This window comes from Alcaligenes sp. RM2 (assembly GCF_052931795.1).
The window spans coordinates 284,593-342,263 of the sequence record NZ_JBRFIO010000003.1; the positions used below are offsets into that span (position 1 = coordinate 284,593).

48 protein-coding genes and 1 tRNA gene (2 of these 49 only partly in view) are annotated in these 57,671 nt (G+C 57.1%); 33 read left to right on the top strand and 16 right to left on the bottom strand.

Annotation, left to right across the window (positions count from 1 at the left end; translation table 11 throughout):
- Window positions 1-204: the 3' end of a DUF4142 domain-containing protein gene (locus tag ACU6HM_RS12995; protein WP_446763915.1), read on the top strand. It extends 333 nt beyond the left edge of the window; only the last 204 of its 537 coding nucleotides appear in the window; its start codon lies off the left edge, out of view; the stop codon is at window positions 202-204.
- A 40-nt stretch (window positions 205-244) separates the two neighbouring features.
- Here the strand turns inward: ACU6HM_RS12995 and ACU6HM_RS13000 are convergent, their stop codons facing one another.
- Together ACU6HM_RS13000 and ACU6HM_RS13005 are read right to left on the bottom strand one after the other, a co-directional pair.
- Window positions 245-1,273, bottom strand: coding sequence for a sigma-54 interaction domain-containing protein (locus ACU6HM_RS13000; RefSeq protein WP_446763916.1), 1,029 nt, complete (start codon window positions 1,271-1,273; stop codon window positions 245-247).
- 353 nt (window positions 1,274-1,626) lie between these two features.
- A complete protein-coding gene (locus tag ACU6HM_RS13005) occupies window positions 1,627-2,103 on the bottom strand; it encodes a YbaK/EbsC family protein (RefSeq protein ID WP_009460799.1) in 477 nt (158 codons plus the stop codon).
- Window positions 2,104-2,220: 117 nt separating this feature from the next.
- Here ACU6HM_RS13005 and ACU6HM_RS13010 point away from each other — a divergent pair, with 117 nt between their 5' ends.
- Together ACU6HM_RS13010 and ACU6HM_RS13015 are read left to right on the top strand one after the other, a co-directional pair.
- Entirely contained in the window at window positions 2,221-2,640 is a 420-nt protein-coding gene (locus ACU6HM_RS13010) for a DUF411 domain-containing protein (protein WP_446763917.1), read from the top strand.
- A gap of 116 nt (window positions 2,641-2,756) precedes the next feature.
- Entirely contained in the window at window positions 2,757-3,140 is a 384-nt protein-coding gene (locus tag ACU6HM_RS13015) for a DUF4168 domain-containing protein (RefSeq protein ID WP_026485377.1), read from the top strand.
- A gap of 300 nt (window positions 3,141-3,440) precedes the next feature.
- Here ACU6HM_RS13015 and ACU6HM_RS13020 read toward each other — a convergent pair whose 3' ends face one another.
- Together ACU6HM_RS13020 and ACU6HM_RS13025 are read right to left on the bottom strand one after the other, a co-directional pair.
- Window positions 3,441-4,394 carry a DUF3829 domain-containing protein gene (locus ACU6HM_RS13020; RefSeq protein WP_446763918.1) on the bottom strand — a complete coding sequence of 318 codons (954 nt, stop codon included), beginning with the start codon at window positions 4,392-4,394 and terminating at the stop codon, window positions 3,441-3,443.
- A 212-nt stretch (window positions 4,395-4,606) separates the two neighbouring features.
- Complete coding sequence (locus ACU6HM_RS13025) at window positions 4,607-5,710, bottom strand: metal-dependent hydrolase (protein WP_446763919.1); 1,104 nt, start codon at window positions 5,708-5,710, stop codon at window positions 4,607-4,609.
- A 212-nt stretch (window positions 5,711-5,922) separates the two neighbouring features.
- On the opposite strand from ACU6HM_RS13025, the gene trhO reads away from it, so the two are divergent.
- Entirely contained in the window at window positions 5,923-6,930 is a 1,008-nt protein-coding gene (gene trhO / locus ACU6HM_RS13030) for an oxygen-dependent tRNA uridine(34) hydroxylase TrhO (RefSeq protein ID WP_022983316.1), read from the top strand.
- Between the two features lie 148 nt (window positions 6,931-7,078).
- Window positions 7,079-7,762: a glutathione S-transferase gene (locus ACU6HM_RS13035; RefSeq protein WP_250756077.1), complete on the top strand. Its 684-nt coding sequence runs from the start codon at window positions 7,079-7,081 to the stop codon at window positions 7,760-7,762.
- A gap of 119 nt (window positions 7,763-7,881) precedes the next feature.
- Here ACU6HM_RS13035 and ACU6HM_RS13040 read toward each other — a convergent pair whose 3' ends face one another.
- Complete coding sequence (locus ACU6HM_RS13040) at window positions 7,882-9,273, bottom strand: dicarboxylate/amino acid:cation symporter (protein ID WP_009460813.1); 1,392 nt, start codon at window positions 9,271-9,273, stop codon at window positions 7,882-7,884.
- Between the two features lie 268 nt (window positions 9,274-9,541).
- On the opposite strand from ACU6HM_RS13040, the gene ACU6HM_RS13045 reads away from it, so the two are divergent.
- On the top strand, window positions 9,542-11,398 hold the full coding sequence (locus ACU6HM_RS13045) for a sensor histidine kinase (RefSeq protein WP_446763920.1): 1,857 nt from the start codon (window positions 9,542-9,544) through the stop codon (window positions 11,396-11,398).
- A 2-nt stretch (window positions 11,399-11,400) separates the two neighbouring features.
- Entirely contained in the window at window positions 11,401-12,741 is a 1,341-nt protein-coding gene (locus tag ACU6HM_RS13050; protein WP_257723653.1) for a sigma-54-dependent transcriptional regulator, read from the top strand.
- 166 nt (window positions 12,742-12,907) lie between these two features.
- Here ACU6HM_RS13050 and fabI read toward each other — a convergent pair whose 3' ends face one another.
- From fabI to gloB, 3 genes are read right to left on the bottom strand one after another with little or no spacing between them, the layout of a single operon-like run.
- Complete coding sequence (fabI, locus tag ACU6HM_RS13055; protein WP_009460819.1) at window positions 12,908-13,693, bottom strand: enoyl-ACP reductase FabI; 786 nt, start codon at window positions 13,691-13,693, stop codon at window positions 12,908-12,910.
- A 33-nt stretch (window positions 13,694-13,726) separates the two neighbouring features.
- On the bottom strand, window positions 13,727-15,136 hold the full coding sequence (locus ACU6HM_RS13060) for a transglycosylase SLT domain-containing protein (protein ID WP_026485385.1): 1,410 nt from the start codon (window positions 15,134-15,136) through the stop codon (window positions 13,727-13,729).
- A 10-nt stretch (window positions 15,137-15,146) separates the two neighbouring features.
- Window positions 15,147-15,956, bottom strand: coding sequence for a hydroxyacylglutathione hydrolase (gene gloB / locus ACU6HM_RS13065; protein WP_031232534.1), 810 nt, complete (start codon window positions 15,954-15,956; stop codon window positions 15,147-15,149).
- A 23-nt stretch (window positions 15,957-15,979) separates the two neighbouring features.
- On the opposite strand from gloB, the gene ACU6HM_RS13070 reads away from it, so the two are divergent.
- The 6 genes from ACU6HM_RS13070 to ACU6HM_RS13095 all read left to right on the top strand — a co-directional run bounded on the left by ACU6HM_RS13070 (window position 15,980) and on the right by ACU6HM_RS13095 (window position 22,395).
- Entirely contained in the window at window positions 15,980-16,741 is a 762-nt protein-coding gene (locus tag ACU6HM_RS13070; RefSeq protein ID WP_009460825.1) for a class I SAM-dependent methyltransferase, read from the top strand.
- Window positions 16,738-17,181 (top strand): ribonuclease HI, encoded by a 444-nt coding sequence (gene rnhA / locus ACU6HM_RS13075; RefSeq protein ID WP_022983314.1) that lies wholly within the window; start codon window positions 16,738-16,740, stop codon window positions 17,179-17,181. Before ACU6HM_RS13070 ends, rnhA begins: the two co-directional genes overlap by 4 nt.
- A gap of 99 nt (window positions 17,182-17,280) precedes the next feature.
- A complete protein-coding gene (locus ACU6HM_RS13080) occupies window positions 17,281-18,327 on the top strand; it encodes an efflux RND transporter periplasmic adaptor subunit (RefSeq protein ID WP_009460829.1) in 1,047 nt (348 codons plus the stop codon).
- A gap of 9 nt (window positions 18,328-18,336) precedes the next feature.
- Entirely contained in the window at window positions 18,337-21,414 is a 3,078-nt protein-coding gene (locus ACU6HM_RS13085) for an efflux RND transporter permease subunit (RefSeq protein ID WP_009460831.1), read from the top strand.
- An 86-nt stretch (window positions 21,415-21,500) separates the two neighbouring features.
- The gene (gene dnaQ / locus ACU6HM_RS13090) at window positions 21,501-22,226 is read left to right on the top strand and encodes a DNA polymerase III subunit epsilon (RefSeq protein ID WP_009460833.1); all 726 of its coding nucleotides are present in this window, start codon (window positions 21,501-21,503) and stop codon (window positions 22,224-22,226) included.
- A 94-nt stretch (window positions 22,227-22,320) separates the two neighbouring features.
- Window positions 22,321-22,395: transfer RNA gene (locus tag ACU6HM_RS13095), tRNA-Val, on the top strand.
- 183 nt (window positions 22,396-22,578) lie between these two features.
- On the opposite strand, the gene ACU6HM_RS13100 is transcribed toward ACU6HM_RS13095, so the two are convergent.
- On the bottom strand, window positions 22,579-23,892 hold the full coding sequence (locus ACU6HM_RS13100; RefSeq protein WP_009460835.1) for a short-chain fatty acid transporter: 1,314 nt from the start codon (window positions 23,890-23,892) through the stop codon (window positions 22,579-22,581).
- A gap of 363 nt (window positions 23,893-24,255) precedes the next feature.
- On the opposite strand from ACU6HM_RS13100, the gene ACU6HM_RS13105 reads away from it, so the two are divergent.
- Genes ACU6HM_RS13105 through ACU6HM_RS13120 form a run of 4 tightly spaced genes read left to right on the top strand, consistent with a single transcriptional unit; the run spans window position 24,256 to window position 29,198 of the window.
- On the top strand, window positions 24,256-26,301 hold the full coding sequence (locus tag ACU6HM_RS13105; RefSeq protein ID WP_336974312.1) for a TonB-dependent receptor plug domain-containing protein: 2,046 nt from the start codon (window positions 24,256-24,258) through the stop codon (window positions 26,299-26,301).
- A gap of 40 nt (window positions 26,302-26,341) precedes the next feature.
- Complete coding sequence (locus ACU6HM_RS13110; RefSeq protein ID WP_446763921.1) at window positions 26,342-27,421, top strand: ABC transporter substrate-binding protein; 1,080 nt, start codon at window positions 26,342-26,344, stop codon at window positions 27,419-27,421.
- Window positions 27,418-28,434, top strand: a complete 1,017-nt coding sequence (locus ACU6HM_RS13115) for a FecCD family ABC transporter permease (RefSeq protein ID WP_254498862.1) — start codon at window positions 27,418-27,420, stop codon at window positions 28,432-28,434. Before ACU6HM_RS13110 ends, ACU6HM_RS13115 begins: the two co-directional genes overlap by 4 nt.
- Window positions 28,431-29,198, top strand: a complete 768-nt coding sequence (locus ACU6HM_RS13120; protein WP_446763922.1) for an ABC transporter ATP-binding protein — start codon at window positions 28,431-28,433, stop codon at window positions 29,196-29,198. Before ACU6HM_RS13115 ends, ACU6HM_RS13120 begins: the two co-directional genes overlap by 4 nt.
- A gap of 15 nt (window positions 29,199-29,213) precedes the next feature.
- On the opposite strand, the gene ACU6HM_RS13125 is transcribed toward ACU6HM_RS13120, so the two are convergent.
- Entirely contained in the window at window positions 29,214-29,774 is a 561-nt protein-coding gene (locus ACU6HM_RS13125) for a MarR family winged helix-turn-helix transcriptional regulator (protein ID WP_009460842.1), read from the bottom strand.
- 290 nt (window positions 29,775-30,064) lie between these two features.
- Between ACU6HM_RS13125 and ACU6HM_RS13130 the strand changes: the two genes are divergently transcribed.
- The 4 genes from ACU6HM_RS13130 to ACU6HM_RS13145 all read left to right on the top strand — a co-directional run bounded on the left by ACU6HM_RS13130 (window position 30,065) and on the right by ACU6HM_RS13145 (window position 33,609).
- Window positions 30,065-31,036, top strand: a complete 972-nt coding sequence (locus ACU6HM_RS13130) for an amidohydrolase family protein (RefSeq protein WP_026485442.1) — start codon at window positions 30,065-30,067, stop codon at window positions 31,034-31,036.
- A gap of 2 nt (window positions 31,037-31,038) precedes the next feature.
- Entirely contained in the window at window positions 31,039-31,863 is an 825-nt protein-coding gene (locus ACU6HM_RS13135; RefSeq protein WP_250756069.1) for an alpha/beta fold hydrolase, read from the top strand.
- An 83-nt stretch (window positions 31,864-31,946) separates the two neighbouring features.
- Window positions 31,947-32,999, top strand: a complete 1,053-nt coding sequence (locus ACU6HM_RS13140; protein ID WP_045931286.1) for a 2,5-dihydroxypyridine 5,6-dioxygenase — start codon at window positions 31,947-31,949, stop codon at window positions 32,997-32,999.
- 7 nt (window positions 33,000-33,006) lie between these two features.
- Window positions 33,007-33,609: an N-carbamoylsarcosine amidohydrolase gene (locus ACU6HM_RS13145; RefSeq protein ID WP_446763947.1), complete on the top strand. Its 603-nt coding sequence runs from the start codon at window positions 33,007-33,009 to the stop codon at window positions 33,607-33,609.
- Between the two features lie 1,356 nt (window positions 33,610-34,965).
- On the opposite strand, the gene ACU6HM_RS13150 is transcribed toward ACU6HM_RS13145, so the two are convergent.
- The 4 genes from ACU6HM_RS13150 to ACU6HM_RS13165 form a co-directional block, all read right to left on the bottom strand.
- Window positions 34,966-35,484: an aromatic-ring-hydroxylating dioxygenase subunit beta gene (locus tag ACU6HM_RS13150; RefSeq protein WP_009460849.1), complete on the bottom strand. Its 519-nt coding sequence runs from the start codon at window positions 35,482-35,484 to the stop codon at window positions 34,966-34,968.
- A 13-nt stretch (window positions 35,485-35,497) separates the two neighbouring features.
- Entirely contained in the window at window positions 35,498-36,787 is a 1,290-nt protein-coding gene (locus ACU6HM_RS13155; RefSeq protein ID WP_446763923.1) for a Rieske 2Fe-2S domain-containing protein, read from the bottom strand.
- Window positions 36,788-36,853: 66 nt separating this feature from the next.
- The gene (locus tag ACU6HM_RS13160) at window positions 36,854-38,131 is read right to left on the bottom strand and encodes an NAD(P)/FAD-dependent oxidoreductase (RefSeq protein ID WP_268379185.1); all 1,278 of its coding nucleotides are present in this window, start codon (window positions 38,129-38,131) and stop codon (window positions 36,854-36,856) included.
- A gap of 31 nt (window positions 38,132-38,162) precedes the next feature.
- Complete coding sequence (locus ACU6HM_RS13165; protein ID WP_009460854.1) at window positions 38,163-38,477, bottom strand: non-heme iron oxygenase ferredoxin subunit; 315 nt, start codon at window positions 38,475-38,477, stop codon at window positions 38,163-38,165.
- A gap of 382 nt (window positions 38,478-38,859) precedes the next feature.
- On the opposite strand from ACU6HM_RS13165, the gene ACU6HM_RS13170 reads away from it, so the two are divergent.
- From ACU6HM_RS13170 to ACU6HM_RS13220, 11 genes are all read left to right on the top strand, one after another.
- Window positions 38,860-39,957 carry a TRAP transporter substrate-binding protein gene (locus ACU6HM_RS13170; protein WP_009460856.1) on the top strand — a complete coding sequence of 366 codons (1,098 nt, stop codon included), beginning with the start codon at window positions 38,860-38,862 and terminating at the stop codon, window positions 39,955-39,957.
- Between the two features lie 24 nt (window positions 39,958-39,981).
- Entirely contained in the window at window positions 39,982-42,384 is a 2,403-nt protein-coding gene (locus ACU6HM_RS13175) for a xanthine dehydrogenase family protein molybdopterin-binding subunit (protein WP_446763924.1), read from the top strand.
- On the top strand, window positions 42,381-43,217 hold the full coding sequence (locus ACU6HM_RS13180; protein WP_336974770.1) for an FAD binding domain-containing protein: 837 nt from the start codon (window positions 42,381-42,383) through the stop codon (window positions 43,215-43,217). Before ACU6HM_RS13175 ends, ACU6HM_RS13180 begins: the two co-directional genes overlap by 4 nt.
- Before the next feature lie 3 nt (window positions 43,218-43,220).
- A complete protein-coding gene (locus tag ACU6HM_RS13185) occupies window positions 43,221-44,414 on the top strand; it encodes a xanthine dehydrogenase family Fe-S subunit (RefSeq protein WP_446763925.1) in 1,194 nt (397 codons plus the stop codon).
- 44 nt (window positions 44,415-44,458) lie between these two features.
- Window positions 44,459-45,478: an ABC transporter substrate-binding protein gene (locus ACU6HM_RS13190; protein ID WP_137431454.1), complete on the top strand. Its 1,020-nt coding sequence runs from the start codon at window positions 44,459-44,461 to the stop codon at window positions 45,476-45,478.
- On the top strand, window positions 45,478-46,257 hold the full coding sequence (locus ACU6HM_RS13195) for an ABC transporter ATP-binding protein (RefSeq protein ID WP_009464036.1): 780 nt from the start codon (window positions 45,478-45,480) through the stop codon (window positions 46,255-46,257). The genes ACU6HM_RS13190 and ACU6HM_RS13195 overlap by 1 nt, the downstream gene beginning before the upstream one ends.
- Window positions 46,250-47,011, top strand: coding sequence for an ABC transporter permease (locus ACU6HM_RS13200; RefSeq protein ID WP_226348412.1), 762 nt, complete (start codon window positions 46,250-46,252; stop codon window positions 47,009-47,011). The genes ACU6HM_RS13195 and ACU6HM_RS13200 overlap by 8 nt, the downstream gene beginning before the upstream one ends.
- 38 nt (window positions 47,012-47,049) lie before the next feature.
- Window positions 47,050-47,658, top strand: coding sequence for a TRAP transporter small permease subunit (locus tag ACU6HM_RS13205; protein WP_446763926.1), 609 nt, complete (start codon window positions 47,050-47,052; stop codon window positions 47,656-47,658).
- Between the two features lie 11 nt (window positions 47,659-47,669).
- Window positions 47,670-49,346 carry a TRAP transporter large permease gene (locus tag ACU6HM_RS13210; RefSeq protein WP_446763948.1) on the top strand — a complete coding sequence of 559 codons (1,677 nt, stop codon included), beginning with the start codon at window positions 47,670-47,672 and terminating at the stop codon, window positions 49,344-49,346.
- A gap of 24 nt (window positions 49,347-49,370) precedes the next feature.
- A complete protein-coding gene (locus tag ACU6HM_RS13215; protein ID WP_446763927.1) occupies window positions 49,371-50,393 on the top strand; it encodes an XdhC family protein in 1,023 nt (340 codons plus the stop codon).
- A gap of 188 nt (window positions 50,394-50,581) precedes the next feature.
- Window positions 50,582-52,066, top strand: coding sequence for an NAD(P)H-hydrate dehydratase (locus ACU6HM_RS13220; protein ID WP_446763928.1), 1,485 nt, complete (start codon window positions 50,582-50,584; stop codon window positions 52,064-52,066).
- 3 nt (window positions 52,067-52,069) lie between these two features.
- Here the strand turns inward: ACU6HM_RS13220 and ACU6HM_RS13225 are convergent, their stop codons facing one another.
- Window positions 52,070-52,993, bottom strand: coding sequence for an EamA family transporter (locus ACU6HM_RS13225; protein WP_250756060.1), 924 nt, complete (start codon window positions 52,991-52,993; stop codon window positions 52,070-52,072).
- A gap of 154 nt (window positions 52,994-53,147) precedes the next feature.
- Here ACU6HM_RS13225 and ACU6HM_RS13230 point away from each other — a divergent pair, with 154 nt between their 5' ends.
- The gene (locus ACU6HM_RS13230) at window positions 53,148-54,752 is read left to right on the top strand and encodes a phospholipase D family protein (protein ID WP_336974784.1); all 1,605 of its coding nucleotides are present in this window, start codon (window positions 53,148-53,150) and stop codon (window positions 54,750-54,752) included.
- Between the two features lie 92 nt (window positions 54,753-54,844).
- On the opposite strand, the gene ACU6HM_RS13235 is transcribed toward ACU6HM_RS13230, so the two are convergent.
- Window positions 54,845-57,671: the 3' portion of a BTAD domain-containing putative transcriptional regulator gene (locus ACU6HM_RS13235; RefSeq protein ID WP_336974787.1), read on the bottom strand. It continues 782 nt past the right edge of the window; only the last 2,827 of its 3,609 coding nucleotides appear in the window; its start codon lies off the right edge, out of view; its stop codon occupies window positions 54,845-54,847.

The following is a 57,671-nucleotide window of genomic DNA, read 5'->3' on the forward strand; positions in this document are numbered from 1 at the left end:
GGTGAACAGTTTGATGCGGACTATGCCAACGAAGCGGCGGTCAAAGCACATGAGGACACCATCAAGCTCTTTGAGGACTACATCAAGGATGGCAAAGACAAGGAGGTCATGGGTTTTGCCCAGGACGCTTTGCCCATGCTGCAGCAGCACTTGCGACATGCTCATGCTCTGGCAGACTCCATGAAGCCTGCCGTGGCCCAGTAAGCGTTTGTCGGGCTTGCTCAGTTACATGCTGGGCAAGCTTTTATTCCATTGGATCGGCCTCCATATTGATTTCCACATGATCGCCGCTGCTCATCACATAGCTGCGCAGGATCGCATTGCGCAACTGGCGTATATTGCCCGGCCAGTGATAGCGTTCGATCTCCTGCATACTGGCCAGGCTCAGTGAGCGGTTCTGCTGATGCTCCTGGTTCAGCTGTTCTACCAAGTGCTTGGCGATCAGGACGGCATCGTCGCCGCGTTCACGCAGGGGGGGAATTTGAATCGGAAAGACCCCCAGGCGGTAATACAGATCTTCGCGCAGTTTCTTGTCCTCAATAGCGCGCATGGGCGGGCGATTGGTCGCAGCGATGATGCGGGCATCATGTTTGATCAACTTGTCGCCACCTACCTTCATGTATTCGCCATTTTCCAATGCGCGCAGCAGCTTGGTTTGGGCGTCTATGGGCATTTCGGTTATTTCGTCCAGGAACAGCGTGCCCTGGTCCGCCAGTTCAAAGTAGCCCTGCCGATTACGTTCGGCTCCGGTAAAGCTGCCTTTTTCGTGGCCGAACAGCTCGCTTTCGATCAGTTGTTCTGAAATGGCTGAACAGTTGATGGGTACATACGCCTGTTCCTTGCGAGCGCTGCAGCGGTGAATGGCCCGGGCCGCCAGTTCCTTGCCGGTGCCACTCTCGCCAATCAGCAGCACAGGCAGGTCGGTGCTGGCCACTTTGCTGATCTTTTCATAGAGTTTTTTCATGGGGGCGGAACAGCCTACAAACTCGCCAAAGTCATGATGCTGCTCGGCTTGAAAAGCACAGGCACCGTTTTGATACTTGGCTTTTAATTGCTCCAGCAAGGTGCGCAATTGCGCCTGGTCTTGCCGGGTCGAGCCACTGTAGGCGTGCAAGGTATAGCTTTCCACCGCATCCAGTCCGATGCGACGGCTCAACTCCTGAGCCTGCAGGGCGCTGACACTGGGGCCAAACAGCAGGGCATCAGGAGTTTTCTGGTGATAACGGATCAGAACATCTTCTGGCGTATTTGCAGCGATGGCGGAAAAGTTCATCTGCCGCGCCAATGCCAAAAAAAGGCTTATAAAAGCTGAATCTGTCTCCAGCAATAATAGGTGGGGCATTTTTTCCTCTGGGATAGACAAAGTTAATTTGAGATCCGATGTCTTATCCTAATCAGGATAGAAAGGGCATTCGTTACCAGATATGGCAAGGACGAACCCGCTTATTTTCTGAAAATACCTTATGGCCGCGTCCCCATGCCTTGAGCTCTTATGGCGTTTTTTGTCGCCTGGTCATGTACGTATTCAACTTACACATCTGTTTACCTGTCAGCGACGGGCAGGTTTGCCTGCGCCTGGGGGGCACAAGGCAGCAGGTCAACCTCTGACCCAATCGCAGGTGGGGGTCAGGACTGAGCTGGAGGCGGCTGAGTCACATCAATCCATTGCGCGCGGGTCAGCTCGGCCAGGCGCTGCGGGGTGATGCGTACCGCAGAATTAATAGAGCCTGCTGCGGGCAAGACCGTGTCGTAGTCCTGCAAGGACAGATCGCAGTAAATCTCCAGCGGGGTAGCCAGACCAAAGGGGCAGACCCCGCCAACCGGGTGACCCGTCAAGGCTTCAGTGCTTTCCAGGTCCAGCATTTTTACGCGCGTACCGAAGGCGGTACGCAGCTTCTTGTTGTCCAGACGGGCATCACCTCGAGCGACCAGCAGTACTACTTTATCGCCCACTTTCAAGCTAAGCGTCTTGGCAATTTGTCCCGGCTCGACTTGGTGCACTTGCGCAGCCAGCACGACGGTGGCTGTGCTTTCGGTGGTTTCAATTACCTGAATATCGGCAGCGTGTTCGTTAAAAAACTGTTTGACGGAATCAAGACTCATGGCGGATCAGGACGGATTAGTGTGTTTTGTTAAACTTTTTTGCGAGTGCCTAGTCTTAGTCAAGTGCATGAGAGTGTCAACCAGAGCGCCGTGGCGCTGCAAAACAGGAATGTAATTGTGATTAAACCTTTATTGTTGACGGCCAGCCTGATGGCCTTCAGTTCCATGGCGTTGGCAGAGGGTCCCGCTATTACGATGTACCAGGATCCTGACTGTGGTTGTTGTGGGGGCTGGGCACAGTACATGCGCGATGAAGGCTTTGAGGTCAAAGAGGTCAAGGTCGTGAAGATTCAAGACGTGAAGCGGCTTTTGAGAGTGCCGGAGAACCTGGCGTCCTGCCACACCGCGATGATTGAAGAGACGGGGCAATTGATTGAAGGCCATGTGCCTGCCAAGGTCGTCAAACGCATGATGAATGATGGCAGTGTGCGTGGGGTGGCCGCGCCAGGCATGCCCGCCAATTCACCCGGCATGGGCCAGATGGACGGCAATTTGGTAACCGTGGACTTTAACGGACGTCCTTACTCGCGCGACTGAAGTCTGTAAGGGGAAGGGTGGCATGCAGATACACGAAACTACATTGAGAAACTTGTAAGCTGCTGCCGCTCTTGTCATGATGGTCGTTCATTGACTCTGTTTAGGAGGTTCTATCCATGCAGCCCTCAGTTAAAGCTTTTCTTGCTGCTACCGCAGTCGCATTTGGCATGTACAGCCCTTTTGCGATGGCCCAGGGCAATGCGGCTCCGGCCAACTCGGCAGCCCCTGCTGCCACCCAGATCGTTAAACCTACGGATTCTCAGCTGGAGCAATATGCGCGCACCTACAAGAAGGTCGCCCAAACTGCTTCGGAATATCAGCCGCGTCTGGATGCGGCCAAAAGTGATGCAGAGCGTCAGGCTATTGTTCAGGAAGCCGACCAGCGCCTGGTAGGCGTGGTCAGTGCCAATGGCATGGATCTGGCGGACTACAACGGCATCAGTCTGGCGATTCAGCAGGACCCGGCCTTGCGCCAGCGTGTTGAAGGGATGCTGAAATAAGGCTTGTTTGTGATCCTCGGGTTTGACAGAGCGCCGGGTGTCATTTTGTAGTGACCGTAGTGGGTAAATTTAAACCCTGGACGTAATCGTCCAGGGTTTTTTTTGGCGCCGTGCTGCCCTAAAGCTCGGCGCCCCCGGTAAAAAGCCCCTCGGAGGCACTAAGCCAAAGGCGCAGCGTGGGGGCTTATTGTGTGGATCGCTTCAAGACGAAGCGTGCCCGCCAGAGCCGGCATGACTGCCTGCATTGAGACTGGAGCCTGACGCCAGGTTTACGGCTTCAAGCTCAGTCTCTGGGTGCCATTAGCAACGGGGATAGTTAAGCGCCCCGATCATTGCATTGAATTTCAATTGCAAGCTGCTGGCGTCATTTTTTATGGGGTTATTGATCTGCCAGCTGATCGAGCCTTGCTGAGGTACGTAATTGCCTTCAGAGGCATGCTGGATGACGCTTCTGCCCTGGGCCAGGAATTCATTCATTTTCGACATGATTCGTGGGCATCCTTGCGGCGTTTCTTCCTTGAATTTTTTATCCCAGTTACTGATCATCGCAGCTGCCTGGTCAAGACTTTCCTGGAAGGGGGGGATGCTCTCTTTTGCCCCCTGCTGCTCGAAAATAGCGTCGACTTTGTTCATGGCCTGCTTGCTGAACAGCACGGCACCCAAACGGTAATGCTCCATGGAGTCCTTGGGAGCTTTATCGAAAGAGGTCTGGATGTTTATCTCATCCTGTTTCTGAATGCCTTGGAGAAATGCAGCCTCTGCCTGTACGACTTCTGTCAGGGCGTTGACGAACGCCTCGTTATTGTCGGCTGCCTTTTTGCCGCCATCCGTCAGAAACTCTTTTGATTCGGCATAGTTGTTCAACTCGGAATTGAGAGGTGCCAGCTTGGTCAAGGAGTCGTCAAACTGCTTTGCTGGCCCATCTATTTCCGGCATGTTGGCTTCCAGTGCCAAGGCGGACTTCAGTTTTTCCTGGGTGTTCTTGATGCTTACCAGTGAAACAACGGAATAGTTATCCAGCTTCTTGCCCGAGCGCACGGCAGGCTCGTAGACGGTTTGATAATCGGAAAGCGCACGGTAGAAAGGCGTATGCAAGCTATTGGCAACTTCAACATAGGCATTGTATTTCTGGATAAAGCCTTGCTCGGATGAGACCGCTTGAGATGGTGTTTCTGTCGCTTCTTCGCTGTTGCAGCCCGCAATAGCGAAGCAAAGGCCCAGCGTGGCGAAAACAGATAGTTTTTTTAAATTCATGATGAAAGTGATTGATGCTTTTGATGCGTTGGCAATACGTTAAAACCCCTATCGGGCAGGACGCAATTTTATAGCTTCACCACTTCGTATTTTGTATCAAGCTAGGACCTTATGTTTCAGGAGCGCGTGCTACACGCGGCCGGGCGGGCTAGCAAGAGTTGGCTATGCCCACCTTGCACAGGCCCGTCTCCATCTCTGGTTTTTGGCCTTGCTTAATTCATGTCCTGGAAGTCTGGGCTTGCCCTGGGAATAGGTACACCGGCATCAATGCGTTTGGCCCATTCTTGTAGCGGTAGTGGTGGAGTCGGCTCCCAAATACGACGCAGAACGGGCTTTAGCAAAGCAATATTGTGGCCACTGGCCCAACGATACGGAATCACGGGCAACCAGGTGTCGTCTGCAATGCGTTCGGCTACGACAAAGCGGAAACTGTACTGGCCGGGGCCCAGGCTCATGCGTATATCACTGACCACCAGCAGGTCATCGATGATGTCGTAGCGCAGCCAATCGTCCGAAAACCAGCGCAGTTGCTCCAGCTGTTTCAAGGGGGGGAACAACTGGGTGTAGTCGCTATGAACGGGCAGGCACAGGGATTCGTATTGATGCCCCTTGGGTGCACGCAGCCGGTCCAGCAGGCCCACCATGACTTCGCATTCCCGGTCCTGTGTGTCGCGCACCAGTACACGCCAGAGCAGGATGTTCATGGGTTGGGCGGCGGAGTATACCCGCGTGATTTCCACCTGCTCTTGTTTGAGCTGTGCGGTCGCCTGTTGCTCGGCCCAGAACTTGGCACCTACCGAGGCTGCCAGATACAGGCTGCTCAAGAGCAAGGCCCAGTTGCAGGCCCGTATCGTTGCGGGTGCCGGTCCACGTATCAAGCCTATGATCGTGGCGATCAGTAAGGGCACGGTATAGAGCGGGTCAATAATGAAGATGCTGGACCAGGTTGCCGGGGTAGCGGCCAAAGGCCACAGCAATTGCGTTCCGTAACTGGTAAAGGCATCCAGAAGAGGGTGGGTAATCAGCGCCAGCCAGACCGCCAGCCCCAGCCTCCCTGCAGAGGCACGTGCTTGTGGAAACAGCAGTCGCCATAAAAGGGTGATCAGGATGCCTGCCGCGCTCAACACAAATAAAGAGTGCGAGAAACCGCGATGACTGACCATGGAGGTAATCGGGTCCCCATATTGAATGAAGACATCCAGATCGGGCAGGGTGGCGATGATGGCACCGGACAGGATCGCCTTGCGGCCATACTGCCGCCCGAGGAGGGAGCCGCAGATGCTGGCACCGAGGACTGCTTGTGTTACGGAATCCATAGCTCTCGTGCAAAGTGAAACAGGGACCGGGGCCAGATGCGGCCTGACGGCTTTAGCGTTATGATTTTAAAGTTGAATCCCCGGCCCGCCCTATTTTTTTGACGGGCGTCAAAGGCCCAAGGGGTATCAGTCGCGTATAGTGTACGACGGCCTACGCTGTCCTACCGCCTGCGGGCTGCGCCACCGCTTCTATCCAGAGAATTCGTTTACCTATGTCTACCTACCTGATCGCGGCTTTATATAAGTTCGTGGAATTGCCCGATTTCGCACAAATGCGCGACCCCTTGTTTGCTTTTTGCGAGCAGCATGAAGTCAAAGGCACGCTGTTGCTGGCGCGCGAAGGGATTAACGGCACGATTGCCGGCCCTCAGGAGGGTATTCGTGCCGTCTTGGCATATCTGAACTCCGATCCACGTATTTCTGGCCTGGTGCATAAAGAATCCTATGCCGACAAGGCTCCGTTTTACCGCCTCAAGGTGAAGCTGAAAAAAGAGATCGTTACCCTGGGTGTACCGGATCTGAAAACCGCCGAAATGGTGGGCGAGTATGTTGCTCCCGAAGACTGGAATGCCCTGATCAGCGATCCGGACGTGGTGGTGGTGGATACCCGCAACGATTACGAAGTGGGTATTGGCACTTTTAACCGTGCCATCAACCCCAAGACCCAAAGCTTTACCGAGTTTCCTCAGTGGGTGGCCGAGCAGTCCAAGGAAGGCGGTGTCTTGCATGGCAAACCGCGCGTGGCCATGTTCTGTACCGGCGGTATCCGCTGTGAAAAATCCACAGCCTTCATGCGTTCGCAAGGCTTTGATCAGGTTTACCACCTGCAAGGCGGCATTCTGAAATATCTGGAAGAGATTCCAGCAGCAGAAAGCCTGTGGGATGGTGACTGCTTTGTGTTCGACGAGCGCGTATCGGTGCGTCACGGTCTGGAACCCGGCGATTATGATTTCTGCCGTGCCTGTCGCATGCCTATCAGCGAAGAGGAAAAAGCCTCGCCCCAGTTCGAAGAAGGCGTCAGCTGTCCCTACTGCCACGGCCACAGTTCCCCCGAGCAGATCGAGCGTTTCCGCGAGCGTCAAAAGCAAGTGGCCTTGGCGCGCGAGCGTGAAGAGCGTCACATTGGCGTCAGCATGGACGAGTTGACCGAGCGCCGTGAGGCCGCCCGCCGCAAGGCGGAAGAGCAACGCCTGCTGGCTCAGCAAGGCAAGGACGCCTAGCCCTGATCGGGCCACTGTGTTACCTCTACTAGCTTGATTCTGGCGCTGCGTCGTTTATAGTCCGCCCTTCTGCTACAGAAGGGCGCTTTGCATAAACGCCAGCGCTTTAAGTCCGTGCCTGTGGCGCGGCTTTTTAACGGGATTGAGCATGTCCTTATCTGATCTGCCCATTTTGTATTCCTTTCGCCGTTGCCCCTATGCCATGCGGGCACGGCTGGCTATTGCGGCCAGCGGCGTAACTTGTCAGTTGCGCGAAGTCGTACTGCGCGACAAACCCGAGGCCCTGCGCCTGGCCTCTCCCAAAGCCACCGTCCCGGTGCTGGTCTTGCCCGATGGCAAGGTTATTGATGAAAGCCTGGACATCATGCGTTGGGCTTTGGCGATTCAAGATCCCAAGCAGTATTTGCAGCCTGAGCAGGGCGATGTCGAGCAAATGCTGGCCCTGATTGCGGCCAATGACGGGCCTTTCAAGCGGCATCTGGATTGCTATAAATACCCGGATCGCCATACCGAGGATGAACAATTCACGGATGCCGCCAGTTTTTCGGCCCTGCATAGAGCCCAAGCCAGTGAATTATTGATGGGCCTGAATGCCCGCATCGAACAGCAGGGCTACCTGATGGGACAGCGTCCTTGTCTGGCAGATTTGGCGATTGCCCCCTTTGTGCGGCAATTCGCACAAGTGAACAGGGACTGGTTTGATGCGCAGCCTTGGACGGCCTTGTCGACCTGGTTGCTGAACTTTCAGTCCAGCCCTTTGTTCCTGAGCATCATGGATAAATACCCTGCCTGGACGCCAGACAGCGAGATTGTGCGGTTTCCTTCTGTCTGACTGAGTCGCTAACGACTTGCCCAAAGCAATACGAGCGGGAGCAGCTTGGCAAGAACAAGCAGACAAGCAAAAGGCCGGTTCTCAATTGAAAACCGGCCTTTCTTTTTCAAGTGCCCGAATCAGGCTGCAACAGTCGCGCGCGGCTCGCTGGCCTCTTGTGCGGGAATCTCCATGTCACCGCGCTGATGCAAGGTGACGCTGGTATCCAGCGGTGGCAGCTCGCCATTCATGGCGCTGTTGAGTTGATCGGTATCCAGTTCGCCTTCCCAGCGGGCAACCACAATGGTGGCAACCGCATTGCCCACCAGATTGGTCAGCGCACGGCATTCGGACATGAAGCGGTCAATCCCCAGGATCAGAGTCATGCCAGCGATAGGTACCGAAGGCACCACGGACAGGGTAGCCGCCAGGGTAATGAAACCGGCCCCCGTCACACCCGCCGCGCCTTTGGAGCTGAGCATTGCAACCAGCAATAGCAGAACCTGCTGCTGCAAGGTCAGTGGAATATCACAAGCCTGGGCGATGAACAGGGCCGCCATGGTCATGTAGATATTGGTGCCGTCCAGGTTGAAGGAGTAGCCGGTAGGTACAACCAGGCCGACAACCGACTTGGCACACCCGGCGCGTTCCATCTTCTGCATCAAGGTAGGCAAAGCCGCTTCCGAGGAGCTGGTACCCAGCACCAGCAGCAGTTCTTCACGAATGTAGCGGATCAGCTTGGTGATGGAAAAGCCGTTGTAGCGGGCCACGGCACCCAGAATGATCAGCACAAAAAGCACGGAGGTGACGTAGAAAGTCACCACCAGCAGCGCCAGGCTGGACACGGATTCAATCCCGTATTTACCGATGGTGAAAGAGATGGCACCGAAGGCCCCGATGGGAGCGGCTTTCATCAGGATAGCAACCAGCTTGAAAACAGGCGTCATCAAGGCTTGCAGCAGTTTCAGCACGGGTTTGCCGTGATCGCCCACAGCGGCCAGGGCAATACCAAACAGCACGGCCACAAACAGCACCTGCAGAATGTCGCCGCCGGTAAAGGGGCTGATCAGGGTGGCGGGGATGATGTTCATCAAAAAGCCCGTCAGCGTGCTGTCATGGGCTTGCTGCACGTAACCCTGGATAGAGCTGGGGTCCAGGGTGCTGGGGTCAATGTTCATGCCATGGCCGGGCTGCACGATATTGCTGACCACCAAGCCTACAATCAGGGCCAGCGTGGAGAAAGTCAGAAAGTAAATCATGGCCTTGCCCACCACACGGCCCACTTTTTGCAGGTCTGTCATGGCGGCAATGCCGGTGGCTACCGTCAGGAAAATGACGGGCGCAATAATCATTTTGACCAGCTTGATGAAGGCATCGCCCAAAGGTTTCATGCTCTCGCCCAGCGAGGGGTAAAAATGGCCCAGCAAAATCCCGATAGTGATGGCGATGATGACCTGTACGTACAAAATTCGATACCACTTGATTTTGACGATCTGCGGTACCGAACGGTCTCCTGTGCTTATATCCATCATGATGTCGTCTCCGTGACTTGATGTAGCCGACCTGGCAGTCAGCTGGTGGCCTGCTTGGAATTGTGTGTGGGCAGGCGGTTTAAGCTCGCCGGGATCCTTGTCCCGGCCCATAAGCTCATGACTAAAGCAAGATCCGTGCCAATCTGTTCGCCGGCAGAAAACCAGCAAATAAGCGGCTTGCGGACAGGAGACTTCCCCGCTATCTGCTTATGTGTGCGAAAATCCGCACAGCTATTACTAATTTTTGGCGATATTTCGCACAGGTTTCATGAACTCCATTCCGGTTTCTTCGAGCATGCGGCGGCGCTTCAGGCTCGAATGGTTGCTGCTGCTGAGCTTGGCCGTCGTGCTGGGGCTGTTTGCCTTCTGGCGTTCGGCCGATTTGGGCACGGCTCGTTTGCTGACACAAAGCGAACAGCGGCTTGATTCCTTGATGCGCGGTAATGCCGGCTGGATCAGGACTATCCGAGACAAATTTCGTACCTTGTCCTTTGCTCTTGCACAGGACGAGGCTCTGCGCCAATACCTGATGGGCAATCCTGCCTATGGTGATGCCGAGGCTTTGAATCGCAAGTTCCAGCAATTGGCCGAAGATACGGGCGCTCCTGTTCTGTACCTGCTGGATATTCATTCGCAGACGCTGGTGTCCAGTAACTGGCAGGAGCCCGACAGCTTCGTGGGCAATCACTACGGTTTCCGCCCTTACTTCACCAAAGCCCTGGAGCAGGGGCATGCGGAATACTTTGCCTTGGGGACTGCCAGCGGCAAGGCGGGTTTGTACATTTCACGCATGGTGCAAGATCAGGACGGCAAGCCGGTTGGTGTGGTCGTCATCAAGCTGGTATTCGATCTGCTGGAAAAAGAATGGGAAGGTTATGGCGATCGCATGTTTGTAAGCGATCCCAATGGCGTGATCTTGCTAAGCGGTGAACCGGACTGGCGTTTGCATAGTCTGGATCAAGCCGCGCCCGAGCAACTGGTCAAGCTGCGGGCCAGTCAGCAGTTTGGTAATGAGCCCTTGGAGTCAGTGGGCTTGAATATGTCGGATTCCGGCGAACGGGCCTCCTTCTGGACATTGGGGCAGGAGCGCTTTTTGCATGTGCAGCAGCCTGTCGCAGGCAGTGATTGGGTTTTGCACGCGATGGCTCCCATGGATGCTGCATTGCAGACCCAGGCCTTTCAATCCCGTCTGACGGTGATGGGGTTGTTATGTGCAGCGCTGGTACTGACGGCCTTGGCCCTGCAACGCAATCAACAGCGCCGGGAAGCACAGGCGCGTCAGGAGCTACTGCGTGATGCGCTGGAAGAAGCGGTAGAGTCCCGGACCGCTCAGTTGCAGGTGGCGCGTCGTCGCCTGGAGCAGGAGATGCAGGCCCTGCAAGAAGCCCGTACGCGTGCGCGTGATCTGCGTGAGCAGTTGGAGCAGGCCGAGAAGCTGTCCTTTCTGGGGCAGGTGACGGCCGGGGTGGCTCACGAGATCAACCAGCCTGTCGCGGCGATTGAAGTCTATGCGGACAACACTTTGCGCTTGCTGGATCAGGGCCAGACGGAAACGGCACGGCAGAACCTGTCCCGCATCCAGACGCTGACCCAACGCATTGGCAGTATTACCTCCCAACTGTGTCATTACGCCCGCAAGCCCCAGGAACAGGAAGGCCCGGTACGGGTTCGTTCGGCTGTGGATAGCGCCTGGCAATTGCTGGAGCACAGGGCGCGGGCCCAAGGTGTGGGCCTGGAACTGGAGGGCGTGAACGAGTCTGTGCGTGTATGGGCCTTGCCGGTACGTCTGGAGCAGGTTCTGGTGAATTTACTGCGTAATGCGCTCGATGCTCTGGATGGGAGCCGTCAAGGGCGTATCCGTATAGAAGTCATGAGCGAGCAGCAGCATGTGCGCATTGTTGTTTCCGACAACGGCCCCGGCCTGAGTGCGGAAATCCGCCAACGCCTGTTTACGCCCTTTAGCTCCAGCCGTCGCCAAGGTGTGGGCTTGGGGCTGGTGATCTCGCACGATATTGTGGCGACCCTGGGTGGCCGTTTGGAAGAAGGGCCTTCGCGCCTGGGGGGCGCCACGTTCCATATCGTGCTGCGCAATGCCGATAGCGAGCTGGGCCAGGGAGAGAGATAAGAATGGAAGTCGCGTTTGTTGATGATGATGCGGACTTGCGTGCCGCCGTGGTGCAAAGTCTGGAACTGGCGGGCCTGAAGGTGGTGGCCTGTGCCAGCGGGCAGGAGGCCCTGAGTCGCTTGCCCAAGGATTATCCGGGTGTGGTGGTGACGGACATTCGCATGCCGGGCATGGATGGTCTGGCGCTGATGCAAGCCTTGCATGCTCGCGATCCCGAGCAGCCCGTCGTGCTGATTACCGGCCACGGTGATATTGATATGGCCGTGCAGGCCATGCACGATGGCGCTTTTGATTTTCTGACCAAACCCTATCAGGCCGAACGCTTGCTGACGGTGATACGCCATGCCGCCATGCAGCGCAGTCTGGTTCTGCAAAACCGTGCCTTGCGCGAAGAACTGGACGAGGATGGCCAAGGCCCGGCGCTCCTGGGTAATTCCGAGGTCATGGTCAATTTACGCACTACCTTGCGGCATCTGGCACAGTCCGATGTGGATGTGCTGGTGGAAGGGGAAACCGGCACAGGCAAGGAAGTGGTGGCCATGTTGCTGCACCGCTGGAGCGCTCGAGCACAGCATCGTTTTGTGGCGCTGAATTGTGGTGCCTTGCCTGAAACCATTATTGAAAGCGAGCTGTTCGGTCACGAAGCCGGGGCATTCACGGGCGCGCAGCGCAGACGTGTAGGCAGTGTTGAACATGCACACCGTGGCACGCTGTTTCTGGATGAAATCGAAAGCATGCCCATGATTGCGCAGGTGCGCTTGCTGCGTGTGCTGGAAACCCGTTGCGTAACTCCTTTGGGTTCCAACGAAGAGCACCCGGTAGATATCCGCGTCGTTGCCGCCAGCAAGGTGGATTTGTCCGACCCCGCCCAGCGTGCGAACTTCCGCGCCGATTTGTATTACCGACTCAACGTGGTCACCTTGCGACTGCCGCCTTTGCGGGAGCGCAAGGAGGATATTCCCATGCTGTTCGCCCACTTTGCGGCGCTGGCTGCCAAGAAGTACGGCATGCCGCAAAAGATGCCCGATGCGCGCAGTCTGGCCTATATGCAGTCACATCACTGGCCGGGCAATGTGCGCGAGCTGGCACACTTTGCGCAACGTGAAGTGCTGGGGGTGCAGCACCCGGAGATCAAGGAGCTGGAAAACGAGGACTTGAGCCTGCCCGCCCGCATGGAGCAGTTCGAGTCGCAGCAGATACGTCAGGCGCTGGCACGCCATCGTGGTGATATCAAGGCGACCTTGCAGGATCTGCGTATCCCGCGCAAAACCTTTTACGACAAGTTGCAGCGGCATGGCATTTTGCGTAGCGACTTTGTGGAAGAGGGGGCGCAGGGTGATTGATTCGCTAGACCCTTACAGGTTTTTCTACCCTGTCTGATTTGGGCAGGCTCTGTTCGGGTTGTACTCCTGGAGGCAAACGGCAGCTTGCCTATGCGTTGTCTAGACGTCCCTGAGCAATAAAAATAGCGGCCTTGGCCGCTATTTTTTTACATCAAGGCGTGGGGCCTTACTCCTGCATACCCGGAACGATGCAGTTAAAACCGGCGTCAACATGCGTGATCTCGCCTGTGATACCGCTGGCCAATTCGGACATCAGGAAGGAGGCCACATTGCCCACTTCTTCAATGGTGACGTTGCGCTGCAAGGGAGCGTGCGTCTCTACGAATTTCAGAATGGTGGAGAAGTCCTTGATGCCGCTGGCAGCCAGGGTCTTGATAGGACCGGCCGAGATGGCGTTGGCACGAATGCCGTACTCGCCCAGCGCCACCGCCAGGTAACGCACGGAGGCTTCCAACGCAGCTTTGGCCACGCCCATGGTGTTGTAGTTGGGAATGGCTTTTTCAGCGCCCAGGTAGGTCAGGGTCAGCACCGAGCTCTTGCGGCCTTTGAGCAAGGGCAGGGCAGCCTTGGCCAGTGCGGGAAAGCTGTAGGCGGAAATGTCATGAGCGACGCGGAACGATTCGCGCGACAGGCCGTCCAGGAAGTTGCCGGCAATGGCTTCACGGGGTGCAAAACCGATGGAGTGCACCAAACCGTCCAGACCGTCCCAGCGCTCGCCCAGCGAGGCCATGGCCTGTTCGATCTGATCGTCTTCAGACACATCACAGGGCAGCACGATATCCGTGCCCAGTTCTTTGGCAAAGCCTTCAACACGTTCTTTAAAACGCTCGCCCACATAGGTCAGGGCAATATCAGCACCTTGTTGGCGACATGCTTGCGCAATCCCGTAAGCAATAGAGCGATTCGAGAGGACGCCTGTGACCAGGATGCGTTTTCCTTGCAGGAAACCCATGCTGAAAATCCTTTATGTAATTAGTGGGTGGACTTAGCCACGAATATTGGAACCGGGAACACGCAAACGTGTCCCCCTGGAAAGAGAGCTGCCTTTGATATTGTTCAGGCGTCGCAGTTCTGCCACCGAAGTGTCGTACCGTTTGGCCAAGGCGTAAAGTGTATCGCCCTGGCGAACCGTATGGGTGCGCACATTGGCGCCGCGACGCAAAACAACAGTGTCATTCTTGCGGTTGACGCTGGCCGTTTGCGTACGAGCACGGCGTGTGCTTTGCGCTACCGGGGCGGCAGGTGTATTGGTCAGAGAAGCCAGTTGCAGGCTGCCTTCACCCAAGGTGGTGCTGGGCACCAATAGTGTCTGGGCCACGGCCTTGGTGCTCTTGCTACCCAAACCGTTGATGGAGCGCAGCTGCGACAAGGTAATGCCGTGACGCTGGGCAATGGACAGATAGCTTTCGCCGCGCTTGGATTGGTAGGCCTTCCAGTTGCTGAGCTTGCCTTGATAGGCCGCCAGATTGGCATTGAAAATATCCACCTTGTTGGCGGGCAGCAGCAAGGTGCCGCGATCGGCAGGGATTGTGGGGCGATTGTGGGCAGCGTTCAAGGCCTTGAACTCGTCCACGGAGATTTCAGCCAACTCAGCAGCAAGGGCTACGTCAATGTCCTTGTTCTTGCGCACGGCCGTGAAATACGGTGTGTTGCTGACTGGGGGCAGGGTAATGCCATAACGCTCCGGGTTAGCCACAATGTTTTTGATCGCTTGCAGTTTGGGGACGTAATTACGTGTTTCGTCCGGCATCTTCAGCGATAAGTAGTCAACATCCAGGTTGGCCTGTTCATTACGCTCCATGGCGCGGCGTACCGAACCTTCACCCCAGTTGTAGGAGGCCAGGGCCAAATACCAGTCGCCCTGGAACTCGTACAAGTAAGACAGGTAGTCCAAAGCAGCGCGAGTGGACTCGACCGGGTCACGGCGCTGGTCTACCCACCAGTTCTGCTCCAGCTTGTATTGTGTGCCGGTGCTGGGGATGAACTGCCACAGACCGGACGCATGGGAGCGCGAATAGGCGACGGGGTTATAGGCACTTTCCACAAAAGGCAGCAAGGCCAGTTCGGAAGGCAGGCCACGGGCATCGAGCTCGTCCATGATGTGGTACAGATAGCGCGAGGCGCGCTGGCTCATGGTACGGATGGATTCGGGGTGCGAAGCGTAGTAGTTGGTCCAGTAATCAACCAGATCGGTATGCAGGTTGGGGATGGAGAAACCCCGGCGCATCCGGTCCCACGCGTCTTTGGGTGGGTGGGTCAGATCAATGGTGCGAGATGTATCGGCGGCAATGCTGGTGGAGGTCTTGGCGGCTTTTTGAGGGCTGACCTTGGGGCCTGTGGCGCAGCCTGCCAGCACGAAAGCGCATAGCAGCGCAAAAAGTCTCATTAGGTTCATTGCGGAATCTTCAGAAATTGTTTTTCCAGTCGCGCAGGCTGGCAAATACCTCGACAGGATTATTAAGGGACTGGGCAGCATGGTGCTCGGCAGCCTTGATAACAGCAGTCGTCTCGCAACGCAGAAATGGATTGGTAGCCAATTCTGTTTTCAAGGTGGAGGGCACCGTAGGCAAGTTTTGCTGACGCTTGAGATTATCCTGTTCCCAACGTTCATGTAGTTGGGGATTGTCCGGCTCTACCTGTAGAGCCCAGCGTAAATTGGATAAAGTGTATTCGTGCGCACAGCAGATCAGGGTGTCCGATGGCAGTTTTGCCAACTTGCCCAGGGAATCCGTCATTTGTGCCGGGGTGCCTTCAAACAGGCGTCCGCAACCAGCAGCAAACAAGGTATCACCACAGAAAACAAAGGGCTGTTTTACCTCATTTTGACCAAAGTACGCAACGTGTCCGGCGGTATGGCCGGGGATGTCCAGCACGTCCAGCGTCAGTTCCAGAGTAGGTAACTCGACCTTATCGGACTGGCCGACAGGCACGTCACAGGCAGGCAGACGCTCGTTGGCGGGGCCCCAGACGCGAGCCGGGTGCCTGGCCAGGATATCCATGACACCTCCAACGTGGTCTCCGTGGTGGTGTGTCAGTAAAATGGCATCCAGTTGTAAGGACTCGCGCTCCAGCCAATCCAGAACCGGGGCGGCCTGGCCGGGGTCCACAACCAGGGCATGACCGTTTCGACTTAAAGCCCATATATAGTTGTCGTTCAGGGCTGGTAGTGGAATCAGGCGAACATCGCTTGGCACAGGCCAGGTAAATGCATTCATCATGGTAGAGGGAGAGAGCGCCAGTGGAGCAGACTTTGAATGATCAATTTGCCCAGTGGTTGGAAACCGTACCGGGGCGATATGTGCGGGCTTGGGAACAAGCCGGAATCGATGCGGAGGTGGTCAACACCTTCGGGTATCATGCCATACAAATTGGATTGCCGCATTGGGACCTCCTGGCGCATAGTCGCATCTCCTGCAAGGTATGTACGGCTCAGGCCGGCGTCCTGCCCGCCCAGCAGAAGAACCTGGTTTATGCCGAACCCGAGCATCTGCCTTTTGATACGCAAAGCATTGATCTTTTAATCCTGCCCCATACATTGGAAAGCGCCCGCGACCCGCACCAGGTGTTGCGAGAGGCCGAGCGCGTTCTGGTGCCAGAAGGGCGCATTCTCCTGACGGGTTTCAACCCCTTGAGTTTGTGGGGTGCCCACGACTGGATTCCGGGTCTGGAACGGGGCACGCCTACCTTGCCGGGAGATGTGATGTCACCCTCGCGCTTGCGCGACTGGTTAAAGCTTTTGTCCTTTGATGTGCAAAGTACGCAGATGGGCTGTTATGCACCGTTGTGCCGTCAGCAGTCCTGGCTGGACCGCTGGTCCTGGATGGAGCAAAGCGGTGCGCGCTGGTGGAGCTTTGCGGGGGCCGTCTACATGATTAGTGCGGTCAAACGCACGCCGGCCTTGCGTATGGTCGGGCCCAAGTGGAAGAAAAACCGTCGGCGTGTGCGTCGGCCTATGGTGGTTGCTGGACGCGCTGCCGATGAAGGAATTAGCAAGACATGACTGATGTTGTCGATATTTGGACCGATGGTGCCTGCAAGGGCAACCCCGGTTTGGGGGGCTGGGGCGCCTTGTTGCGTCATGGCGGACGTGAAAAAGCCATTTGCGGTGGCGAGGCCAATACTACCAATAACCGCATGGAACTGATGGCCGTGATCGAGGCACTCAAAGCCTTGAAACGCCCTTGCCAGGTGCGGGTACACACCGATTCGCAGTACGTACAGAAAGGCATGAACGAATGGTTGCCCGGCTGGAAAGCCCGCGGCTGGCGTACTGCCGATAAAAAGCCCGTCAAGAATGCCGACCTGTGGCAGGAGTTGGAGCAGCAGGCCGCAAAACATGAACTGACCTGGTTATGGGTGCGTGGCCATGCGGGTGATCCCGGTAACGAGCGTGCGGATCAACTGGCCAATGAAGGGGTGGAAATCGCCAGGCAGTTATAAGATCTTGGGCAGAGTTGTAGCCCGCTGATAGTACTATTAGCCACCCGTCATATTTTGTCAGACAGCTTCACCGGCCTGGCCGGTCAGGATAAGCCGCCCATGATTTCCACGCTGCGTCCCACGATTTTTTCTCTGTTTCTTGTACTGTTTGCCAGTAGCAGCCCCAGTTGGGCGCAGTCTGATGCCACGCGGGTGGAAGTGCTGCCCGTGCGGCAAAGTGAGTTGATTCGTGATGTGGCGGCGGTGGGAACCCTGGTGGCCAGAGAGTCCGTCGTGCTGCGGCCCGAGATCAGTGGCCGTATTTCAGCGATCAGCTTTGAAGAAGGTCAGCCCGTCAAAAAAGGCCAGCTCCTGATTCAATTGGACCCGGCCATGGCGCAGGCGCAATTGAACCAGGCACAGGCAAATTTGAATCTGGCCAATAGTCAGCACAAGCGTTCTTCGGAATTGAGCCGCCAGGGCTTTATCAGCCAGCAGGCCAAAGACGAGTCCGGTAGCCGTTTGGCTGTTCAGCAAGCCGAAGTGCAATTGGCGCGTGTGCAGCTGGACAAGACCCGTATCCGTGCCCCCTTTGATGGTGTGACCGGCTTGCGTAATGTCTCGGTGGGTGACTATGTTGGGCCGGGCACGGACCTGGTGCAGCTGGAAGCGGTTTCGACCTTGAACGTGGACTTCCGTATCCCTGAACAATATCTGGCCGATGTGAAGGCCGGCATGCCGGTCGAACTGCGCTTTGATGCCTTCCTGGGCGAAACCCGCCATGGCTCGGTGCTGGCTGTCAGCCCGGCGGTGGATACGGCTGGCCGTTCCATTTTGCTGCGGGCCCAGGTACCGAATGAAGATGGCGCTCTGCGCCCCGGTTTGTTCAGCCGTGTACGCCTTGAGCTATCGCGTTATCAGGCCTTGATGGTGCCTGAAACCGCCTTGGCTCCTTCGGGGCAGGATCAGTACATCTATATTGTGAAAGACGGCCGGGCAGAGCGCCGTCAGGTGCAGGTTGGTGTACGCGAGCAGGGCTGGGTACAAGTCACAGGCGATCTGAAAGCGGGCGACAATGTGCTGGTGGCTGGGCTGCAAAAGGTTCGTGATGGAGTGCCGGTCGATATTCAGGAAGTGATCGACGTCCAAACACAGCCGCAGCAATAGGACGGAATCATGGTTCTTTCTGACTTATGTATCCGTCGCCCGGTATTTGCCACGGTTCTGTCTTTGGTGATTGTGCTGGTCGGTTTTATTTCCTATGAACGCCTGACCGTACGCGAATACCCCGCTATTGACGAGCCGGTAGTCTCCGTCATCACCAATTATAAAGGGGCCTCACCGGAGGTGATCGAGTCCCAGGTGACCAAGCCTCTTGAAGATCAGTTGTCCGGGATCGAGGGCGTGAACGTGATGACTTCACGCAGCCGTTCCGAGCGCAGCCTGATCAACATTAAATTCAATTTGGACCGGGCCCCCGATGCCGCTGCCGCCGATGTGCGCGACAAGGTGTCGCGTGCCAGACGTTTCCTGCCCGATGAGGTGGACGAGCCCATCATCAATAAGGTGGAAGCAGACTCCACCCCGATTATTTATGTAGGTGTGGATACCGGCGACTACAGCATGCTGGAGGCCTCGGACTACATCAACCGCTACATTAAAACGCGCCTGTCCGTCTTGCCTGGTGCCGCTGAAGTGCGCGTGTTTGGCGAGCGCTTGCCCGCCATGCGTATCGACCTGGATCGCACCCGCCTGGGAGCCTACCAGCTGACCGTGCAGGATGTGGAAGATGCTCTGCGTAAACAAAACGTGCTGATTCCGGCGGGCCGTATCGAGTCCGATGCCCGCGAGTTTTCCGTGGTTTCCTCCACCGACCTGGAAACGCCCGAGGAATTTCGCAACATCATCATCAGTCAGGCAGCCGGTTATCCGGTGCGCATTTCCGACATTGCCGACGTGCGTATCGGGCCTGCCGAAGAGCGGGTACTGGCCCGATTCAATGGTCAAAACAGTTTGAACATTGGCGTGACCAAACAGTCCACCGCCAACCCGCTGGATCTGTCCAAATCCGTGCGGGCAGAAGTGGAGCGCATCAACGAAAGCCTGCCGGGCAATATGAAGTTGTCCGTGTCTTACGACAGCTCCATCTTCATTCAGAAATCCATTGATTCGGTGTACACCACCATTGCCGAGGCCATCTTGCTGGTGGTGCTGGTGATTGTGTTTTTCCTGCGCAGTTTCCGCGCCAGTGTGATTCCCATTGTGACGATTCCGATCTCCCTGATCGGGGCCTTCGCCATCATGTACATGCTGGGCTTTTCCATCAACACGCTGACCTTGCTGGCCATGGTGCTGGCGATTGGCCTGGTGGTGGACGATGCGATTGTGGTGCTGGAGAACGTGTACCGCCATATCGAAGAGGGCAAGACGGCCATGCAGGCTGCCTTTTTGGGTGTGCGTGAAATTGCCTTTGCCGTGATTGCCATGACGCTAACCCTGGTGGCGGTGTATGCCCCACTGGCTTTTGCCACAGGCCGTACCGGGCGATTATTCATTGAGTTTGCCCTGACCTTGGCGGCTGCCGTGCTGGTATCCGGTTTCGTGGCCCTGACCCTGACGCCCATGATGTGCTCGCGCATGCTGCGTCCACATGGTGCGAAAGTGGGCCGCGTCAGTCAGGGTATCGAAAACTTCCTGGTCTGGCTGACTCGAGGCTACCGCCGTATCCTGATTCGCGCCTTGCGCTGGCGTTTTCTGGTCCTGTTCATTGGTGTGGCCGTTGCCGCGACCAGTGGGCTGCTGTTTACGGTCATCAAAAGCGAACTGGCTCCGATTGAAGACCGAGGTGTGATTTTCGGGATTGTGAATTCGCCCGAAGGCGCTACGCTGGATTACACCTTGCGCAATGTGGAGCGGGTGGAAGAGCTATATCGCGGCATACCGGAGACAGAGGGGTATCAGTCCATTATTGGTTTCCCTACCGTCACCGATTCCTTTGCAATTTTGCGCTTGAAGCCGTGGGAGGAGCGTACACGTAACCAGCAATCCATTGCGCGTGAACTGCAACCGCATTTCTCCGCCATTCCCGGTGCGCGTGCTTTCCCCACTAACCCGCCGTCGTTGGGACAGCGGGCTACGTCCAAGCCGGTGGAGTTTGTGATCATGAGCCAGGCACCGTATCCGGAGCTGGCCAAGATCGTGGACGGTTTTCTGGCTGAGCTGCGAGACTATCCAGGGCTGTTGAACGTGGACACGGACTTGCGCTTGAACACGCCGGAAATCCGTATTGATGTGGACCGCGACAAGCTGGCCGATACCGGCGTATCGGTGGAAGCGGTAGGCCGCACTCTGGAATCCATGCTGGGTGGGCGTCAGGTCACGCGCTACAAGAGTGATGGCGAGCAGTACGACGTGATTGTGCAGGTGGACAAGCAGGCTCGTTCCAGCCCGCAAAACATTCTGGATATTTACGTGCGCACTAAAGATGGTGGCATGGTGCAGGCCTCCAACTTCCTGAATGTGCGCGAGAGCGTATCGCCGCAATCGCTGAACCACTTCAACCGCTTGCGAGCGGTCATTGTGGAAGCATCGGTGGCCCCCGGCTATGCCTTGGGTGAGGTGCTCGAACACATGAATGAGGTGGCTCGCAAGACCTTGCCGGAAACGGTGCAGACAGACCTGGATGGCCAGTCGCGCGAGTTCCGGGATTCCTCGGGCAGTATCTATCTGGTCTTCCTGATGGCACTGGCCTTTATTTATCTGGTGCTGGCCGCGCAGTTTGAAAGCTGGCGCAACCCGCTCATCATCATGCTGTCCGTGCCCTTGTCCATGACAGGGGCCTTGCTGGCCCTATGGCTGTCGGGCGGGACCTTGTCCATTTACAGTCAGATCGGTTTGATTACCCTGGTGGGGCTCATTACCAAGCACGGTATCTTGATTGTGGAATTTGCCACTCAACAACGCGAAGCGGGGGCCAGTTTGTACAATGCCGTGGTGCGCGCTTGCGAGATGCGCCTGCGCCCCATCTTGATGACAACCGGCGCCATGGTGCTGGGGGTCTTGCCGCTGGCCTATGCCTCCGGGGCGGGTGCCGAATCCCGTCAGCAGATTGGTTGGGTGCTGGTGGGCGGCTTGTCCCTGGGAACCTTGTTGACCTTGTTTGTGGTGCCGGTGGCCTATACGCTGATTGCGGGCAAGAAAGAAGGGCAGGACAAGCAACTGGAATTGATTGATAAGCCCGAGGCCTCTGTCTGAACCTGTGGTGCTGGTCTGCGGGGAAGCTGTTTGTATAGCCTCCTTGTCGAGTGCCATTACTGTGATTGAATTTGTAGGGAAAGTGAATGCGTCAAATTATTCTGGATACTGAAACCACCGGTCTGGAGCCTCGTGAAGGGCACCGCATTGTTGAAGTGGGTGGGGTAGAGCTGTTCAATCGTAAATTGACGGGCCGCCATCTGCACTTGTATCTAAACCCGGACCGGGACTCTGATCCTGAAGCTTTGGCAATTCACGGCTTGACCACGGAATTTCTGTCCGGCCACCCACGTTTCAAGGATGTGGTGGATCAGGTGCTGGATTTTGTGCAGGGTGCGGAAGTCATTATTCATAACGCATCTTTTGATACACGCTTTCTGGATGCTGAGCTGCAAAAGGTAGGTAAAGGCCCGTTCTCCCAGTACTGCGACAGCATCACAGACTCCTTGTTGGTCGCGCGGGAAATGCACCCTGGCAAACGGAACTCCCTGGATGCCTTGTGCGAACGCTACGGCATTTCCAACTCCCACCGTACCTTGCACGGCGCTTTGCTGGACTCGGAGTTGCTGGCTGATGTCTGGCTGGCCATGACCCGTGGCCAGGACGCCTTGCTGATGGACTTTGACGAGTCTGATGGGCAAGGTGGGGATGGCAGCAATCTGAGCCTGGGCAAGTTTGACGCCAGCGTGCTGAAAGTGCTGCGCGCGTCCGAAGCCGATCAGGCCGAGCATGAGAAATACATGGACGTGCTGGAAAAGCAGAACAAGAAGCCGCCCATGTGGCGTGAGATGCTCAACCCGGCAACGGAGTAATTATTTAAGAAAAGAGCTGGCCCTGAACTTGTAAATCAATCAGGGCCATGCTATAGTTTTTTTCTTCGCAGCTTTTGTAGTTCTTTAAAGCTCCGGGCGGTTAACTCAGTGGTAGAGTGCCACCTTCACACGGTGGAAGTCACAAGTTCGAACCTTGTACCGCCCACCATCTCTACCTTCATTTAATTCCCCCTCATAGTGTCATTGCCCTTTTTTGTGGCGGCTTGTTTGCGTCCTGCTTATGCTTGGGCTAATTGCTGCCTGCTCAATGCAAAACGCCCCATGGATATTCACGGGGCGTTTTTTATTGCCAGTCAGGATACGGAGCCTGATGAAGGCATCCCGGCCTGTCTTACAACCAGGTCAAACCAATCGAGATAACAATACCCGAGACAATCAGCTGAATCAGGCAAAAGCCCATGATGTCCTTGGCTTTCAGACCGGCAATCGCCAATACCGGCAAGGCCCAGAAAGGCTGGAGCATATTGGTCCAGGAGTCGCCCCAGGCAACGGCCATGGCGGTGCGCGCCATGTCAGCATCCAGAGCCTGTGTGGCAGCAATCACGACCGGGCTTTGTACCGCCCACTGGCCACCGCCCGAGGGCACAAAGATATTGACCAGACCGGCGCTCATGAAGGTCCAGAAGGGCAGGGTGGTAGCAGTGGCAAAGGACACCAACCACTCGGACAGGCTGGCAGCCAGACCGGAGTCAATCATGATGGCCATGATGCCTGCGTAGAAGGGGAACTGAATCACAATCCCGGCACCGCCGCGAATGGCTTCATCCAGGCTTTTCAGCAGACGACGTGGAGTCCCGTGCAGCAAGATGGCCAGAATCAGGAAAGTGAAGTTGATCACGTTCAGGTTCAGGGTTGCACCACGCAGCACGTAGTAGTCAAACAGGTAGGCCAGGCCAGCGACACCAATCACGATGGAGATCAGACGGCTGTTTTCCAGACGGTCTGCTGGGCGATCGGTGGTCTGGTTGACGTCGTTTGGCGTGTCTTCCAGCAGCTTGGGGTCGACGTAAATGCTTTCCTTGTCGCTGGGCAGCATCAAGCGGTTGATCAGCGGCACCAGAATGAACAGGGCGATCACAATGGCCAGGTTAAAGAAGGCGAAGATGGTGTCAGATGTGCTGATGATGCCGATCTTGTCTTCAGAGAAGTGGCCCGAGGTGGCAATGGTCAGTGGTACAGAACCGGCCAGGCCACCGTGCCAGACCAGAAAGCCCGAGTAGGCACTGGCAACCAGCAAGCGGTAGTCCACGCGGACCTGACGAGCCAGTTCTTTGGCGAACAGGGCACCGACCACCAGGCCGAAACCCCAGTTGATCCAGCTGGCCGCCAGCGACACCAGGGTCACCAGAATGATGGCGGATCCAGCCGAACGGGCCAGCGAGGCCAGGCCACGCAACCAGCTTTTTACCAGTGGCGTGCTGGCCAGCATGTGACCGGTCAGCAAGACCAGCAACATTTGCATGGCAAAGGTCAGTAGACCCCAAAAGCCGTTACCCCAATATTGGATGATCTCCATGGGAGAGCGTTGCTCAAACGCCATTGCCGCAATACCGGCAATCAGTGTGAGCAGGATGACGAAAATATACGGATCGGGTAGATAGCGTTCAACCAGGCGGACCGAACCGCGCGTCATGGCTTTAAACATAAATTGTGCTCCTGTGGATTTGCGCCAGTATTTGCGCGGGTCCAGATGTCTTGGGATCGTTTTGATGCCTGTTTGTGCAGGCACTTTGCTGGCAGCATTTTGATAGGAATGCTCAGTACAGCCGTATTGTTGGCGAGAAGCCGCAAATTGGGAAGACGGGAAAACCTGAACCTTAAAGTTTCTGGCTAGTTGTAGTTCTTCGCTATATGCTCTACCATATAGCGGTGTTTTCGAAAGAACCATCACTCATCGCTCGATGATGGGTTCTATTTACGGGCCCCTTGGGGTCCGTTTTTTTTTGTGCCGCATCTTTGCGTGGCGTCAGTTCATAAATCAATTAGAAAGATCGAATAGGGAAGGGGAATGAGACATCAGTCCAAACGTGCCACAGCAGCGCGTCATCAGTCCGTCTGCTTTGTGCCGCGCGCATTGGTCTTGAGCATGATGGGGGCCTTGGCAGTTAGCCAGGCTCAGGCTCAGGAAAACAATGACCGTGTGTTTCAGCTGGGCAAAGTGGTTGTTCAGTCCAGCCTGGATCGCGAGGCTCCTTTGGGGGAGAGCGCAGTCAGCCAGAAAGAAATGCAGGCTTTTGATTTGCGCGATGTGGGTGCCGCCGTTAGTGTGCAACCCGGCGTGACCGTTTCGGCGGGCGGTGCTCGTAACGAACAGATGGTCTATGTGCGTGGCTTCGATTCGCGTCAGGTGCCCTTGTTTCTTGACGGTATTCCACAGTACGTGCCGTACGACGGCTATGTGGACTTTACCCGTTTCACCACCATGGACCTGAGCGAAATTCGCGTGGCCAAGGGAGCAGCTTCCTTACTGTATGGCCCCAATATCATGGGCGGTGCCATCAACCTGGTGACCCGTAAACCCGTCAAAGAGTTTGAAGGCGAGTTCCGCGCCGGTTACGCTACGGGCGATCAACGCTACAGTGCCTTGAACGTGGGCACCAATCAGGGTTCCTGGTACATGCAGGCAGGCTTGTCCTGGTCAGGCGAACGCAGCTTCCCCTTGGGTCGTGGGTTTGAAGATCAAAAAGCACGTCCTACCGACACGGGTGGCATGCGCAGCAATGCTTCTCAAATGGACAAGAAAGCGTCCTTCAAACTGGGTATCACTCCCAATGCGACGGATGAATACGTTATTGGCTACGTGAACCAGAAAGGTCAGAAAGACAATCCGGTCTACACCGGCGTGAACGATGCCAAGCTGGGTCAACGCTACTGGCGCTGGCCATACTGGGACAAGGAAAGCCTGTACTTCCTGAGCTCCACACAGATTGGCGAGAGCAACACGATCAAGACCCGCGTGTACGAAGACAAGTACAAGAACGGTCTGGATATGTATAGCAATGATCAATACGCGACCCTGACTGGCCCGACCAGCGAGTACACGGACCGTACCCGTGGCGCTGCCCTGGAATGGGTCAACACCAGCCTGGACAATCACGAGCTGCATTTTGCCTTGCACTACAAGGAAGATCAGCACCGTGATCCCAAGCCATCGGGCACTGAGCACTACAAGGACGTGACCACGTCTCTGGCGTTTGAAGACCGTATTGCTGTGGGTGAGCTGTGGCAGTTGCGCGTGGGTGCCAGCCACGAACGTCGCAAAGCCAAAGAAGCGCACAACTTTGAAACCGGCGATACCGATGCCACCAACGGTTTGCTGGAGCTGGGTTACGACTGGAGCGATGCCATGCAGGTCTACGGTAGCGTGGCTTACAAGACTCGTTTTCCCACGATTAAAGATCGCTACTCCAGCCGCATGGGCTACGCCCAACCTAATCCGGATCTGAAACCCGAGCACGCCATTCACTATGAACTGGGCTTGCGCGGTCAGCCATGGGAAGGTGCACAGCTGGAATCGGCGCTGTTCTTGAGCCAGGTGCGTGACATGATTCAAAGCACGGTTATTCAGGCTCCCGGTTGTGACAAGTACCGTCCAGTGGGTTTTTGTGATCAGGCCACCAACGTCGGCAAGGCTCGTCAAATGGGTCTGGAGCTGTCTTTGCAGCAGGAGTTGTCTGCTCATTGGTCGGCAGGCCTGGCGTACACATATTTGAATCGTCGCAACCAGTCTGACTCGGACGTCAAATTGGTGGATACGCCCAATCATCGCCTGTTTGCTCACCTGAGCTGGAAGCCCACTGCGCAGTGGGAAGTGATGGGTTCGGTGGAAACCGAAAGCGGCCGCTACTACTCCTACGCCAATAGCAAGGGTGATCAGATCTACGAAAAAACACCGGGCTTTGCCTTGTTGAGCTTGAAAGGTATCTGGCGTCCGAATTCGGACATCACACTGGAAGCCGGTGTGCGTAATCTGGGCGACAAGCTGTACCAATACAAAGAAGGCTACCCCATGCCCGGACGTGTCTGGTTTGTGGGCGGAAGCTATCGTTTCTAAAGCCGTTTTGTGATTTGCAGTTAAAGGGGGAGAGGCATAAATGAAGCGTCGTGATGTATTGCGTGCCTGGGTGGCACTGACTATGTTGGCGCCTCATGCCCGTTTGCTGGCCCGGTCCGAGCAGGCCGGGACCAGCCGCTCTATCAGCTTGCATATCAGTGTGGCGGGCAAGCTGCCTGATCCGGCTCAAGTGGGGCGGGTAGTGGCAGCCGGTCCGCCCGCTTCTGTGCTGGTGTATTGCCTGGCACCCCACGCGCTCTTAGGTTGGCCTTTTCAGCTGGCTCCTGCTGCACGCAGCATGATGGAGGCCGCTGGTTTTTCCTTGCCGTATCTTGGCCGTCTGGCCGGTCGGGGCAGTACCTTGTCCCTGGAAAGCCTGCTGGCCTTGAAGCCCGATATGGTCGTGGATATAGGCGATGTGAATCCCTATTACGAGTCTGCCGCCAAATCCGTGCAAGAGCAGACGGGCGTGCCTTATGTCTTGCTGGATGGTCGCCTGAAAGACAGCCCGGCGCAGTTGCGTCAGGCAGGTCATATCCTGGGGCAGGCCGAGCGCGGCCAGCAACTGGCCTTGCGTGCACAAGCGATTCTGGATACCGTACATCAGGCCGCCAACCCCCGCGCCAAAGGCTTGAAAGCCTATTTGGCACGCGGTAACGATGGTCTGGAAACCGGCATGGGTCAATCCATTCATACCGAGGTGCTGCGGCTTTGCGGTTTGACGGTAATGGGTGAAGAGAAAACCGATAATCGCCTGGGCCGTATTTCCTACGAACAATTATTGGCCTGGGACCCGGACATGCTGTTTGCTCAGGATGATGCTTTCTTTGAGCTGGCCCGTACTCAGGCTCCCTGGAATCAGCTCAAGGCAGTGAAGGAAGGACGCTTGTACCGCGTACCCGCCTTGCCCTTTGGCTGGCTGGATGGCCCGCCGGGAGTCAATCGTCTGGCCGGGGTGATCTGGCTTAATGCCTTGCTGGAAGGCAGTGCTGCCATGCCACGCATGTATTCAGAGTTGCAGGAGTTTTACTCGGCTTTTTACGGCATGTCCTTGAGCGACGAGCAGGTCAAGCGATTGGTACAAGGGCTGGACCCGCTGGGTTCGCAGCAAGGCGCATGAAGTCAGGTTTGTCCTACGGGCTACTACTGCTTTTACTGGGGCTAGTTCTGGCCGTATTGGTGGTGTTTGCCCTGGGGCAGGGGGCGTATCCCTTGTCCGGAACAGAAGTGCTGCGCGCCTTGGTCGCCGGTTTTGGTAGCGATCCAGAAGCGGGGCAGAGTCAGGCCGTACGCGTGGTCTGGGATTTGCGTCTGCCACGTATTGCAGCGGCTTTGCTGGTGGGGGCGGCGCTCTCGACCGCAGGCGCGGCGTATCAAACCATGTTTCGCAATCCACTGGTTTCACCCGATATCCTGGGTGTGTCCTCGGGTGCAGGTCTGGGGGCGATTCTGGCCATTTATTTGAATTTTTCCTTGTTCGGCGTACAGATGGCGGCCTTTGTTGGCGGCCTGCTAGCGGTGGGCATTGTCTTGAGTCTGGCGCGCATGCTGCGCCATCATCCACCTATCCTGATACTGGTTCTGGCCGGGATGGCGGTGGGTACCTTGCTGGGTGCCGCCCTATCGCTTATCAAGATTCTGGCTGATCCATACTCCCAATTGCCTTCCATGACCTTCTGGCTGCTGGGTGGGCTAAGCGCTGTGCGCTCTTACGAAGTCTGGCCCGCTGCATTGATGGTATTGGCGTGCATCGTCCCTGTCTGGCTCTTGCGTTGGCGTATCAATGTCCTGGCCCTGCAAGATGACGAGGCCCGCTCCTTGGGTATGTCCGTCTCTGCCTTGCGTTGTCTGCTGATCGTTTGCGCGACCTTGATGACGGCGGTGTGCGTGGCCCTGGCTGGAATTATAGGTTGGGTCGGTTTGCTGATCCCGCACGCGGCCCGTTTATTGGTTGGCCCGGACTTCTCCCGTCTATTGCCCGTTTGCTTGTTGGTGGGCGCCGCCTTCCTCTTGTTAACCGATACCTTGGCACGAAGCATAGGCACGCTGGAATTGCCCTTGGGTGTGCTGACGGCCTTGGTGGGTGCTCCCGGCTTCTTGCTGTTGCTGGCTCGTGGTGCGAGGCAGCGATGAGCGAACAAGGCTTGGAAGCGATTGATCTGGCTGTAGGCTACGGGCGCAAGCAAGTCGCCAGTAATTTGAATCTGCGCGTACAGACCGGGCAGGTCGTTTGTTTGCTCGGGCCCAATGGCAGCGGTAAGTCCACCTTGCTGCGCACCTTGCTGGGCCTGCAGCCGCCTTTAAAAGGGCAGGTGAAGGTGCAGGGCAAGCCCCTGGAGCGATGGAGTGCGCGTGCCCTGGCCAGACAACTGGCCTATGTACCGCAAGCGCAGGAGTCGGCCTTTGCCTTCACGGTAGAACAATGGGTCTTGCTAGGTTGTGCCAGTGAGCTGGCCTGGTACACCCAACCTCGGGCCGCCGACCGGCAATGGGTAGGCGTTTGCCTGGAGCGGTTGGGCATAGGGCAGCTAGCTCAAAAGCGCATTGATCAGATCAGCGGGGGAGAGCGCCAGCTGTGCGTGATTGCACGGGCCTTGGTGCAGCGTTCACAGTTCTTGATCATGGACGAACCCGCCTCCAGCCTGGACTTCGCGAATCAATTACGGGTACTGGATCAAGTCTCGCACTTGCGTCAGGAAGGTCTGGGTGTGCTTTTGTGTACGCATCAACCCGAACATGCGGCCCGCGTGGCGGACTGGGTGATCTTGTACCGGGATGGGGGCATATTGGCGCAGGGACAGCCCCGCGACATGCTTAGTCAGGCCAGTTTGCGCCAGCTGTACCAACTGCCAGCGCATGCCTTTGAACTACCTGATTGGTATGCGCGAGGGGCCTGAGGCCCCCCGAGCTTCTCACATGTTTTTCAAGGCAGCACGACCATATTGGTTGTTGTGCTCCACTACACGCGTCAGCATGGTCATAAAGGTCTGGCGCTGCTTGGCGGTCAGTGGGTCCAGCAGTCGTTCCTGGGCGCGGTTCATGCCCGCACTGATTTCCTTCATCGCCGCCAATCCTGCTTCGGTGATGTACGTCTGGCGGGAGCGGCGGTCTTCGGGGTTGATACGGCGTCCCAGCAAACCTTTTTCCTCCAGCCTGCGGATGACATCGGCCGAGGTGGTGCGATCCAGCCCCAGCTCGTAGCCGATCGTGGTTTGATCCAGCCAGGGTGAACCCATCAACACGGACAGGACACCGTGCTGGACAGGGGTGAGGTCACTTTTGCACTCCTCGTAAAACATGGCGTAGTGAATCTGGTTAAGACGGCGGACCAGAAAACCAGGCCGGGACCACAGTTTGCGTCGATACAGCTCGGCATTTTCTTCTTCCACTGGACCCAGGATTTCGGCCTCGTCGGCTTCCAGTCGTTCTTCTTGCTTTAGCTCGGCGTGATTCTTCATGGATAAGTCAGTCATCGATTGAGTGGCCTTCAGCCCGTTGCCAACAAGGCAGCACACTGAAAGCGGGACGACCTGCAAAGGGTACGGCTGCAAGGTCGGCGTCTACAAGGAAAGCAGGGCTACGCTAACGTGAACAAAAGCCCTGATTTCTGATTTGCAGTCATTTCTACAGGCGCTGTCCACGCCCCAAAGTATATGTGATTTCCCGACTTGCTGAAAACAATAATAATCAGCATACTGATAGATATTGTTGGGGGGTCAAACGATTGACCTTATGTAAATCAATAATTTAGGGAAAATTTACGGTGAAACGTATTAAAAAAATAGCACTGGAGGAGCACTTCAACGCCGTTGGCTTTGAGGATTATTCCAAGGCCTTTGTCAAACATATTGACAGTGCCGACGCGCGTGAACTGATGGCTCGTTTGCATGACTTCGACGCCCAGCGTCTGGAGGTGATGGATCGTGCCGGTATCGAGTACGTTGTGCTGTCGCAGACCGGCCCTGGGGTACAGGTGGAAAAGGATGTGTCCGTCGCTATCGAGCGTTCACGTCAGAACAATGATTTCCTGGCGCAGCAAATTGCACGCCATCCCGATCGTCTGGGCGGCTTTGCCACTTTGCCCATGCAAGACCCGGCTGCTGCCGCGCAGGAATTGACGCGTGCGGTGCAGGATCTGGGCTTGAAAGGCGCTTTGGTTAACGGTCACACGCATGGCGTGTACTACGATGGCCGCGAATATGATGCCTTCTGGGAAACCGTGCAGAAGCTGGATGTGCCGTTCTATCTGCACCCCTTTGATGCTTATGAAATGCCGCACGCTTACACAGGCCACCCGGAGCTGATGGGTGCAACCTGGGGTTGGGGTGTGGAAACCGGCACTCACGCGCTGCGCATGTTGTTCGGTGGTGTGTTTGATCGCTGCCCGGATGTGAAGTTGATCTTGGGTCATATGGGTGAAGGCTTGCCGTTCCAGCGCTGGCGCTACGACAGCCGCTTTGCCGTGTACCCACATGGTGTGACCTTGAAGCGCAAGCCTTCCGAGTACATCGGCAGCAACATCCTGATCACTACTTCGGGTGTCTGTTCTGCCCCAACGCTAATGGGCGCAATTGGTGAAATGGGTGCTGAAGCCGTATTGTTCTCGGTTGATTACCCCTACGAGTCCACTGAGCTGGCCGCTGATTTCATCGAGGCAGCGCCTATGGATGACAAGACACGCGAGCTGGTTTGCTACGGCAACGCTGCCCGTCTGTTCAAGCTGGACCGGAGCTAAGCATGAGCACATTTCTGTACGGCGCTCATGTGCACGCCAATGGCATTCGTCAGCATTACCTGCGTTTTGGTGGTTCCGTTGGTGGGCGTGACCAGCGTCCTGCCGTCATCATCGTTCCCGGCATTACCAGCCCGGCGGTGACCTGGGGTTTTGTGGGTGAACAATTCGGCAAGCATTTTGATACCTACATTCAAGACGTGCGTGGTCGCGGCTTGAGCGAAGCGGCTGAAGGTATGGATTACAGCCTGGATGCGCAGGCGGATGACTTGATTGCACTGGCTCAGGCGCTGGGCCTGAAGGACTACATCGTGGTTGGTCACTCCATGGGTGCCCGCATTGGTTTGCGTGCCGCTCACAAGAACAGCGAGGGCCTGAATCGTCTGGTGATGGTTGATCCGCCAGTGTCTGGCCCAGGTCGTCGCGCTTATCCCTCCAAGTTGCCCTGGTACGTGGATTCCATGGCGATGGCTCGCAAGGGTTGCACGGCTGACGATATGCGTGCCTTCTGCCCGACCTGGACCGAAGAGCAATTGCAATTGCGTGCTCAGTGGCTGCACACCTGCCATGAGCCTGCGATTCTGGCCAGCTTTGAGGGCTTTCATACCGACGATATTCATGTCGACTTCCCGCATTTGACCGTGCCTGCCTTGCTGATGACAGCCGAGCGTGGTGACGTGGTGCGTGACGAGGATGTGGCCGAGATTCAGCAGTTGGCCCCTGGCGTTCAGCACGTTCGCGTGCCTGATGCCGGTCACATGATTCCTTGGGATAACGAAGCAGGCTTTTACGAAGCCTTCGGTGACTTCCTGGGCCAGCGCTTGGTGTGATGTTGAGCAGGGGCCGCCAAGGCGGCCCTGTCGTGATTAGGCATGTCGGTTTGAAGCCGAGGTGTCTCACTAGGAGAGACAAAATGGCAGTGAGTGATTATCAACTTATCGAAGCATGGCAAGAGGTTCTACGTCTGTCCAAGCTGCAAGCAGGTCAAACCGTGACCCTGCTGACCAGCTCCACGACGAATCAGCAAACCATGCAGTGTGCGCAGATCGCGGCCCAGTCCATGGGCGCGGTGGTAAATCGTCTGGATCTGCTGCCTGTGAATGCAGAAAAGGCACTGAGCCGGGATCCTTTGGCTTATCTGGGCACGACGCCTTTGACGGGCAACGAGGCGGCAATCGCGGCTTTGAAGGCCAGTGACCTGGTGCTGGACTTGATGACTCTGTTGTTCTCGCCTGAGCAGATTGACATTCTGAAGTCGGGTACGAAGATTCTGCTGGCGGTGGAGCCACCGGAGATTCTGGTTCGCACTGTGCCAACGGAAGCGGATCGTGCGCGTGTGACAGCGGCTGCGGGGCTGATTAAAGCGGCCAAGGAAATGAGCATTACGTCTCCTGCCGGTACCAATCTGCGTTGCCCGCTGGGTGAGTTCCCCGCGATTCGTGAATACGGTTTTGTAGATGAGCCCGGTCGTTGGGACCACTGGCCTAGTGGCTTCGTGCTGACCTGGCCGAACGAGCTGGGCACTAACGGCACCATTGTGATCGACAAGGGCGACATCCTGCTGCCGCAGAAAAAGTATTCCTCCGAGCAGATTATTCTGACTGTGGAGAATGGTTATGCCACGAAGATCGAAGGCGGCATTGAGGCGCAATTATTGGACGAGTACATGAAGTCCTTCAATGACCCCGAGGGCTACGCTATCTCGCATATCGGCTGGGGGCTGCAACCACGTTGCCATTGGTCCACACTGGGTCTGTACTCGCGTGAAAACACCATTGGCATGGATGCCCGTGCGTTCGAGGGTAACTTCCTGTTCTCCCTGGGCCCGAACAACGAGGCTGGCGGCAATCGCACGACGGCCTGCCACATTGATATTCCTTTGCGCAATTGCACGGTCAGCCTGGATGGCCGTGCTGTCGTGCGTGACGGCAAAGTACTGGACGGAGGCGTTGGTGAGTACGAATGAAGGAGCGGTGTACGCTCAACAAGGTTTTGGGTCGACGCTGGAGCCTAAAGCTCCTTACGGCTTGTTGATTATTGATCTGGTGAATGGCTTTGCGGATCCTGCCGTGTTTGGTGGCGGCAATATTCCCGAAGCTATCGAGAACACGCAGAAGTTGCTGGCAACGGCGCGTGAACAGGGCTGGCCGGTGGCTCATACGCGTATCGTGTATGCCGACGATGGCGCTGATAACAACATCTTCAGCATTAAAGTGCCCGGCATGCTGGGTCTGACCGAAGACGCGCACAACAGCAACATCGTGCCGGAACTGGCTCCTGTGCCCGGTGAGTTCATCGTTCGCAAGAACGTGCCTTCGGCGTTTTTCGGTACGCCCTTGGCGGCTTGGTTGACCCAGCGTGGTGTGCAAACACTGCTGGTTGCCGGCGCCGTGACCAGTGGTTGTGTGCGCTCCAGTGTGGTCGATGCGATGCAACTGGGTTTCCGCCCCCTGGTGGTATCGGATTGCGTGGGTGACCGTGCGATTGGGCCTCACGAGGCGAACCTGTTCGATATGCGTCAGAAGTACGCCACCGTGGCAACGCGTGAAGAGGCGATGACGTTGATCGGTCTTTAACGCTATTCAATTTTTTTGAGCTTTTGAAAAGAGCGACGTGTTTCATCATGGTCTGGATGGGCGTCCGTGCTTGATGGATATGAGTCGTCGTCAACAAGTCTGTGTTGATAGCCTTGTAATTGAGTATCGATGGCCTGCCGCTTGGGGGCGGGCTATCGGACCTGTGCCCCTGGGAGCCGTATGGCTCTCGGGGGCTTTTTTATTTTTGGCAGCGTTGTGAGTTTGCAAGGATTGCTGTGTCAGGTCTTGAGTGAGGGGATGGCTGTCTTGTGAGTCATTTTAAGAAGGGTTTGGTGGAGCTTTGGGAGCAATAGAGGAGTTCTTCTGGACGTGCCGTTTGGGCTTTGCGTGAGGGCGGCGGATAGTTTTCTTGTGGGGCCCGGGGACGGCTTGTCTTGGCGGGTCTCTTGCCCACGCTGCGCGTGGGTTCCCTTGTCAGAGTGCTGGGGCGGGCGGGTCGTGAACTCGGAGCGCGGTTTGTCCCCCGGACAAACCGCAAGCGTGCTCCTCAAACAGCACGCCCCTTGCATCCCGCCCCAGCACTCTGCCTGCGGCAAGAGCCCTGACTCGCCCGCCAAGCCGTCCCCGGGCCCCACAAGAAAACAAGCAACACGGGTTAAAGCCCAAACGGCACTTGCAGAGGTGGGATGAAAGGCGAGGGCCCAGATTGGATGGGTGGAGAAAGGAAGGGAAGGGAAGGGAGGAGGGGCTTTGGCTGAGGCTGAATGTTCTCGGGGTTTAGGGGGGGCAGAAGAGCAGAACGATATGCGTTTAGGAAACGCAGAGGAGCAAGGCACGAGGCCCTGTTTGGTCAAAGAGCCCGTAAGAGATTGGTAGATAAAAAGCCGTTGTGAGCCGTTCAGTCGGCCTGCTGGGGTGTCAGGGCGGATCAGAGTACTTGCCGCGGGCAGGAGATAGCGTAGGGGTGCAAGCATCCTGCTGTTTGAACCCGACGCTTGTACTTGGTCCGGGGGACCAAGTACCGGGTGAGTTCAGGATGCGCCCGTAGCTATCTCCTGACAAGGGCACCGGTGCGCAGCACCGGCAAGTGCTCAGCCCGGACACCCCAGCAGGCCGACTGAATGGCGTTTTCACAGAGACTTCTTTTACCCCCGGTCCCCTGATTAACCTTAATTCTCTCCAGGCTTGATAGGCCCCCAGAACCTGCGCTACCAGCCCTAAAGCCTCATATCTCTGATGTTGCGCCAGGCATCAGCCCTTTGCCCCAATAAATAAGCAAAAAAAAGCACCCCTCAACAAAGAAGGGTGCTCAAAGGAATCAGAAGACCTTCTGACTCAAGTGGCTCGGAAACAGCACACAAAAAATAGTTTTGAAACCAGAAGCAAACCCCGGACTTAGACCGGAAACACCAGATCATTCGCCAGGATGGACGTATCAAAAATCACCTGACGCTCCTTGAGCATCAAACGACCGTCCACACGCGTGAAGGTATCGAAATAATTACCCACCAGATGCACCGTGGAAGGCCCTTCCACCAAGGTCTGCATCAGCATGAAATTGCCCTCGGCCTCAATATCGCCATTGTCAGCCTCGCTGATCACGCGCACATCCGTGACCAGATGCAGCATGTAGCGCGGGGCATACATCTGCGTGCGGGCAATGGCCACCGCACGGTCGTGCATCATGTCGCGCCCTTCGGCATAGACCAGACCTACCGGCAAATTCAGATCCGCGTTCTCGCGTGAAGTGACCCGGTAAACCGCGTCCTCCACAAAAAACATGGGCCAGTCCTCAACATTGCCACGATCCAAAGTGGCACAGTACTCGGCATTGAAAAGCTCAATTTCCGCCTTCAAGGCCAAAGCGCGCTCAACAGAAACCTGGGCGGGTTTGAAAGAAAAATCCATTTTCATAAGTCAGCTCGTCTTACAGATCCATCACTTGGCGGTAGTGCTGGTACATGGAGCGAATAGCCGCTTCCGAGATCAGCGTATTGGACGTACCCAGCTTGCTTTCATCCAGCTTGATGATGTTCACCTCGCTGCTGGAACGACGTACCCCTTCCTGCACAAACTTCATGGCCTCGTTGTCTTCCAGACCCAGGAAACCGGCAGGGCCCATCAGGTTGCCCTGACGCAGACGGTGACGAGTCATCTCCTCGGTATCGTCCTCATAGCCAAACATGGTCCATTGCATGATCAGGCTGTTGGGGCCATTGGGCACAATCTGACGCACACCCAAGGTGTTCATCTCGCGCTGAACAATCAGGTTGGGCCAGATCGTCTGCATGGTCACCGACCAGGGAGAATCAAACTCCTTGATGTAGTCCAGGAAACGCTCGTCGCGCAAACGCATATCGTCCACAAAGGAGCGCATTTCCTTCTTGTTGTCCTCGCTGACCTCGGCGTACTTGTCCTCGGACTTGGCCGAAGCCATATAGCCATGACGACCATGCACAGGGTCCACATACATCTGCGACTTGTTGCCCGCTACCAGCAGACCGAACACCACCAGGAAAGAGTGCAGCAAGGTCGCGTGGTAAGGATCTTTCAGGTTCTCGTGGTACATCTTCCAGTTGCAAGGCAACTCGTTACGGTAGTAACCCAGAATCTTCAGCTTCTTGCCGGGAAACACCGCCTCGAAATCCTTCAGAATTTCAGGCGTCAGGTATTCCGTAATAGGCTCGACCTTGTCGCTGTAGGACGCAAAAATTACGCCGTTGTGCGTTGTCACATGCAGCTTTTTCAGACCATGCTCGGAGTTCTTGAAGCTGCGCGGCATGCCGCCTTCTTTATTCGCACCGCGCTTGAAAGGAATCCCTTGCAGATCACCCTTCAGGCTGTAAGACCACTGGTGATACGGGCACACAAACTCATTGGTATTGCCCTGGTTGTGACGGCAAAACTCCGCGCCACGGTGTGCACAGCGGTTTTCAAATACGTTGATACTGCCATCTTCCGCACGAGCGACGACCACTGGTGTGGAACCCACATACGAGCGCTTGTAGTCGCCCGAATCGGGAATTTCCGCCTCCAGGGCCACAAAGTTCCAGGTGTCACCGTGGAAAATGCGTTCCATCTCGCGGTTGTAAATGTCGTTGCTGGTGTAGACCCAGTCCGGAATGGTGTTGAGCACGTCCTCGGGCCAGGTGCATTCCTCGACAGGGCGGTCTTTGGACCCGACCGTCTGGCCTATCACCGTTTGCGTCTGATACATGGGGTTCTCCTCTGATAACTCTTTAATGATTCGTGATGACGAGGCGGCGCAGGCCGCTTCTCTTTCTTAGACTTGGGCCGTCCGAGCCGCTTCTTTCACGTACTGGCGCAGCTTGGTCGCCGGGTCCAGCACGATGGCCGGGTCCACAGGCAAGTTCTGTTCCATGACGCTGCGCAAAGCGCGTAGATCCGCGCCGGCATTGACGCCAATTGCGTGTCGCAAATGCTGGCCTTCAAATGCCAGCAACATGAAGCTGATGGCATCGCCCTGGCTGTCCATAACGCCGCGTACCTGATAGTTCAGATCCGGGCTGCCTTGGCCCAGCATTTGAATGTTGCAACCGAGCACATCCGTCCAGAACCAACTGACAGGTGCAGCAGGAGCATCCTGCCCGGCAATGGCGTGGGCCACCTGACGGGCTTGCTCGTTGGCGTTCTGCCAGGATTCGGTGCGCGTGCGCACGGCGGTATCGGGGCAGATCTGGGTGGCGCAATCGCCAGCGGCATAAATGCCCGCCACACTGGTGCGGCCCTGGCGATCCACAATAATCCCGGCCGTCATATCGTCTACCGCGATACCACTGGCCCGCGCCAAGGCGGAGTTCGCGCTCAGACCGGCGGCCACAATGGCCAGATCGCCATTCAGGATCTGGCCATCGTTTAGTTCCAGCTGAACGGGGTGCTCGTTTTCTGCCGCAAAGTGGGCCTGACGCACTCCCTGACCCAAGCGCACGGTGATGCCTTGCGACTCGAAGCGCTCCAGCAACCATTGCGACAGCAGGGCAGGGGCGTTGCGGGCCAGCAGACGTTCATTCGCTTCAATGATGGTGACCTGTGCGCCAGTTTCACTGGCAGTTGAAGCCAGTTCCAGACCCATGAAACCGCCACCAATCACCAGGGCGCGCAAACCGGGTTGCAGACGAGCTTGCAGGCTCAGGGCATCGTCCAGCGTGCGCAGATACAGGGCGTTGGCCTGGCTGGCGGGCAGCAGAGCCAGTTCGCGGGCCGCGCCGCCTGTGGCCAGCACCGCGTGGTCAAAGCTCCAGGTCTGGCCATTGCTCAGGCTGGCCTGACGCGTGGCGCAATCCAGAGACTGCACGCTGGTGCCCAACAAGAGTTCAATATTCTGTTCTTGATAGAACTCGGCTTTTTGCAAAAACACGCTGTCAGTGGTCGCGCTGGACTTGAGCACGTCTTTGGACAGGGGCGGACGCTCGTAGGGAAGGTGAGTTTCATCCCCTACCAAGGTGATGCTGCCGCTAAAGCCCAGGCTGCGCAGTTCGCGCGCCAGCACCGAAGCCGCTTGGCCAGCGCCGATGATCAGTACGGAAGTGTGGTGTGCCATGATGTTGCAGGTCTCGTCAGCAGAAAAAAGCTCAGGCCTGACTGAAGTCGGCCAGAATATCGTTGCCTTCAATGCGCAGCGGGTAGACCTTGATGTCCACCGTGGCAGGGGCGTTCATCGCCTTGCCGGTGCGCAAACAGAACTTGGCCTGATGCAGCGGACATTCCACACAACCGTCTTCCAGATAGCCGTCGGACAGCAGGGCATATTGGTGGGTACAGACGTTGTCGGTCAGGTGGAACTCGTCATCCAGTTTGTGCAGGGCCAGTTTCTTGCCTTCCCACTCGATTGCCAGGGACTCTTCGTTGTCGATGGCATCGGTTTCGGAAATTTTTATCCAGTTCAAAGTTGTCTCCGGGTTGTGCTTTCAATTAGTCAGTATACTGTATAAATTATAAAATCAAATATCGTTTTTATAAGGGATTGCGCTAGTTGAGGCTTAAGCTATTGATGATGCTTTCCTTTATCTCATCAAGGACATGCGTCAGTAGTTTCCCTGCTTGACCAAAAATTAATTAATCAGCACACTTACTATTATCGAAGTGGTGAATGTCAATTTCATAGTGTGCTGACACTGCTTGGAACGTCCGTCTGGCCCCTCGGGGGGGACGGTTTGGCAAGGTTCGGGCAGTTGCTGTCGGGGCTGCAAGCCAGACTGGCGGGCAAACTACCCAGACCCCTATCGAGCAAGGGGTGTAAATACATTAAAAAATACAAAGAGGTGAGTGATGGAGCGTCGTAGTTTTCTGCTGAAATCGGCAACGGTTGCGGGTGCGGGTTTGGCAGCCGTAGCCGCCCCTGCAATTGCGCAGAACAGCCCCACCGTGCGCTGGCGTATGTCTACCGGCTGGCCCAAAAGCCTGGACACCATTTATGGTTCGGCCGAAGCGCTGTGCAAACGTGTCAGCGAACTGACCGAAGGCAAGTTCGAAATCCGCGCTTTCCCCGGTGGCGAGCTGGTGCCTTATGCCCAGAACATGGATGCCATTAGCAACGGCACGGTCGAATGCAACCACGTGCTCAGTACCGCTTTTGTGGGCAAGAACACCGCCGTAACGTTTGATACTGGCTTGTCCTTTGGCATGAATGCCCGTCAGCACAACTCCTGGGTGCACTTTGGTGGTGGCCTGAAACTGCTGCGCGAAATGTACAGCCAGTACAACATCGTCAACTTTGTGGCGGGTAACGTGGGTGTGCAGATGGGGGGCTGGTTCCGCAAGGAAATCAAGGACCTGGACAGCCTGCAAGGTCTGAAGATGCGTATCGGTGGCATCGGCGGCATGGTGCTGTCCAAACTGGGTGCCGTGCCCCAGCAGATTCCTCCTAGCGATATTTACTCCTCGCTGGAAAAGGGCACGATTGATGCGGCCGAGTGGATTGGCCCTTACGACGACGAAAAACTGGGCTTGAACAAAGTCGCTCCCTTCTACTACTCCCCCGGCTGGTTCGAGGGTAGTGCGTCCCTGACCTCTATGGTCAATAAAGACGCCTGGGAAGCCTTGCCTGCGCACTTCAAAGTGGCATTCGAGACGGCCTGTAATGAGCAGACCATGCTCAGCCTGGCCAAGTACGATGCCTTGAATCCCGGCGCTCTGCGCAAGCTGGTGGCCGATGGGGCCAAGCTGCGTTACTTCCCCAAGGACGTCATGAAGGCCGCCTACGACAAGTCCCAGGAACTGTGGAAGGAACTGTCGGACAGCAACGCCGATTTTGCCAAGATTTATCCAAGCTGGAAGGCCTTCCAGGAGCAGGAAGCCAGTTGGTTCCGGGTTGCCGAAAGTGCCCTGGACAACTTCACCTTCAGCGAGTTGGGCAAGCGCAGTTAAGCAGCACATTCTTAAGGTAGTGAAATGAGTCAGCACAGTCACCCGTCAAGCCTGGGTGGCCAAGGAGTGGGTGCGCGTATTCTTCGCAAGGAGGATGCGCGCCATCTCAATGGCCGGGGCAACTTCATCGGAAACATGACCATGCCGGGGCTGCAGGAAGTCGCCTTCCTGCGCAGCCCCATGGCGCATGCCCGAATCCGTCAGATCAGTATTGAAGACAGCGCACGTGCGCAGGTTATTACCCGTGCCGATATGCCGGACTGTCTGGATATTTACGCCGCTTCCACCTTGCCCAGTTATCAGGCCTCCAGCATGCCGCCGCTGGCCTCGGGCAGTGTGCGTTATGTGGGCGAGCCGGTTGCCATGGCCTTTGGTGAAAGCCGCGCCGTGGCCGAGGACGTTCTGGAGGAGATTGAAGCGCTGTACGACGAACTGCCGGTTTACGGCAGTGTGCCGGCCTCGCTGGCCGCGCAGGGTGATCTGTTGCATGAAGGCTGGCAGGATAATGTGTTTGTGACACTGCGCTCGGACGTGGCCTTTGAAGAGCATGCCGCCCGTGCCGATCGCGTGATCGAGCACTCGGTCAGCCTGTCACGTCAGTGCATGTTGCCGATGGAAGGCAAGGCCGTTCTGGCCTATTGGGATTTCCAGGCCGATCAACTGGTGGTGTATTGCGGCAGTCAGATTCCGCACATGCACCGCACAGGCATTGCCCAGTTCCTGGGTATGGATCAGGCGCAGGTGCGTGTGATTTCTCCCGATGTGGGCGGCGCTTTTGGTTATAAATGCGTGCTGCATCAGGAAGAGCTGTGCGTGGCCTGGTTGGCCAAGACCTTCCGCAAGCCATTTCGTTTCATGGAAGACCGCCGTGAGCACTTGATTGCTGGCGCCAATACCCGTGAACACCAATACCGCCTGAAAGCACACATCAGCAATGAAGGCCGCCTGCTGGCGCTGGATGCTGAAATTGATATTGATGGTGGCGCTTACTCGGTCTGGCCCTTTACCGTGGGTTTGGAAGTAGGCCAGGCCCTGGGCAACTTGCCCGGTCCTTACGATTTTCGTGGCTACCGCTGCCGCACACGCGGTGTGGGCACCAACAAACCAGGCTTCATGCCGTACCGTGGCGTAGCCCGTACGGGTGTCTGCCTGGCCATTGAACAGATGATGGATCAGATCGCCCTGGCGGTCGGTAAGCCCTCCTGGGAAATTCGCTTGATGAACCTGGTGCAAGGCGAGCAAATGCCTTACGTCAACGTGGCCAACAAGCACTACGACTCGGGCAACTATCCAGAAAGCCTGCGCCGCGCTCTGGCTGCGGTGGATGTGGAGGCTGTGCTGGCTCGTCAGGCCAAGGGTGAGCCCGATGGTCGCCTGATTGGTCTGGGTGTGGCTTCTTATACCGAGCAGTCCGCACACGGTACGTCCGTGTTCGCCAGTTGGGGCACTGCGGTGATTCCGGGTTTTGATCAGGCTTTTGTACGCATGACCCCGGACGGTGGGCTGGAAGTGCGTGTGGGTGTGCACTCGCACGGCCAGGGTATGGAAACCTCGTTTGCCCAGATCGCCAGCGAAATTCTGGGTATTCCCGTGGCCAAGATCAAAGTGGTGCACGGCGATACGGGCCGCACGCCATTCTCTACCGGCACGTATGCCTCGCGCTCCCTGGTGATGTCTGGCGGTGCGGTGTCCAAGGCCTGTAAAGAGCTGCTGCCGCGCGTGCGCAAGATTGCCGCGCATATGCTGAAAGCCGATGTGGATAGCATTCAGCATCAAGGCGATATGTTCAGCGCCGAGGGGCGCCAGGTCAGCATCGCCCAAGTGGCGGATGCCTGGTACATCAATCCGCAGCATTTGCCCGAGGACGTGGACCCGCAAGGTCTGGAGCTATCCGTAGGTTACAAACCCAAAGTCGATACCGGCAGCTTCACCTACGCCAGCAATGCCGTGGTGGTGGCTGTCGATCCAAAGACTGGCGGGGTGGAAGTGCTCAAGTACGTGGTGGTGGAAGATTGCGGCGTCATGATCAACCCAATGATTGTGGAAGGCCAGACCATAGGCGGGATTGCCCAGGGGATCGGCACCGCCTTGTACGAAGAAATGCCCTACGACGAGTTTGCTCAGCCGCTGGCATCGACCCTGGCAGACTACGTCATGCCCGGTGCCTGCGAAGTGCCCAATATTCATATCGAACACATGGAAAGCCCATCGCCCAATACCGAGTTTGGTGCCAAGGGCATGGGCGAGGGCGGGGCGATTGCCCCTCCTGCCGCCATCATGTCGGCCATCAATAATGCCTTGCGCTCCACGGGAGCACAGGTCTCACATACCCCCGTGACACCGCATCGACTGCTAAGCGCCATCCGCGCTGCAGCACAGCCCGCCAATCAGCAAGATAAACAGCCCGTGTCGGAGGTTCAGGCATGAAGGCCGCCAAGTTTGAGTATGAACAGGCCCAGAGCCTGAAACAGATCCAGGACGCTTATGGCAGCGACCCTTCCGCCGTGCGCTTGATGGGCGGTAGCCAGTCCCTGGGCCCCATGTTGAATCTGCGTCTGGTGCGCCCTGGCCGTGTGCTGGATGTGTCGGCAGTGCCCGAGCTGCGACAGGTAACGGCCAATAAAGGGCAAGTGCGTATCGGCGCTGCTGTGACTCACGCCCAGATTGAAGATGGCATTCACGAACTGCTGCGCGGCCACATGATGCAGAAAGTGGCAGGCCGCATTGCTTACCGGGGTGTGCGTAATCGCGGCACCTTGGGTGGCAGCCTGGCCCATGCGGACCCGGCGGCAGACTGGGTGCTGACCTGTGCCGCCCTGGGCGCACGCATCAATGTGCGTGGAACCCAAGGCAGCCGTACGGTTCCCATGAGCGAATTCATGCTGGCTGCCTACACCACGGTGCTGGAAGCCGGTGAGTTCATCGAGTCTGTGGATGTACCTGAAGTGTCCGGTTCGGCCCGTTGGGGTTATTACAAATTTACCCGCAAAGTGGGCGAGTTTGCCGATGCCAGTTGTGCCTGCTATTTCGACCCGGCAACCCGCACGGCGCGCGTAGTGATTGGAGCCATGGAAGGCGCTCCGCGCTCTTTGCCCGAGCTGGCCGTGAACGTGGCTGCACAAGGGGCCGCCGTCCTGGAAGGGGACACGATTGCAGCGGCCTTGCAGCCGTATCTGGCACAACGGGATGAAGCTCATCAGGTGCTGTTCCGTACGGTAGTAGAGCGCAGCCTGAAGCAAGCGCTGGGTGTGAAAGGTTAAGACATGGCAGAAATCTCGATTCAAGTTAACGGCCGTCAGCAAAAGCACGAGGCCGAACCGCGCACCCATCTGGGTGATTTCATCCGCGAGAAAAGCCGTTTGACCGGCACCAACCTGAGCTGTGAACACGGTGTGTGCGGCGCATGTACGGTGCTGGTGGATGGCCGTCCAGTGCGCTCCTGCATCACTTTTGCCGGTGCTTGTGATGGCCACGAAGTCACCACCGTAGAAGGCTACGACGACGATCCGATCATGAGCCGTCTACGTACGGCTTTCTCGGAAAAACACGCCTTGCAATGCGGCTTCTGTACGCCTGGCATGTTGGCGACCAGCCGCGACATCGTGCTGCGTTTGCCCGATGCAGATGAAGCCCGTGTGCGTATTGAGTTGTCCGGCAATATTTGTCGCTGCACCGGCTATCAAGGCATTACAGCCGCCATTCTGTCCGTGCTGCAAGCCCTGCGCGATCAGCCCGATGCCCGGGTAGAAGCCTTGCGCGCTGCCGTGGTGCAGAACGTGCAGCAAGACTGGAACCAGAACGGCTTTACGACTTTTGAAGCGGTACAGGAAGAAGTGCAGACGCCCGCTCCGGTGGCCGCTGCTGCACCTGCCGCGTCCGGCAGTGCCGACAAGGGCAAGGGCAAGGGCCAGGCTATTCAAGGTGGTTTTGATGCCCGTTTCCCGGCCGATCAGGTTTGGGCTTTCATGAAGGATTTGCCCAAAGTGGCGGGCTGTCTGCCCGGCGCGATGATCGAGTCCCAGGAAGGGGCCACGGTACAGGGCAAGATCGCCATCAAATTTGGCCCCATGTCGGCTGCCTTCAAGGGTAATGCCACGTTGGAAGAGGATAACGAACGCCGTGCTGCCGTGCTGCGCGGTGAGGGCGTGGACTCCTTGAGCCAATCGCGTGCCCGTGGCGATGTCAGCTTTCAGGTCAAGCCGGATGGCGAAGCGCGCAGCTGCGTGGAAGTGGAGCTGGTGTATTCGCTGCAAGGGCCACTGGCGCAGTTTTCGCGCTCCGGGCTGGTTCAGGATTTCGTGCGCCGCATGATTGCGGAGTTCGGCAAGAACGTGAACCTGCGCCTGGAAAAACCGCTGGCCGAAGGCGAAGAGCCGGTGGTGGCCGAGTTCAATCCGGTCAAGATGTTCTTCAGCATTTTGTGGGACCGCTTCAAGGGACTTTTCCGGCGCTCATAAGCGCATAGACGACGCAAGACGATAAATAAAACGGGGGTAAGGAGATGACGGAGCGTAAAGCTTTGGGGGGACGTGTGCGCCTCGCAATCGGGGCCACCTTCTTGTTGAGCACCTGGGGGGCGGCAGCCGAGCCCTTGAATGTAAAGCTGGACTGGACCCCTTGGGCCGTCCATGCACCGTTTCATCTGGCCGTGGAAAAGGGCTGGTTCAAGCAGGCTGGCCTGGATGTACGGCTGGAAGATGGCAACGGTTCTGTCACGGCGGTGCAGATCGTGGGTGGCAGTGATCGCTTTGATGTGGGCCAGGCAGCGCTGGCCTCCATGGTGATTGCACGCAGCAAAGGCTTGCCAGTCAAAGGGCTGGCCACCTTTGCCACGTCCAGCGATATCGGCGTGCTGGTGCCCAAGGATTCGGGTATTAGCGGGCCGGAGGGTTTGAAGGGACGCAAGATCGCCTATACCGCCGGTTCTCTGGAAGCGCCTTTTGTCGATGCGTTTCTGGCAGCGGGCGGCTTGCGTCGCAGCGATGTGGATCTGCTGAGTGTGGATGCGGCTGGCAAGGCAGCGACCTATGCGGTGGGGCGGGCCGATGCCGTGATCTCCACCATTCCATTTGTACTGGCTTCGGTGTCGCGTCAGCGCGCCTCCAATGCCATTCCTTTCGCCCAGCACGGCCTGGATATGGTCAGCTTTGGCCTGTTCACCAGCGAAGCCAAGCTAGCCAGCCGGGGACAGGAGCTGGCGACTTTTTCCAATGTGGTGGCCAAGTCCTGGAACTACATTTACAGCGGTCACGAGCAAGAAGCGGTGGATGCGATTGTGGCGCAACGCCCCAATGCGCGTTTGGACAAAGCCATTTTGCTGGACCAGCTGAACATTCTTAAAACCTACTTTGGCCCCGCTGTCGAGCAAGGCAGTATCGGCGTGAACCAGCCTGCGGACTGGGACAAGACAGTTGCCACGCTGGAACGGGTAGAGCTGATTCCTGCCGGTCAGAAGGCCACGGACTATTACCAGTCCGGCGTGGTCACCCCGCAATCCCTGAGCAGTCTGGAGCTGAAGTAATGGCGGCGCGGGTACTTTCTCAAGATGTGCGCAAGCGCTTTGAGGGCGCGCGTGATGTGCTGGCGCTGGACGGCATCAATGTCGATATTCAACCAGGCCAGTTCATCAGCATTCTGGGCCCCAGCGGCTGCGGGAAAAGCACCTTCCTGCGTTGCGTGGCCGGGCTGGAAAACATCAGCAGCGGCTCCCTGACGGTAGACCAGCAACCCGTCAGCGGCCCGCCCGACCAGGTGGGCATGGTGTTCCAGCGCGATGCCTTGCTGGAGTGGCGCAGCATACGCGACAACATTCTTTTGCCTTTGGAGTTTGCCGGCAAGCGCACGGCCGATTATCTGGACAAGGTGGACCAATTGTTGGCCTTGACCGGCCTGTCCCAGTTTGCCGACAGCTATCCACGCCAGTTATCCGGCGGCATGCGCCAGCGGGCCTCCATTTGCCGTGCCCTGGTGGATGATCCGCGCCTGCTGCTGATGGATGAGCCTTTCGGTGCGCTGGATGCACTGACGCGCGACAACATGAACGCCGAGCTGCAGCGCATCTGGATGAAAACGGGCAACACCACCTTGTTTGTGACGCACGGCATTGCCGAAGCCGTTTTCCTGGGCGATACCGTGCTGGTGTTCTCGTCTCGTCCAGGCCGCATTCTGGAGCAGATCAAGATCGACTTTCCTCGTCCGCGCCCGCTGTCCTTGCGCGAGACCCCGGAGTTCGGCCGGCATGTCGCTCATATCCGTCAATTGTTCGGCATTGCCGATGGTGCAGGAGACAGCCATGAATAAAGCCTTGAGTTCCATGCCCAGCTGGTTGGCGGGCGTGGTCTCTACCGTCGTGGTGCTGTTGGCATGGGAATTAATTTGTTGGCTGGGTCAGGTGCGGGAAGTGATTTTGCCGCGCCCCTCGCTGATTCTGGAGGATTTGTATGGCGAACTGGGTTGGTACATGGGTCAAGCGTTATACACGCTCGGCATCACGCTGGCTGGATTTGTATTGGCCGCCGTAGGCGGCGTGCTGATTGCCGTCGCCCTCGTGGGTTCACCGCTCTTCGAGCGTTTTTGCTATCCCCTGATTGTGGGTTTCAACAGCATTCCCAAAGTGGCTTTGGCACCGCTGTTCGTGGTCTGGATGGGTACCGGCTACGAGCCCAAGGTGGCCATTGCTTTTCTGATCGCCGTCTTTGCCGTGATTGTGGATACGGTGCAAGGCTTACGCTCGGTCTCGCCCGACATTCTGGACCTGGGCCGGGTTTTGAAAGGCGGGCCGGTTGCCCTGTTTTTCAAAGTGCGCCTGCCCTCTGCGCTGCCATCGATCATGGCGGGCCTGAAAGTGGCTCTGTCCCTGGCTTTGGTAGGGGCCATTGTGGGCGAGTTCGTGTCCTCCCAGCGTGGCCTGGGCTTTGTGATCATGAGCGCCCAAGGGGTGTTCGACACGGTGCGGGTGTTCTCCGCCCTGTTCATTCTGGCCGTCATGGGACTGGCGCTGTACTTCCTGCTGGATGCAGTTGAAAAGCGTGCCACCCGTTTTCGGTCTCATTAGATTCCAACTAACTTCAACGCAGAAAATCTGGGGGATTGATGCAATCTTTACTCAAACTATCCAGGGCGATCGACAGCCTGAATCAGCTATGTGGCCGGGTGGTCATGTGGGTGGTTCTGCTGGTTGTCTTGATCAGCTCCTATAACGCCATCGCACGCAAGTTCTTTGACTCCAGCTCCAATGCCTGGCTGGAGGTGCAGTGGTATCTGTTTGGCGCCTTGTTCCTGCTGACGGGCGGCTATACCTTCTTGCGCAATGAGCACGTGCGTGTGGATGTGCTGGCCTCACGCCTGTCCGAGCGCAAGCAGATTGTGATCGAAGCCGCGTGTGTGGTGCTGTTCATGCTGCCGGCCTGTATTGCCATCATGGCCTTGTCCTGGCCGGTGTTCATGGACTCCTACCTGAGCCAGGAAGTGTCTTCTAATTCCGGTGGCCTGATTCGCTGGCCTGCCAAATTGATTATTCCCATCGGCTTTGCCCTGATTTCCTTGCAGGGGATCTCGCACCTGATCAAGTGCATTGGTTTCTTGCGCGGTGCCTGCCCCAACCCCAACAAGAAGTTGCAGGAAAAATCGCCCGAAGAGCTGCTGGCTGAAGAAATTGCTCGGCAAGCCGAGGCCAAGTTAGCGCATCAACACAAAGGCTGAACCAGATCATGATGGATTTATTTGTCGCCAATATGGCGCCAGTGATGTTTGCGTCGCTGATTGTTTTCTTGCTGCTGGGCTTTCCGGTTGCCTTTGCGCTGGCCGCCAACGGTATGGTGTTCGGTCTGATCGGTGTGGAAATGGGCCTGTTCAACTGGTCCCTGTTCCAGGCGCTGCCGCTGCGTGTGTTTGGCATCATGGCCAACGATACTTTGCTGGCCATTCCCTTCTTTACCTTCATGGGGCTGATTCTGGAACGCTCCGGCATGGCAGAAGACCTGCTCGATACGATTGGTCAGCTGTTTGGTTCCATGCCTGGTGGTCTGGCCATTGCCGTGGTGTTTGTGGGTGCCATGCTGGCTGCAACCACAGGTGTGGTGTCAGCCTCGGTGATCTCCATGGGCCTGATCTCCTTGCCCATCATGTTGCGCTACGGTTATAGCCGCAGACTGGCCACGGGCGTGATTGCCGCTTCAGGCACCTTGTCGCAGATTATTCCGCCGTCGCTGGTGCTGATTGTGCTGGCTGACCAGTTGGGCCGTTCGGTAGGCGATATGTACCGTGGTGCCATGGTGCCTGGTCTGGTGCTGACAGGCGCTTATCTGCTTTACATCCTGATTCTGGCCGTGCTGCGTCCCAAGGATGTGCCACCGATTCCTGCCGAACATCGCACTTATTCGGAGGCCAATGGCCGTTCCGGTGCGCGCTCCTTGTGTGTGCTGCTGCTGATCTCGCTGGTGGCCGGGTATATCTTGGACGAGTTTTGGGTTGATCCCAACGGCCCTGTAGATGAGAAGGTCATTATCTGCATTTTGCTGGTAGGTGGTGTGGCGTTCGTGTTGGCTCTGATCAATAAATGGCTGAAGTTGGGCTTTTTGTCGGTGCTGGCAGAACGCGTGGTGTTTGTGATGATCCCGCCCCTGGGCCTGATCTTTCTGGTGCTGGGCACCATTTTCCTGGGTATTGCCACCCCCACGGAAGGCGGTGCGATGGGCGCAGTCGGTGCTATTCTGATGGCGGTCAGCCGTCGTCGTCTGAGCACCGATCTGCTCAAGCAAGCCATGGATACCACGGCCAAGCTGTCCTGCTTCGTGATGTTCATTCTGATCGGTTCCACCATCTTCTCGCTGACTTTCCGTGGCGTGGATGGCGACTTGTGGGTGGAGCACCTGCTGATTGACCTGCCTGGCGGTGAATACGGCTTCCTGATTCTGGTCAGTGTGCTGGTGTTTGTACTGGCCTTTTTCCTGGATTTCTTCGAACTGGCATTCATCATCGTGCCTTTGCTGGGGCCGGTGGCCGACAAGATGGGCATCGATTTAATCTGGTTTGGCGTGCTCTTGGCCGTTAATATGCAAACATCCTTTATGCATCCACCATTTGGCTTCTCACTATTTTATTTACGCTCGGTGGCGCCCAAGGATGATTACATCGACAAAGTGACCAAGAAGAAGATCCCGGGTGTGGCCACAGGCGACATTTACTGGGGCTCCGTACCCTTTATCTGCATCCAGATTGTCATGATTGCTGTGGTGTTGCTGTTCCCCGGCATGGTGACGCATTACAAGGGAACGGGCGCCCAAGTTGATCCCAATACAGTCACGATCGAAATGCAGGACGAATACGGTGCCGACCTGAATCCGTTTGATGATTCGGGCGAGGGTGGCGGTATGCCGGTATTCAAATAAACACAGGAAAGACTGGAGACACATATGGAGAGCCTGGATGTCAGGGTATTGCGCCAGTTGCACGAGTGGCGCGCACAAGGACGTGATGCCATTTTGGTTACGGTTGTGCAGACCTGGGGCTCGTCCCCCCGTCCAGAGGGTTCCATCATGGCTCTGGAAAAAGGTGGGGCGGTGGTCGGGTCGGTCTCGGGTGGTTGTATCGAGGACGATCTGATCCGTGCCTATCACGAACCCGAAGGGGCGGATAAGCGCCTGCATGGCGATGGCTGTCCTCAGATGCTGACGTATGGCGTCAGCGCGGATGAGGCGCATCGCTTTGGCCTGCCTTGCGGCGGCACGATCCGTTTGCTGGTGGAGTTCAATCCCTGCCCGCAAGCAATGTCGGAATTGCTGAGCTTGCTGGAGCAGCGCCATCTGGTGCAACGTCATGTGGATCTGCAAACTGGCCGTGCCTGGGGCAGTGCCACCCGTGTTCCGGCTGCCTTGCATTTAAGCGAGGACCGCCTGTCGGTGACTTTTGGCCCGTCCTATCGGCTCTTGCTGATCGGTGGTGGGCAACTGTCCGAGTACGTGGCGACCATTGCCTTGTTCAACGGCTTTGATGTGACGGTCTGCGATCCGCGCAGCGAGCATATTCAAGGCTGGAGCGTAGCGGGTGCGCGTGTAGTTAAGGGCATGCCGGATGATGAGGTCATTGCTTGCGTGCCGGATCGGCGTACGGCCATTGTGGCCCTGACGCACGATCCCAAGCTGGATGATATGGCCTTGCTGGAGGCGCTCAAGAGCAGTGCCTTTTATGTGGGGGCGATTGGTTCGCGACGTAATAACCAGAGCCGGCGCGAACGCTTGGCCGAGCACTTTGATCTGACGGCCGAGGAAATCGACAAGCTCAAAGGTCCGATTGGCTTGTATATAGGTAGCAAGACCCCGGCAGAGATTGCCGTCAGCATCATGGCCGAGATCATTGCGATCAAGAACGGGGTGGAGGTACCGCGTGAGCTGTCCGTCGGCTCTGTCAAGGATAGACAAGAACAGCCGTCGGCCTAGGTGGTGGCTGTTGCGACAGTTCTGCATTCAGACTTTTCGCACTAAGATAAGAGAACGGGCGGCGACCCGTTCTTTTTTTGTCTCCAGGCCGCCCAGGACCTGACGCCTTCTGTTTTCAGCAGGCCGCCAGCGGGTGACCAGCCCGTGCAGCGTAGGGACGTTTTGATTTCTGTCTTTGTGAGCCTGCCATGCCCTTTGTGTCCCAATATGGTTTTTTGCCCCTGAGTGCCGCGCCCGGAAAACAGGCCCTGTACAGTCCGGCACAGTGCGCCAGCATGGATGCAGCCGCTCCGGCTTTCGGGGTATCCATCGAGCAATTGATGCAGGCCGCTGCCAGTGCGGTGGCGCGTACCGTGCAGCGCCATTGGCCGCAAGGAGCGGTGCTGTTCTTGTGCGGGCCGGGTAATAACGGCGGGGATGCCTTGGTGGCGGCGCAAATTCTGCGCGAGCAGGGGCGGGTGGTTTCCGTGTTCAGTCTGGTGGACCCGTCTGTACGGCAGGGTACGGCCGCCTGGGCGCAAACGCAATGGCAGGGTCGCTGGGAAAGTCAGTGTCCGGACTTTCGACGTTTTTCCGTGGTGGTGGATGGTTTGCTGGGAGCAGGCCTGGATCGTGATGTAGAGGGCGAGACAGCCGCCTTGATTCAGGCTTTGGCGGCTTCCAAGGTTCCTGTATGTGCCATTGACGTGCCATCGGGCCTGGATGGGGCCAGCGGGCAGGTGCGCGGTGTGGTCGCCCCTGCCACGGTGACAGTCAGCTTTGTGCGCTACAAGCCGGGCCATGTGCTGTATCCGGGCCGTGCCTTGTGCGGCAAGCTTGAGCTGGCCGAAATCGGTATGCCAGCGCCGGCCTTGCAAGAGGCCAATACCTGGTTGAATGAACCTGCCTTGTGGCAGGCTCATCTGCCGCAGTTGGGCGCCCAGAGCCATAAATACACGCGTGGGCACGCTTTGGTGGTCGGGGGCGAACGGATGACCGGAGCCAGCCGTCTGGCGGCTCGTGCAGCACAGCGCGCTGGAGCCGGACTGGTCAGCATGGCTGTGCCACCCTCGGTCTGGTCGGTGTACGCCGGGGCACTGGACAGCATCATGGTGGCCCCCTTGGATGACACTCTGACCACGGACGAGCGCATTCGCGCCTGGCTGGTGGGGCCGGGTGCGGGACTGGGCGAGCAAACCCGTCGCCTGACTTTGGCTTTGCTGGCAACGGGGCGACCTTGTGTTCTGGATGCGGACGCCATCAGCAGCTTTGCAGCACAGCCCCAGGAGTTATGGGATGCCTTGCATGAGCAGTGCGTGTTGACCCCTCATGCGGGCGAGTTTGCCCGCGTTTTTGAGGAAGTGCCGGATCGTCTGGAAGCGGCGCGACTGGCTGCTACGCAATGTGGTGCCGTGCTGGTGTTGAAGGGAGCAGATACTGTTATTGCCGCGCCCGATGGGCGGGCCTTGATCAATGCCTGCGCCCCGCCGTGGTTGGCCACTGGAGGCAGCGGGGATGTGTTGGCGGGTCTGGTCTGTGGCTTGCTGACCCAAGGCATGCCTGCCTTTGAAGCGGCGGGGGCGGCTGTCTGGCTGCATTCACAGGCCGCCCTGGAGTTTGGTCCCGGATTGATCCCGGAGGATTTGATAGAGGTGCTGCCCCGTGTTTGGCAGCGCCTTCTGTCCAGAGCCTGAGACTTACTTGCGTGGGGCGCGCTGGTAGGCCAATGCCACAATCCCGCTCAGCACCACCGCGCCACCCAGCAATTGGGTGGAGTTCAAGGTTTGTTTCAGAATCAGCCAGCCCAGAATCAGCGAGGCCACCGGCTCCATATTCATGAAGGGCGCATTGCGTGTCATGTCCAGGCGGGGAGCCAGCACAAACAGGGTCACAAAGCCCGTGGTGTACAGCACACAGACCAGCGACAGGGCAATCCAGCCTACAGCGTCGTGGGGCAGCGAAGAGCCACCGGGCAGCAGTCCCAGAGGGCTAAGTGCAATCAGGCAGACCAAAGTTTGGCTGATGGTACAGAAACTGCGTACCAGGCCGGGCAAGGGCGCCAGTTTATTTTCTGTAATCCACAGTCCAATCGCAAAGGTCAGGGCGGTCAGCAGGCTGCAAACCACGCCCAGGACCCACTGCCCATCCAGCGTTGCGCCCTTGATCAGACTGGGAGCGTCCAGCGCCAACAAGAGGCCGACCAGAATTGCCATCATGATGATGGAGGTTTTGCGCGTGGGTTTGTGCCCGCCCAGTATCCAGGTCAGTAGCGCCAGCAGAATCGGGTACATATTGGCCACCAGCAAGGCCAAGGCGACGGGGATACGGGCAATGGAGGAATAAATCAGCATGCACTGCATGGTGATCAGCCCGCCCAGCATCAGTTGCCAGCCCAGATACTGACGGGGCACATACAGGGCTTGCTTGCGCCAGATCAGTAGCATGCTCAAGGCCAGGGTGGCCGCGGCCGAGCGAAAGATAACCGAGATGATCAGCCCGGTGCCATGGTCCAGCGCCACTTTGGCCGCGATATGGTTGGCGGCGAAGGAGCTGCCCAGCATTAACAGCAACATAATGGCAAGGTGACGGGGCAGTAAGGCAGGAGATGTTGCGGGGGGCATGCTACTTTTATTTCAAGTTTAAAGAATGGGTGGATGCTTTATTGTTGTCCGCCCTGCCACTTGCTGCAAGTATTGATTGCGAAACATGCTCAGGCCTGGTCCCGAGGGCGGTGCTACTATGTTGAGCGATGTCCATGTCCACAGAGATGCCTTCATGAAAATCGACCCCGCCAAAAAGCCGACGATTCCTCGTTCTACGGGACAAGCACCGTCCTTTTTCTGGCGCAGCTTGATGGCGGGTGGGGCCTTGCTGGCCGGCCTGACAGGCTGTGCCCTGCCTTCGCTGGAAGGACGTAGCCACAGCGAGGCGTTGCCGCTGGATCAGGCCAAGGAAACCATGATTGGCCAGGCAGTGGCTCCCTTAGTTCAGCAGCATCCTGGCTTGTCGGGCATTTATCCTTTGTTCGATCCACATGATGCCTATGCTGCCCGTGCCTTGTTAGCCTTTGCCGCTCAAAAAACGCTGGACGTGCAGTATTACATCTGGCGGGGCGACACCACCGGCACCTTGATGCTGGGCACTTTATTGCAGGCTGCCGAGCGTGGCGTGCGTGTGCGCTTGTTGATTGATGACAACGGCATCACCGGGCTGGATGATATCTTGGCCGCTTTGAACGCTCACCCCAATGTCGAGGTACGGCTGTTCAACCCCTTTGTGCTGCGCTGGCCCAAACCTCTGGGTTTTCTGACGGACTTTTCCCGTCTGAACCGGCGCATGCACAACAAGTCTTTTACCGTGGATAACCAGGTCACCATTATTGGTGGGCGCAATGTGGGCGATGAGTACTTCGGTGCGACTCAGGACGTCTTGTTTGCGGATCTGGACGTGATGGCAATTGGCGCGGTGGTGCAGGACGTCTCCAAGGATTTTGACCGTTACTGGGCCAGTCAATCGGCCTATCCGGTGGACAGCCTGATCAAAACGGGTGGTTCGGAAGCCCTGATGAAGTTTCAGGCTAAGTTGCAGGAAGCCGAAGCGCAACCACGCGCCAAGGATTACCAGCAGGTGCTGCGTGAATCGGATCTGGTCAGCCATTTGGTGCGTGGTGAGCTGGATTTCCAGTGGGCGCGGACCACCATGATCAGTGATGATCCGGCCAAGGCCCTGGGCCCGGTCAACCCTGAGCAATTGATGGTCTGGCAAATGGACCATGTGCTGGGCAAGCCCACCAGCCAGGTGGACCTGGTGTCCTCGTACTTTGTGCCTACCGCTGCAGGTGTACGGGCCTTTGAGGACATGATGAAGCGGCCTGGCATGAAGGTCCGTATCCTGACCAATTCCCTGGCTGCAACGGACGTGACGGCCGTACATGCAGGCTATGCGAAACGACGTAAAGCCTTGTTGGAAGCTGGGGTGCAGTTACTGGAGCTGCGGCCCACCATGGACAAGCCTACGCGTCACGGCTCCGGGCCTTTTGGTAGCTCGGGTTCGGCTCTGCATGCCAAGACCTTTGCGGTAGACGGTAAGCGCCTGTTTGTGGGCTCTTTTAATTTCGATCCGCGTTCGGTCAATTTGAATACGGAGCTGGGCTTTATTATCGAGAGCCCTGAAATGGCGCAAGCCCTGTCCAAGAGTTTTGAGGACGTCCTGCCTTACCGCAGCTATCGTGTGGAACTGGATGAAAACGGTGATCTGGTGTGGATTCAGTTGAACGAAGACGGCACCCAGCGCTTTTTCACCTCCGAGCCGAATGCCAGTATCTGGCGTCGAGCCGGGGTAGGCGTCTTGTCTATCCTGCCGATCGAGTGGCTGCTTTAAGCCGATTCAATTATCGGTAGTGGATCTGAAATGCCCCCAAGGAGTCAGCTTGATCCTTGGGGGCATTTTCTTGTCGTTACTGGTTTTATTGACTAGACCTTGAGCTTTTGCACGGCCTGTCGGCGTGTCTGAATCCAGTCTGCGTAGCGATGCAAGCCATGTTTTTCCATGTGTTGCTCGGCCAGATTCCATTCCTGCAAGGCTTGTGCGTTCTCGCCCAGCGCCATCCAGGCGTCTCCGCGCACACAGTGCAGCTCGGTGCCCAGACTATTGGTGTCATAACGCAGACCTTGAGCGGCAGCCTTGTCCAGCCAGGGCATGGCTTCATTGCTGCGACCCAGACGTATCATGGCGCGAGCAATACGGCTCATCAGGCCATCGGTGCTGATGGGTAGACCGTACTGGGCGATCTGTACGCAATCGAGCAGGGACTGCAGGCTGGTTTCTCGGCCTTGCAACATCACTTGGCAATAGTGCAGGTAAGAGCGACTAAGTGCAGACCAGGGCTCGGGGTTATGCGATTTTTGCAGCTCTTGCAAGGACAGCTCGGCCACTTGCTGACAGTCTTCAAGCTGTTCCATCAGGTAGTAGGCCTGCATGACGAACAAGTGCGTAATGGCGCGTAGTGAAAAAGTGGTATCCACACGCAAGGATTGCAAGGCCAGATGGACATGCTGCTGAGCAGCATCCATATTGCCTTTCAAGGCCAGGGCGACGCTCAGGGTTCCAAAGGTAATGGACTGAGGAAAGTGCTCGGCAATGGCCTGACGACCGTTCTGCTCCTTCAGGTCATCAAAGACGGCCAGGCTCAGGTTCAGCGTCTGGATGGCATTGGTGACATTCCCTTTCCACAGCTCGTGCTGACCAATGGCGTACAAGGCCCAGCTGCGGTTCTGATCGTGGCTGGTTTCATTGGCCAGAGCCAGTAACTGGCGCGCTTTTTGCAGGGCTTGCTCGAAATTGCCCTGGGCTTGAAAGGCTGTCCAGGCTGTCCACAAGCTGATCATGACCTGATCCGAGTCATGCTCGTCATGCAGCTCATGGCCCAGCTCGTAGGCCATGGCTGTAGAGGCGGAGGCGGGGCCGTACAACGAGGACTCAATCGCGCCTTGCAACATGCGACATTCAAATTGCAGGGTTTGGCGAACCTGCAAATCTTCAATCAATTCGCTGCGGTTCAAGGAGCGCTGCAGGTATTGGCTGGCCTGGCGCAGGTCGTCCTGTGCCAGCGCTTCGCGGGCCGCACGCTGCCACCAGAAGGCGGCTTCCGGACTTTCCGCTTCGCACAGATGCAGGGCAATGTACTCGGGCGCGTGACGGCGGCGTATGCCGTGCTGGGCGATGGCGTAGTGGGCCTGACGCAGTTCTTCCTGCATCGCCACACGTTCCAGTGCCTGGGAGACCAGCGGCAGACAGGAGACATGCTTGTCATGCACATCGATCAGATCCAGCGTCGCCAGCGTGTCCAGTCCACTGCTCAAGGCGGTGTTTTCCAGGCGCAGCATCAGGGCCAGCTCGTCGATGGAAATAGGCTGTGCCTGCAAGGCGATGCTGGTCAGGATGTGGCGTGTTGCGGGCAGGAGGCTGTGGTACTGGGTGCAGACCAGGTCAGTCAGGCACAAGGCATCACTGCATTCACTATTGAGCTCATGGCAGCGCAGCAGCTCGTTGGCATGGCCTGGATTGCCTGCGCTTAAGCGGACCAGGCGGCTGCGTTTATCGCGCGCCAGCCTTTGTCCCCGTTGGCCGCTTAACAGGCTGTTGATGCTGGAGCGATCCAGTGTACGCAGGCTCAGGTGCTCGGCACGTTCCAGTCCATGACCGGGTTTGCGGCTGGTTGTCAGCAGCAACGTCGGGTGACGCGGGGCCGTGTGCGCCAGCAAGCGGATCAGGCGCTGGGAAGGCGGGTCGGCCCATTGCACGTTTTCAATAATCAGCAAGCGACGGCGTGGCGAATTGCCCGGGCCGCTGAGCAAATTGAACAATAAATCCATATGAGCCGTGGAAGGCTCGTTCAGGTCTTGCTCGTCCGGGCCGCTATTTAGCCATTGATGCAGGGACTGGGCCTGTTTGGGGCTGATTTCCAGTGCCTCTTGCAAGGTTTGCACGGAGAAGGGATCGCGCTGCTTGCCGTTTTGCGAGGTGAGGTAGTCGGCAATCTGCTCGTGCAGCCAGAGGCGAATCGGATGCCAGGCCACACGACGCTTGTCTTCACGACAATTGAGCACAATGCAGTGGTGGGCGGTTTTCTGCACATAGTCCGCCAGAGACTGCACCAGCAGACTCTTGCCGATATGAGCGCGACCGTGAATGGCAATGTGATGCAAGGCACGGTTGGGACCGATATGCGCCCAGGCTTGCACCAGATGGTCGAACTCTTGCGAGCGGCCATAGACGCGGCTGGTTAAACGCGTAGGGTCTGCGTCGGAAGGGCTCAGATTCAGCCACAGCGCTTCGCTCTGGCGGCCCAGCGGGCCTTGCACATCCTTGGTGTCCAGACGCAGAGCGGCCTGCACGCTGATACGTGGCGTGCCGGGGCTGGCTTCCCAGCTCAAGGGCAGCACCACTTGTGCAAGTTGGCCCCAGGGATCGGGGTAAGCGCTTTGATCGTCCATGGCCAGATCGGCGTGCAGGGCGATGCTCAGCTTGACGTGTTCATCCATGCGCAAGGTTGCCGCAACCCGTGCCAATGCGGCTGCTTGCGCGACGGGCGACTCCAGCAACTCGGGATAACCAAAGTAGGCAATCAACTGATTGGGGCCAGCCTCACAGGGCCAGCCGCCATGCTGTTCAATCAAGGTTTGCAAGGTCTGGCGACATTGTCCCAGCAGATGGCCGCCGCGCTCACGAGCATGCCGGTGACCGGGCTCAAAGCGCAGGCAAAAGCCGACCGCGGCCAAGGGGCGCAGGCGCAGGGAG

Coding starts and splice junctions, on each gene's coding strand:
- ACU6HM_RS13000 (WP_446763916.1), bottom strand. CDS start 1,273: ATGAACTTTTCCGCCATCGCTGCAAATACGCCAGAAGATGTTCTGATC.
- ACU6HM_RS13005 (WP_009460799.1), bottom strand. CDS start 2,103: ATGAGTCTTGATTCCGTCAAACAGTTTTTTAACGAACACGCTGCCGAT.
- ACU6HM_RS13015 (WP_026485377.1), top strand. CDS start 2,757: ATGCAGCCCTCAGTTAAAGCTTTTCTTGCTGCTACCGCAGTCGCATTT.
- ACU6HM_RS13020 (WP_446763918.1), bottom strand. CDS start 4,394: ATGAATTTAAAAAAACTATCTGTTTTCGCCACGCTGGGCCTTTGCTTC.
- ACU6HM_RS13025 (WP_446763919.1), bottom strand. CDS start 5,710: ATGGATTCCGTAACACAAGCAGTCCTCGGTGCCAGCATCTGCGGCTCC.
- trhO (WP_022983316.1), top strand. CDS start 5,923: ATGTCTACCTACCTGATCGCGGCTTTATATAAGTTCGTGGAATTGCCC.
- ACU6HM_RS13035 (WP_250756077.1), top strand. CDS start 7,079: ATGTCCTTATCTGATCTGCCCATTTTGTATTCCTTTCGCCGTTGCCCC.
- ACU6HM_RS13040 (WP_009460813.1), bottom strand. CDS start 9,273: ATGATGGATATAAGCACAGGAGACCGTTCGGTACCGCAGATCGTCAAA.
- ACU6HM_RS13045 (WP_446763920.1), top strand. CDS start 9,542: ATGAACTCCATTCCGGTTTCTTCGAGCATGCGGCGGCGCTTCAGGCTC.
- ACU6HM_RS13050 (WP_257723653.1), top strand. CDS start 11,401: ATGGAAGTCGCGTTTGTTGATGATGATGCGGACTTGCGTGCCGCCGTG.
- fabI (WP_009460819.1), bottom strand. CDS start 13,693: ATGGGTTTCCTGCAAGGAAAACGCATCCTGGTCACAGGCGTCCTCTCG.
- ACU6HM_RS13060 (WP_026485385.1), bottom strand. CDS start 15,136: ATGAACCTAATGAGACTTTTTGCGCTGCTATGCGCTTTCGTGCTGGCA.
- gloB (WP_031232534.1), bottom strand. CDS start 15,956: ATGAATGCATTTACCTGGCCTGTGCCAAGCGATGTTCGCCTGATTCCA.
- rnhA (WP_022983314.1), top strand. CDS start 16,738: ATGACTGATGTTGTCGATATTTGGACCGATGGTGCCTGCAAGGGCAAC.
- ACU6HM_RS13080 (WP_009460829.1), top strand. CDS start 17,281: ATGATTTCCACGCTGCGTCCCACGATTTTTTCTCTGTTTCTTGTACTG.
- ACU6HM_RS13085 (WP_009460831.1), top strand. CDS start 18,337: ATGGTTCTTTCTGACTTATGTATCCGTCGCCCGGTATTTGCCACGGTT.
- dnaQ (WP_009460833.1), top strand. CDS start 21,501: ATGCGTCAAATTATTCTGGATACTGAAACCACCGGTCTGGAGCCTCGT.
- ACU6HM_RS13100 (WP_009460835.1), bottom strand. CDS start 23,892: ATGTTTAAAGCCATGACGCGCGGTTCGGTCCGCCTGGTTGAACGCTAT.
- ACU6HM_RS13105 (WP_336974312.1), top strand. CDS start 24,256: ATGAGACATCAGTCCAAACGTGCCACAGCAGCGCGTCATCAGTCCGTC.
- ACU6HM_RS13110 (WP_446763921.1), top strand. CDS start 26,342: ATGAAGCGTCGTGATGTATTGCGTGCCTGGGTGGCACTGACTATGTTG.
- ACU6HM_RS13115 (WP_254498862.1), top strand. CDS start 27,418: ATGAAGTCAGGTTTGTCCTACGGGCTACTACTGCTTTTACTGGGGCTA.
- ACU6HM_RS13120 (WP_446763922.1), top strand. CDS start 28,431: ATGAGCGAACAAGGCTTGGAAGCGATTGATCTGGCTGTAGGCTACGGG.
- ACU6HM_RS13125 (WP_009460842.1), bottom strand. CDS start 29,774: ATGACTGACTTATCCATGAAGAATCACGCCGAGCTAAAGCAAGAAGAA.
- ACU6HM_RS13135 (WP_250756069.1), top strand. CDS start 31,039: ATGAGCACATTTCTGTACGGCGCTCATGTGCACGCCAATGGCATTCGT.
- ACU6HM_RS13140 (WP_045931286.1), top strand. CDS start 31,947: ATGGCAGTGAGTGATTATCAACTTATCGAAGCATGGCAAGAGGTTCTA.
- ACU6HM_RS13150 (WP_009460849.1), bottom strand. CDS start 35,484: ATGAAAATGGATTTTTCTTTCAAACCCGCCCAGGTTTCTGTTGAGCGC.
- ACU6HM_RS13155 (WP_446763923.1), bottom strand. CDS start 36,787: ATGTATCAGACGCAAACGGTGATAGGCCAGACGGTCGGGTCCAAAGAC.
- ACU6HM_RS13160 (WP_268379185.1), bottom strand. CDS start 38,131: ATGGCACACCACACTTCCGTACTGATCATCGGCGCTGGCCAAGCGGCT.
- ACU6HM_RS13170 (WP_009460856.1), top strand. CDS start 38,860: ATGGAGCGTCGTAGTTTTCTGCTGAAATCGGCAACGGTTGCGGGTGCG.
- ACU6HM_RS13175 (WP_446763924.1), top strand. CDS start 39,982: ATGAGTCAGCACAGTCACCCGTCAAGCCTGGGTGGCCAAGGAGTGGGT.
- ACU6HM_RS13180 (WP_336974770.1), top strand. CDS start 42,381: ATGAAGGCCGCCAAGTTTGAGTATGAACAGGCCCAGAGCCTGAAACAG.
- ACU6HM_RS13185 (WP_446763925.1), top strand. CDS start 43,221: ATGGCAGAAATCTCGATTCAAGTTAACGGCCGTCAGCAAAAGCACGAG.
- ACU6HM_RS13190 (WP_137431454.1), top strand. CDS start 44,459: ATGACGGAGCGTAAAGCTTTGGGGGGACGTGTGCGCCTCGCAATCGGG.
- ACU6HM_RS13195 (WP_009464036.1), top strand. CDS start 45,478: ATGGCGGCGCGGGTACTTTCTCAAGATGTGCGCAAGCGCTTTGAGGGC.
- ACU6HM_RS13200 (WP_226348412.1), top strand. CDS start 46,250: ATGAATAAAGCCTTGAGTTCCATGCCCAGCTGGTTGGCGGGCGTGGTC.
- ACU6HM_RS13205 (WP_446763926.1), top strand. CDS start 47,050: ATGCAATCTTTACTCAAACTATCCAGGGCGATCGACAGCCTGAATCAG.
- ACU6HM_RS13210 (WP_446763948.1), top strand. CDS start 47,670: ATGGATTTATTTGTCGCCAATATGGCGCCAGTGATGTTTGCGTCGCTG.
- ACU6HM_RS13215 (WP_446763927.1), top strand. CDS start 49,371: ATGGAGAGCCTGGATGTCAGGGTATTGCGCCAGTTGCACGAGTGGCGC.
- ACU6HM_RS13220 (WP_446763928.1), top strand. CDS start 50,582: ATGCCCTTTGTGTCCCAATATGGTTTTTTGCCCCTGAGTGCCGCGCCC.
- ACU6HM_RS13225 (WP_250756060.1), bottom strand. CDS start 52,993: ATGCCCCCCGCAACATCTCCTGCCTTACTGCCCCGTCACCTTGCCATT.
- ACU6HM_RS13230 (WP_336974784.1), top strand. CDS start 53,148: ATGAAAATCGACCCCGCCAAAAAGCCGACGATTCCTCGTTCTACGGGA.